The organism is Modicisalibacter muralis (assembly GCF_900102945.1).
GTDB lineage: Bacteria > Pseudomonadota > Gammaproteobacteria > Pseudomonadales > Halomonadaceae > Modicisalibacter > Modicisalibacter muralis.
In genome coordinates, this window is the sequence record NZ_FNGI01000002.1 from 227,204 (window position 1) to 279,382 (window position 52,179).

General features: G+C 62.5%; 46 protein-coding genes and 1 tRNA gene (1 of these 47 running past the window's edge). 16 read left to right on the forward strand and 31 right to left on the reverse strand.

The window, feature by feature from the left end; genetic code table 11:
* The 7 genes from BLR92_RS05640 to BLR92_RS05665 form a co-directional block, all read right to left on the reverse strand.
* A protein-coding gene (locus BLR92_RS05640; protein WP_089726384.1) for a TrbJ/VirB5 family protein crosses the window boundary here: on the reverse strand, positions 1-146 show its 5' end (the start). The gene continues 502 nt to the left of window position 1, outside the view; 146 of the gene's 648 nt are visible here — the first part of the coding sequence; the start codon lies at positions 144-146; its stop codon lies off the left edge, out of view.
* A gap of 2 nt (positions 147-148) precedes the next feature.
* The gene (locus tag BLR92_RS05645; RefSeq protein ID WP_089726386.1) at positions 149-472 is read right to left on the reverse strand and encodes a hypothetical protein; all 324 of its coding nucleotides are present in this window, start codon (positions 470-472) and stop codon (positions 149-151) included.
* A 73-nt stretch (positions 473-545) separates the two neighbouring features.
* A complete protein-coding gene (locus BLR92_RS19540; protein ID WP_139171575.1) occupies positions 546-1,232 on the reverse strand; it encodes a hypothetical protein in 687 nt (228 codons plus the stop codon).
* Positions 1,219-1,452, reverse strand: a complete 234-nt coding sequence (locus BLR92_RS05650; RefSeq protein ID WP_089726948.1) for a plasmid-related protein — start codon at positions 1,450-1,452, stop codon at positions 1,219-1,221. Before BLR92_RS05650 ends, BLR92_RS19540 begins: the two co-directional genes overlap by 14 nt.
* Before the next feature lie 394 nt (positions 1,453-1,846).
* A complete protein-coding gene (locus BLR92_RS05655) occupies positions 1,847-2,683 on the reverse strand; it encodes a DUF6216 family protein (RefSeq protein WP_139171576.1) in 837 nt (278 codons plus the stop codon).
* Between the two features lie 65 nt (positions 2,684-2,748).
* Positions 2,749-3,807: a tyrosine-type recombinase/integrase gene (locus BLR92_RS05660; RefSeq protein WP_089726391.1), complete on the reverse strand. Its 1,059-nt coding sequence runs from the start codon at positions 3,805-3,807 to the stop codon at positions 2,749-2,751.
* Between the two features lie 97 nt (positions 3,808-3,904).
* A tRNA-Ile gene (locus tag BLR92_RS05665) sits at positions 3,905-3,981 on the reverse strand.
* An 88-nt stretch (positions 3,982-4,069) separates the two neighbouring features.
* Between BLR92_RS05665 and BLR92_RS05670 the strand changes: the two genes are divergently transcribed.
* The 8 genes from BLR92_RS05670 to BLR92_RS05705 all read left to right on the forward strand — a co-directional run bounded on the left by BLR92_RS05670 (position 4,070) and on the right by BLR92_RS05705 (position 14,724).
* Entirely contained in the window at positions 4,070-4,687 is a 618-nt protein-coding gene (locus tag BLR92_RS05670; protein WP_245704121.1) for a hypothetical protein, read from the forward strand.
* Positions 4,687-5,409: a 4'-phosphopantetheinyl transferase family protein gene (locus BLR92_RS05675; RefSeq protein ID WP_089726393.1), complete on the forward strand. Its 723-nt coding sequence runs from the start codon at positions 4,687-4,689 to the stop codon at positions 5,407-5,409. Before BLR92_RS05670 ends, BLR92_RS05675 begins: the two co-directional genes overlap by 1 nt.
* Positions 5,410-5,518: 109 nt before the next feature.
* Positions 5,519-7,642 (forward strand): TonB-dependent siderophore receptor, encoded by a 2,124-nt coding sequence (locus BLR92_RS05680; RefSeq protein WP_089726394.1) that lies wholly within the window; start codon positions 5,519-5,521, stop codon positions 7,640-7,642.
* Between the two features lie 215 nt (positions 7,643-7,857).
* Complete coding sequence (locus BLR92_RS05685; protein ID WP_089726396.1) at positions 7,858-9,954, forward strand: TonB-dependent receptor; 2,097 nt, start codon at positions 7,858-7,860, stop codon at positions 9,952-9,954.
* 205 nt (positions 9,955-10,159) lie between these two features.
* Positions 10,160-10,927: an ATP-binding cassette domain-containing protein gene (locus BLR92_RS05690; protein WP_089726398.1), complete on the forward strand. Its 768-nt coding sequence runs from the start codon at positions 10,160-10,162 to the stop codon at positions 10,925-10,927.
* 40 nt (positions 10,928-10,967) lie between these two features.
* The gene (locus tag BLR92_RS05695; protein ID WP_245704122.1) at positions 10,968-11,912 is read left to right on the forward strand and encodes an iron-siderophore ABC transporter substrate-binding protein; all 945 of its coding nucleotides are present in this window, start codon (positions 10,968-10,970) and stop codon (positions 11,910-11,912) included.
* Complete coding sequence (fhuB, locus tag BLR92_RS05700) at positions 11,905-13,890, forward strand: Fe(3+)-hydroxamate ABC transporter permease FhuB (RefSeq protein ID WP_089726402.1); 1,986 nt, start codon at positions 11,905-11,907, stop codon at positions 13,888-13,890. Before BLR92_RS05695 ends, fhuB begins: the two co-directional genes overlap by 8 nt.
* 270 nt (positions 13,891-14,160) lie before the next feature.
* On the forward strand, positions 14,161-14,724 hold the full coding sequence (locus BLR92_RS05705; RefSeq protein ID WP_089726403.1) for a PRC-barrel domain-containing protein: 564 nt from the start codon (positions 14,161-14,163) through the stop codon (positions 14,722-14,724).
* 110 nt (positions 14,725-14,834) lie between these two features.
* On the opposite strand, the gene BLR92_RS05710 is transcribed toward BLR92_RS05705, so the two are convergent.
* Together BLR92_RS05710 and BLR92_RS05715 are read right to left on the reverse strand one after the other, a co-directional pair.
* The gene (locus BLR92_RS05710; RefSeq protein WP_089726404.1) at positions 14,835-16,928 is read right to left on the reverse strand and encodes a TonB-dependent siderophore receptor; all 2,094 of its coding nucleotides are present in this window, start codon (positions 16,926-16,928) and stop codon (positions 14,835-14,837) included.
* A 121-nt stretch (positions 16,929-17,049) separates the two neighbouring features.
* Entirely contained in the window at positions 17,050-18,705 is a 1,656-nt protein-coding gene (locus BLR92_RS05715) for a multidrug ABC transporter permease/ATP-binding protein (RefSeq protein ID WP_089726406.1), read from the reverse strand.
* A gap of 257 nt (positions 18,706-18,962) precedes the next feature.
* Between BLR92_RS05715 and BLR92_RS05720 the strand changes: the two genes are divergently transcribed.
* Entirely contained in the window at positions 18,963-20,003 is a 1,041-nt protein-coding gene (locus BLR92_RS05720; protein ID WP_089726407.1) for an FUSC family protein, read from the forward strand.
* A 297-nt stretch (positions 20,004-20,300) separates the two neighbouring features.
* Positions 20,301-22,343, forward strand: a complete 2,043-nt coding sequence (locus BLR92_RS05725) for a TonB-dependent receptor family protein (protein WP_089726409.1) — start codon at positions 20,301-20,303, stop codon at positions 22,341-22,343.
* 47 nt (positions 22,344-22,390) lie between these two features.
* Here the strand turns inward: BLR92_RS05725 and BLR92_RS05730 are convergent, their stop codons facing one another.
* From BLR92_RS05730 to BLR92_RS05745, 4 genes are read right to left on the reverse strand one after another with little or no spacing between them, the layout of a single operon-like run.
* Positions 22,391-23,146 carry a transporter substrate-binding domain-containing protein gene (locus BLR92_RS05730; protein WP_089726411.1) on the reverse strand — a complete coding sequence of 252 codons (756 nt, stop codon included), beginning with the start codon at positions 23,144-23,146 and terminating at the stop codon, positions 22,391-22,393.
* 56 nt (positions 23,147-23,202) lie between these two features.
* Positions 23,203-24,603 carry an FAD/NAD(P)-dependent oxidoreductase gene (locus BLR92_RS05735; RefSeq protein WP_175488732.1) on the reverse strand — a complete coding sequence of 467 codons (1,401 nt, stop codon included), beginning with the start codon at positions 24,601-24,603 and terminating at the stop codon, positions 23,203-23,205.
* Entirely contained in the window at positions 24,593-24,892 is a 300-nt protein-coding gene (locus tag BLR92_RS05740; protein WP_089726415.1) for a (2Fe-2S)-binding protein, read from the reverse strand. Before BLR92_RS05740 ends, BLR92_RS05735 begins: the two co-directional genes overlap by 11 nt.
* Positions 24,879-25,991, reverse strand: coding sequence for an NAD(P)/FAD-dependent oxidoreductase (locus BLR92_RS05745; RefSeq protein WP_089726417.1), 1,113 nt, complete (start codon positions 25,989-25,991; stop codon positions 24,879-24,881). Before BLR92_RS05745 ends, BLR92_RS05740 begins: the two co-directional genes overlap by 14 nt.
* Positions 25,992-26,085: 94 nt before the next feature.
* Between BLR92_RS05745 and BLR92_RS05750 the strand changes: the two genes are divergently transcribed.
* The 3 genes from BLR92_RS05750 (at position 26,086) to BLR92_RS05760 (ending at position 28,904) form a co-directional block, all read left to right on the forward strand.
* A complete protein-coding gene (locus tag BLR92_RS05750; protein WP_089726418.1) occupies positions 26,086-27,000 on the forward strand; it encodes a LysR substrate-binding domain-containing protein in 915 nt (304 codons plus the stop codon).
* Between the two features lie 225 nt (positions 27,001-27,225).
* On the forward strand, positions 27,226-27,900 hold the full coding sequence (locus BLR92_RS05755; RefSeq protein WP_089726420.1) for a FadR/GntR family transcriptional regulator: 675 nt from the start codon (positions 27,226-27,228) through the stop codon (positions 27,898-27,900).
* Between the two features lie 2 nt (positions 27,901-27,902).
* Positions 27,903-28,904, forward strand: coding sequence for a bile acid:sodium symporter family protein (locus tag BLR92_RS05760; RefSeq protein WP_089726422.1), 1,002 nt, complete (start codon positions 27,903-27,905; stop codon positions 28,902-28,904).
* Here BLR92_RS05760 and BLR92_RS05765 read toward each other — a convergent pair.
* The 11 genes from BLR92_RS05765 to BLR92_RS05815 form a co-directional block, all read right to left on the reverse strand.
* Complete coding sequence (locus BLR92_RS05765; RefSeq protein ID WP_089726424.1) at positions 28,897-29,262, reverse strand: DUF488 domain-containing protein; 366 nt, start codon at positions 29,260-29,262, stop codon at positions 28,897-28,899. The two genes, BLR92_RS05760 and BLR92_RS05765, sit on opposite strands and share 8 nt — an antisense overlap.
* A gap of 150 nt (positions 29,263-29,412) precedes the next feature.
* Positions 29,413-30,786 (reverse strand): NAD-dependent succinate-semialdehyde dehydrogenase, encoded by a 1,374-nt coding sequence (locus tag BLR92_RS05770; protein ID WP_089726425.1) that lies wholly within the window; start codon positions 30,784-30,786, stop codon positions 29,413-29,415.
* A 147-nt stretch (positions 30,787-30,933) separates the two neighbouring features.
* On the reverse strand, positions 30,934-32,142 hold the full coding sequence (locus tag BLR92_RS05775; RefSeq protein ID WP_089726427.1) for a benzoate/H(+) symporter BenE family transporter: 1,209 nt from the start codon (positions 32,140-32,142) through the stop codon (positions 30,934-30,936).
* 99 nt (positions 32,143-32,241) lie between these two features.
* On the reverse strand, positions 32,242-33,486 hold the full coding sequence (locus BLR92_RS05780; RefSeq protein ID WP_089726429.1) for a benzoate/H(+) symporter BenE family transporter: 1,245 nt from the start codon (positions 33,484-33,486) through the stop codon (positions 32,242-32,244).
* A 103-nt stretch (positions 33,487-33,589) separates the two neighbouring features.
* Positions 33,590-34,375, reverse strand: a complete 786-nt coding sequence (benD, locus tag BLR92_RS05785) for a benzoate diol dehydrogenase BenD (RefSeq protein WP_089726431.1) — start codon at positions 34,373-34,375, stop codon at positions 33,590-33,592.
* Positions 34,372-35,403: a benzoate 1,2-dioxygenase electron transfer component BenC gene (gene benC / locus BLR92_RS05790; protein WP_089726433.1), complete on the reverse strand. Its 1,032-nt coding sequence runs from the start codon at positions 35,401-35,403 to the stop codon at positions 34,372-34,374. Before benC ends, benD begins: the two co-directional genes overlap by 4 nt.
* 21 nt (positions 35,404-35,424) lie before the next feature.
* Positions 35,425-35,916 (reverse strand): benzoate 1,2-dioxygenase small subunit, encoded by a 492-nt coding sequence (gene benB, locus BLR92_RS05795; RefSeq protein WP_089726436.1) that lies wholly within the window; start codon positions 35,914-35,916, stop codon positions 35,425-35,427.
* A complete protein-coding gene (locus BLR92_RS05800) occupies positions 35,913-37,298 on the reverse strand; it encodes a Rieske 2Fe-2S domain-containing protein (RefSeq protein ID WP_089726437.1) in 1,386 nt (461 codons plus the stop codon). The genes benB and BLR92_RS05800 overlap by 4 nt, the downstream gene beginning before the upstream one ends.
* Positions 37,299-37,356: 58 nt before the next feature.
* Positions 37,357-38,292 (reverse strand): catechol 1,2-dioxygenase, encoded by a 936-nt coding sequence (gene catA / locus BLR92_RS05805; RefSeq protein WP_089726439.1) that lies wholly within the window; start codon positions 38,290-38,292, stop codon positions 37,357-37,359.
* 58 nt (positions 38,293-38,350) lie between these two features.
* Entirely contained in the window at positions 38,351-38,641 is a 291-nt protein-coding gene (catC, locus tag BLR92_RS05810) for a muconolactone Delta-isomerase (protein ID WP_089726441.1), read from the reverse strand.
* Positions 38,642-38,715: 74 nt separating this feature from the next.
* On the reverse strand, positions 38,716-39,837 hold the full coding sequence (locus tag BLR92_RS05815) for a muconate cycloisomerase family protein (protein WP_089726443.1): 1,122 nt from the start codon (positions 39,835-39,837) through the stop codon (positions 38,716-38,718).
* 102 nt (positions 39,838-39,939) lie between these two features.
* Here BLR92_RS05815 and BLR92_RS05820 point away from each other — a divergent pair, with 102 nt between their 5' ends.
* Complete coding sequence (locus BLR92_RS05820; RefSeq protein WP_089726445.1) at positions 39,940-40,842, forward strand: LysR family transcriptional regulator; 903 nt, start codon at positions 39,940-39,942, stop codon at positions 40,840-40,842.
* Between the two features lie 118 nt (positions 40,843-40,960).
* Here the strand turns inward: BLR92_RS05820 and BLR92_RS05825 are convergent, their stop codons facing one another.
* From BLR92_RS05825 to glyA, 7 genes are all read right to left on the reverse strand, one after another.
* Complete coding sequence (locus BLR92_RS05825) at positions 40,961-42,487, reverse strand: methyl-accepting chemotaxis protein (protein ID WP_175488733.1); 1,527 nt, start codon at positions 42,485-42,487, stop codon at positions 40,961-40,963.
* A gap of 370 nt (positions 42,488-42,857) precedes the next feature.
* Positions 42,858-43,718 carry a formyltetrahydrofolate deformylase gene (gene purU, locus BLR92_RS05830; RefSeq protein WP_089726449.1) on the reverse strand — a complete coding sequence of 287 codons (861 nt, stop codon included), beginning with the start codon at positions 43,716-43,718 and terminating at the stop codon, positions 42,858-42,860.
* Between the two features lie 170 nt (positions 43,719-43,888).
* The gene (locus BLR92_RS05835; protein WP_089726451.1) at positions 43,889-44,527 is read right to left on the reverse strand and encodes a sarcosine oxidase subunit gamma; all 639 of its coding nucleotides are present in this window, start codon (positions 44,525-44,527) and stop codon (positions 43,889-43,891) included.
* A complete protein-coding gene (locus BLR92_RS05840) occupies positions 44,520-47,567 on the reverse strand; it encodes a sarcosine oxidase subunit alpha (protein ID WP_089726454.1) in 3,048 nt (1,015 codons plus the stop codon). The genes BLR92_RS05835 and BLR92_RS05840 overlap by 8 nt, the downstream gene beginning before the upstream one ends.
* Positions 47,564-47,956: a sarcosine oxidase subunit delta gene (locus tag BLR92_RS05845; protein ID WP_089726456.1), complete on the reverse strand. Its 393-nt coding sequence runs from the start codon at positions 47,954-47,956 to the stop codon at positions 47,564-47,566. Before BLR92_RS05845 ends, BLR92_RS05840 begins: the two co-directional genes overlap by 4 nt.
* Before the next feature lie 12 nt (positions 47,957-47,968).
* A complete protein-coding gene (locus tag BLR92_RS05850; protein ID WP_089726458.1) occupies positions 47,969-49,219 on the reverse strand; it encodes a sarcosine oxidase subunit beta family protein in 1,251 nt (416 codons plus the stop codon).
* 32 nt (positions 49,220-49,251) lie between these two features.
* Positions 49,252-50,580, reverse strand: coding sequence for a serine hydroxymethyltransferase (glyA, locus tag BLR92_RS05855; protein WP_089726460.1), 1,329 nt, complete (start codon positions 50,578-50,580; stop codon positions 49,252-49,254).
* Between the two features lie 368 nt (positions 50,581-50,948).
* Here glyA and BLR92_RS05860 point away from each other — a divergent pair, with 368 nt between their 5' ends.
* Together BLR92_RS05860 and BLR92_RS05865 are read left to right on the forward strand one after the other, a co-directional pair.
* On the forward strand, positions 50,949-51,167 hold the full coding sequence (locus BLR92_RS05860; RefSeq protein WP_089726462.1) for a hypothetical protein: 219 nt from the start codon (positions 50,949-50,951) through the stop codon (positions 51,165-51,167).
* Positions 51,168-51,396: 229 nt separating this feature from the next.
* Positions 51,397-52,179, forward strand: a 783-nt coding sequence (locus BLR92_RS05865) for an AEC family transporter (RefSeq protein WP_245704123.1), incomplete at its 3' end; no start/stop codon positions are given.

Consider the following 52,179-nt stretch of genomic DNA (forward strand, 5'->3'; position numbering starts at 1 on the left):
ATGTTCTGGACCTGCAAAATTTGCTGGGTCAGGTTCGACACATCGATAACGGGAATCCCGCTCGCCATGGCTGGCTGCGATAGACCGATGGTGGCCGCGAGAGCGACACCAGCGATTTTTCGTGCGCACGAAATTTTGTTGCTCATGATCAGACCTCCTTTTGACGATTCTGGCGGGTCGCCTTGGCCTCCAGACGCCGTTTTGTCCTCTGGAGAGTGAGCGACCGTTTTTCAAAATCCAGACTTTTCAGGTCGATGGACTCCATCACCTCTTTCATCTCCTCAATGCAGGTGAAGAAGTCTTCGGGAAGGACTTCCAACCCTTCGGTGAGAAAATCGCAAGCGTAACCGGCAATGATCATCAGAGTTCGAATCTCACTCTGGATGGCGTGCTGTTCGACCGCGTGTGATCGGTACAGCCGTGACAGGCCACTGTCGGCGAAGGCGGGTGTGATACCCTGTCTGCTAGCCATGTATGCCTCCTATGCAGGCAGTCGTGGTTAGGCGCGGCCGGGGCCATCACCCCCGTTCCGCGCCGCTTGAATCCTATGTGCGGAGGGTTCTACGCATTTCTTCTACTGCAGGAGCTCCAACCTTATCGCTGCCGTAATTTCTGGCTATGAGGTCTGCTCTTTGCTGGCCCAGCAACTCAGCCAACTCGGCCCGCGTTAATTTTGATTCGGATCCAGTATGATTTTCGACCTTGCCTGCCTCGCTTATATTTCTTGATGTACTCTGTGTTGTATTCTCTGTAATAGATTTGCCCTTTGGTCGAATCAAGGTTTGACCATCCTGACCACCAGATTGGCCAGAAGGGATAGTAGAATCTACCAAAGGTAAAAACTGGGAATTACAACTACTTCCAGAAGAGCCTTCGTCGAGTTGGTCCGTCAAGAGCTCAAGCAGGCGCTCACAGTCCACTCGATACCAAATTTTTGCAGGAACGTCTCTCCTTTCTTCCTCAAGAACGCCAATGTCCACTAGCGATTTTCTAGCATTGGCCTGCTGTTTCGGTGTTAATCCAGTTTCTGATTCCCAGCTATCTTCGCCTCGCTGATTTTTATAGAACCACCCATTACGTGCTTTCGTCTTTGAATTACGACTCCAGTAAAATGCTTGACTGAGGAAGACTGCACCAGGAACCGAAACACCAGGTAGAAGTGTGAAGGCAGTGTAATAGGCAATCACCCTCCCCAGAATCTCCTGCACTACCGATGGATTAACACGCGCCATATTCAGAAGGCTCCAAATTTAGGGCGTCTTTTACTTGGAGCGTCCGAAAATAGACACGGCGCCCCACCTTCACCATCGTCGGCTTCAGCTTTCGAGAGACCTCAGTATCTGAATAAAGAGAAACCCGCACGCCATCGGGCGAACGGCCAAGGAGGTCCGCTAGGTCTGATATACTCATCAGTAGACCGAACCTTTCAATAAGATAATCTTCGACTTTCATGGCTAGCACCTCATCAATCATACATCGACGTAATCAATGCTAACGAAGCAAAGTGAAAGCTCAAGCGCACGCTTCTTTCACAGCAATCGATGCACCATATATCGATTATCAAGATCTATTATTTTGAAGAAATGACGCGCGTAAATAGCAATAAATTTCAGACACTTAGAAAATTAACAAAATTTAACAAATCCCACAACCATGAGGCTAAATCAACCGAAACGGGGCAATAATAAGAATAATAATATTATTATTCTTATTATTTTATGCAGCTACACATCACCTAAGCGATGCTCAACCAAACACCAACCAAACACCAACCAAACACCAACCAAACAAAAAACAAAGCAGAAACATAAACGCTTGAAAGCGGCTTTCATAGCCATCCAAAACATCATGTGCTTTTATGATATAAATATTTATGCAGAACATGACACCGAGCAGCAATCACTCTTGAAATCATTAACAACTCTAAAAACGGAATTAGCATAAACAAAAAAGAAAACGCCACTGGCACATAAATAGCTTTCTGCTCCCTTATTATATTACCAACCTCCAAAGACTCTTCCTCATCAAAAAAAGAGTTGCATATAATCCCCACAATTTTCTCGTTAAGTCCTGACTCGGACATTAAGACTTCGTAATCACCCTCAGTGCGCTCACATTCTTTCTTCGTGATGATCCATTCCTCATCACTGACCAAATTGTGCAGACGGGTACTATAAGCTTTTTCATGGCCCAGCCATAGCCATTGGTCATCTCCCTTAAACTTCAAAAGAGCCGAGTTGGAAGAAGCTATTGATAAAAAAAACATAAAAACAATCGTAAAAAATAGCAATATAGAAACAAAAAACGGTGCCTCCCACCATTTCACCTTAACCACCTTCATTCTCTCCAGATCAATCCTTCTCCTCAAGTTGGTCAACAAGCGCACATCGATGCCAAACTTTTCAACCCAAATTTTAAATCCAACTATCTCTTCAATAGATCTAGCCCCTACATTAAAAAGGGCATTAAATCTCTCTATATCTCTTCGCTCTTTCCAAAAGCTCCCTATATCTTCATTGTAAAACTCCCCACCCCCCATCACTAACGCATACACCCTATTTATAAACCCATAAGAAGACCCCGCTCTTCTATGAAAATAAAAAACCAACAACATAGTTGCCAACAGCATCAAAACGAACGCCACTGGAGAACCAAAACTTAACGAATAAAAAGACTCAAACACCTTTACCCCCGATTTTTTTCAAAACCTATATTTATCAAACGATACTACTACAATACCGTAACTTATTAAGTTGACATACGATCAAGCTTTGCCACTAGGTCTTCCGCCCTCAGATGCGTATACCGCCTCAGCATCTGCATTGACTTGTGACCACTGATCGCGGCGACCTCCTGGTCGGATAGCCCCGCCTCTACCAGCCGGCTGACGGCTTCATGGCGTAGATCGTGAAAGCGGAAGTCATCAAGCCCAGCCTTCTTCTTCGCCTGGTTCCAGAGCTTGGTATAGGCGTAGGGGCCACGCTTGCCGCCTCGGCCAGGCTCACCGAAGAACACCAGGTCACAGTCGAGCGGCCGCACCGGGTTATTCAGCGCCTGCTTGAACACTTCGGTGGCAGCCTGAGTCAGCGGCACCAGGCGGGCTTCGTTGTTCTTGGTGTCGGTGAGGCGCACCACGCGGCGTTTAACGTCAACCTGCGAACGGGTGAGAGTCAGGATCTCCGACGAGCGCATGCCCGTCTCCAGGGCGATTCTGGCGATCCAGGCCAGCATGGGATTGCTGTGCTGCCGAAGTACGGCAAACAGGCGCTTCTCCTCGTCGGGGCCCAGGCGCCGGTCGCGTCCCTCCCCAGGGCTGGGCTTGCGAATGTTCTGGACGGGGTTGTAAGTCAGGCCCAAGCCCCATTCCTGGATGGCCACGGTGTAGAGGTGGCCAAGCAATGCAAGCTCCAGGCGCACGGTATTGGCGCTGATGGGCTTTCCCCGGTGTCCGAGGCTGTTCAGCCGAGTGTCGCGGTAGTTGGCGATAAGCTCCGGCGTCAGGGCCGCGAGGGAGTATTTGCCCAAGTGCTCGATGAGCGTATTGGCTTTGTGGCGTTCGCTTTTCTGGGTGCTGGGCTTTTTGGTTGGAGTAACGTCGGCCAAGTAGCGCTTGAGCGCAGCTTCGAGCGTCATGCGCTCCGAGGCACTGCGCTGGATATAGACACCACGCACCATTTCATCTTCGGTGCGGCGGCTCCAATCCTGGGCGTCACGTTTGGTACGAAAGGTCTTGGCGGTGGTGGGCCAGCCAGTCTTGCGGATGACGGCTTTCCAGCTACCAGAGGGGGTCTTGACGATGGTGGCCATGAAAATCTCCAGGGGGCTGAAGGATCGGCACTGTACCGAAACTGTACCCTTGGAACATGGGACTCACCAGAGATAATTGCTAAGTCACTGTTTTAAATGGTGGGCCCAGCAGGACTCGAACCTGCGACCAAGGGATTATGAGTCCCCTGCTCTAACCAACTGAGCTATAGGCCCGTTGCAACGCGGCGTATGATAGCGAATGGTGATGAATGAAACCAGCGGCTGAACGCTTGTTTTGGAAAGCATCCACGGAGGGCTTCGTATGAATCGACTTCACATCATCCCGGCATGGCGCCGTTTGGCTACCTTGGCATGGGTTGCGGGCGCTACATTGGTGCTGGCGCTGCCGGCGCAGGCGGCCTGGCAACTCGACCCCTCTCAGTCGCAGGTCGAGGCAACGATTATCGAAATAACGCCCAGCGGGCCGGTGCCGCACGAGCATCAGGTACGCCAATTGCAGGGAGAACTGAGTGCCGATGGCACGCTGCACCTGCCGCTGAGTTTGCGCCAGACCGATGTCATCGAGCGCCTGGACGAGTTGCCGCCATGGCTTTCCAGCCTGGCCGATGTGACCCTGGCCACGGTTGTCACCCAACTGCCGCCCTCACGGCTCAATAACCTGGCGATAGGCGAGTCGCTGACCGAGACGTTGATGCTCAACGTGCAAACCAATGGCGAGAATCGTCAGGAGCCGCTCAAGGTGCGTTTCACCCGCGAGAGCGAAGACGTCATCCGCATCCGTAACGCCGAGCGCGTGGCGCTGGACGGCCGCGAGTTGATGAACAATCAGAACGTGCGCTCGGTGCTGCTGTTACTGGGCTACGAGGAGATCGGCGACGAGGTGCCAGTGGAGCTCGATGCCACCCTCGTCGATCGCTGATGTTGACACCACTGCCCCCCTGTTGCGGCGCGCTCGATGAGCATTGGCCATGGCCCGAGCCGCTACCCGGCGCGCAATGGATAGCGCTGCGCTTCGACCGGGCTCGGTTCTCGTCCGATGATTTCCTGAAGTGCGAGATCGCATCACCCGATACCATCAGGTGTGCCGCGCCCAAGCGCCAGATGGAATTTCTGGCCGGTCGCCTGTGTGCGCGAGAGGCGCTGCATCGCCTGACCGGGATTGCCCACGTGCCGGCGATCGCGCAAAGCAAGGCGCCGGCCTGGCCCGCCGACCTGGTCGGGTCGATCACTCATAGTGGCGACCTGGCCGCAGCATTGGTCGCGCCCGCACAGAGTTATCGCGGCCTCGGGCTGGACGCCGAAGCCATGCTCACCACCCAGCGCGGCGAACGACTGGCCGGGCAGATTCTCACCCCCAGCGAACGCGACTGGTTGGCCACGCTGCCGATCGATCGACGGGGTCATTTCGTGACGCTGGCTTTCTCCCTGAAAGAGAGCCTGTTCAAGGCGCTGTTCCCGCTCGTCAACGTGCGTTTCTACTTTCAGGACGCGGAACTGATTGCCTGGAATAGCGAAACGCAGCAGGCAACACTGCAACTGCTCAAGTCCCTCTCCTCCGACTGGCCCGCAGCCAGCCGGCTACATGGCCAATACACGTTGCGGGATGGTTATTTGATCAGCCTGATCGCGATTCCCGCCTAAACGACCCCGAGACTCACCGAAGTTCCCCTTGCTTGCCCTGCATGAGGCAGGGCGATAAACTCTCGCCGCGAATACAAATACTTCTCATTAAAATAAGGGAACGATTCACATGCAGCCCACGAGCCGTCATCCTGTCGGCATAGCGGTATTGGCCGGCCTTTCCTTCACCGGGGCCATGTCGCCCGCCTGGGGGCAATCATCGGAGCCACAACAAGGCGATGCCGTCACCCTGGCGCCGCTGACTGTCACCGGCCAGGCCGCGACCAAGACCGAAACATCATTCCTGGAGACACCACAATCGGTCTCCAACGTCGATCGCGAAGAGATGGACGAGCGCGGCGTTCGTACCGTGCGCGAGGCGGTTCAATACACGCCCGGTGTCTACACCAACCAGATCGGCGCCTCGAACCGCTACGACTACCTGGTGATGCGCGGCTTCTCGGACGGGAGCTTGAGCAATACCTATCTCGATGGCCTCAAGGTAATGGGCGATTCCAACAGCTACAGTTCGATGGTAATCGACCCGTGGTTCCTGGATAACATCGAGATTGTCAAGGGTCCCGCATCGGTACTTTATGGGCGATCTTCTCCCGGTGGCCTGGTCGCTTTAACCAGCAAGAAGCCGCTCTTCGAGGACTATCACCAGCTACGCTTCAGCGTCGGCAATAATAACCAGCGCAGCGCAGCATTCGATTTTTCCGGTCCGCTCGACGAGGAACGCCGCGTCGCCTATCGCCTGATGGGGATCGGCAGCAAGAGCGACACCCAGTTTGGCCCGGTCGAAGAGGAGCGTTACGCCATCGCTCCCTCGCTCACCATGGACCTAACGGATGCCACCAGCCTGACGCTATATGCCTATTTGCAAAAGGACCCAGAAGGCGGCTATCACTCCGGTGTGCCCTATGAAGGCTCGGTGGAGAGTCATAATGGTCACAAGATTGATAATGGCTTCTTCGACGGCGAAGACGACTACGACAAGTTCGAGCGCTATCAGCGCATGTTCGGCTACAACATCGAGCATCGCTTCGGCGACAATGTTACTGCGCGCCAGAAGCTGCGCTACCTCAATGCTGATGTTCACATGGATCAGGTGGCGCAGTTAGGCTGGGACGGCGGCACCAATGAGCTTTCCCGCGCTTACTACGGCGCCAAAGAATCGCTACAGGCGTGGACACTGGATAACCAGGTGGAAGCTAAACTCAATGGCGGCTTCATCGATCACACCTTGCTGGTAGGGATCGATTACCAGAAGCGCAAGAACGATGTGGTCTACTCCACAGCTAGTTTCCCCAATATAAATCCCTTCGACCCCAGCTACGGCGGCGGCCCAACTAGCGATATTTCCGTTTATGCGGACGAACGTCACGAGTTGGAGCAGACCGGCATCTATCTTCAGGATCAAATGGCGATCGACCGCTGGCGGTTGACGCTGGGCGGTCGCTACGACTGGGTGGATATCACCAATACCAGCCGTCTCACCAATAACGATAGCAAGCTCGTCGACACCCAGTTCAGCGGTCGCGCCGGACTGCTCTATCTGTTCGACAACGGCCTCGCGCCCTACTTGAGCTACAACACCGCCTTTACACCGACCAGCTTCACCGATGCTAATGATGATCTGCTTGAACCGATGGAAGGCGAGCAATGGGAAACCGGTCTCAAGTATCAGCCATCGGGGACACGAGATCGCTACAGCCTATCGCTCTTCCGCATCAACCAGGAAAACGTCGCCACCAAGGAACAACCGACCGCCCCCTATCGCTCCGTGGGCGAGATCCAATCCCAAGGGGTCGAGCTGGAAGCCCGAACCTACCTGACCGACAATTTCCGCCTACAAGTCGGCTATGCCTATACCGACATTACCTACGAGAAGAGTGACGTGCCCGGCGAACAGGGCAATTACGCCATCTACGCACCCCGCCATCAAGCCAGCCTGTGGGGCCACTATACTTTCGTCCGCGGGCCACTGGATGGCCTGGATGCCGGTCTCGGCGTACGTTACTACGCCGATATCTATGCCGATCGCGCCAATACCGAAACGGTGCCGGACTACACCCTGGTCGATGCCACCGTGGGTTACGACCTCGCCAAGCTCGGCCTTCAAGGGGTCAGCGCCCGACTCAATGTCAGCAACCTGCTCGACAAGGAATACGTCGCCTCATGTAACTCTCTCACCTACTGCTACTTCGGCGCCGAGCGCAGCGTCGTCGGCACGCTGAGCTACTCGTTCTAACCAGCTTTTAGCATCCTCCCGGATCGGCATGCACTAACGCATGCCGGTCACCCCGAGTCATCGCATCCACCTAGCTTCTGTTCTCGATCCCGGCTATTTGCGATACGCAAAATATGCTAATGCGAATCAATGCTATTGAGGTTTTTCCCCAAGCGAGTATCCTGCCTGCGTTTTCTCCCAAAAAAATACACGCCTCATCATCAAGGGAACACCGCATGAAAAAGACGCTATCCTTCGGCCTCGCCGTGGTCGCCGGCACCACGGCGCTGGGCTCGCAGGCTCAGGAGGTCCAGGACACCATGGTGGTGGTCGGCTCGCGCACGCCGACCGAGATCAGCCAGATCCCCGGTGCCGTCTGGGTAGTCGAGAAAGAAGAGTTGCAGCAGCAGATCAGCACCGGCGCCGATCTCAAGACCGCGCTGGGTAAGCTGGTGCCGGGTCTCGATTTCGCGCCGCAGGGCCGCACAAACTATGGTCAGAACATGCGCGGCCGCAGCGTGCAGGTACTGATCGATGGCGTGTCGATGAACAGTTCGCGCGGCATATCGCGCCAGTTCGACTCCATCGATCCCTTCAATATCGAGCGTGTCGAAGTGATCTCCGGCGCCAGCAGCCTGTACGGCGGCGGCGCCACCGGCGGCATCATCAATATCATCACCCGCAAGGGCGAGCCCGGCGGCCTGAAACTACGCACCGAAACGGGCATCACCACCGGCTTCAACGACAGCAGCGATCTCGACTATCGCCTCGCGCAATCGGCCAGCGGCGGCAACGAGCGCGTGCAGGGTTACATCGGCGTCGCCTATCAGGACAACGGCCGCCACTTCGATGCCAGCGGCAACGAGATCTTCCCGGATATCGCCCAGACCGACCTACAGGACAATCGCAGCATCGACGTGCTGGGTAATCTGTCTTTCAATATCGATGCCAACCAGACCCTGAGCGTCGGTGCCCAACTCTACCGCTCCGGTTACGAGGGCGACCGTGGCGTCTACTTCCCCAACCTGGACGCTACCCCCGCCAACCTGGATGATGCCGAGATTCGCGATGGTTATAGCTCGGATCGCGACCCGGCCACCGACCGCAAGATGGTCAACCTGCAATACCATCATGCCGACCTGCTGGGCCAGAATTTCTACCTGCAGGCCTTCCACCGCGAGGAGGAAGCCAGCTTTCAGGCCTTCCCTTACTCGGTCGACGACGGTTACGAATTCCGCGCCTCCAAGCAGAACACTGATTTGAGCGGCATCAAGGGACTGTTCGATGCGCAACTAAGCGACAACATCGGCCTGACCTATGGGCTGGACCTGACCCGCGAGCAGTTCGATGCCGATCAAATGTTCTTCGATCAGGCCATCGCGGATGCAAGCGGCGGCCTGGTACAGGAAGAGGCCAGCATCGGGCCGCGCTACCCCGGCTATGAAGTCGATACGATCGCTGCCTTCACCCAGGCCGACTGGCAGGTGAACGAGGGGCTCAAACTCTCCGCAGGCGTGCGCCAGCAACGCATGGATGTCGAAGTTGACGACTTCAAGGGCATCCCCGGCGGCGAAAACGACTACGACGCTACCCTGTTCAATGCCAGCGCGCTCTACGATTACGGCAACGGCCATCAGAACTGGCTGCGCTATAGCCAGGGTTTCGAACTACCCGATCCCGCCAAGTACTATGGCAAGAGCGCGAACATCAGCGTCGCCGAGAACCCGTTGAGCGCTATCGAGACCGACCAGGTCGAGCTCGGCTGGCGTTACCGTGGTGGCGACTGGATGACCCAGGCGGCGATCTACTACGCCTGGTCCGACAAGGCAGTGGAGAACGCCGAGGACCTGAGTGTCACCGTGGTCGACGAGAAGAAGCGCGACTATGGCTTCGAGGGCGCCGTGACGCGCTACTTCGACCATGGTTTCGAGGCCGGCGGCACCCTGCATCTAGTGCGCTCCGAGCAGAAGAACGACGATGGTGAGTGGGAGAAGCGCGACGCCCGCTACGCCTCGGTCTCATCAGCCACCGCTTTCGTCGGCTGGTCGGACCTGACCCGCTCGGCACGGCTACAGGCCAACCACGCCCTCGACCTGGAGGATGCCGAAGGCCGCGAGATCGATGGCTACACCACTTTGGATATGCTGCTCAGCCAGCAGACCGATATTGGCAAGTTCAGCTTCGGCGTGCAAAACCTGCTCGACGAGCAGTACTCCACCGTCTGGGGTCAGCGCGCCGCCATGTTCTACTCGCCTTTCTATGGTCCCGAATACCTCTACGACTATCAAGGCCGTGGCCGCACCTACAGCCTGACCTGGTCGCATCAGTACTGATTCATCGCCAGCCGTTCATCGTCAATGTTCGCCTCGCTTTCGCCCACCCCTCGCGGTGGGCGTTTTCCGTTGGGCTTCCACCCGGCTCTGGCGCTTGCCTAACCTGCGCGGCGAGGGTCGACGCGGCGAATCTCACTTTGATAATTGTTCTTATTTGGATTACGATTGCGGCCTGTGATTTTCCTTCCCTCGCGGGGTCGCCAGCATGTTCGAGGTCAATGCCGCCAGCTTTCAGGTCAGCGGTAAGTGTCTGTTGCAGCCAACCGAATTGACCTTTGTCGAGGGTCAGGTCTACGGGCTGATCGGCCATAACGGCTCTGGCAAGTCGACCCTGCTCAAGCTGCTCGCCCAGCAGCAACCGGCCAGCCAGGGCGCCATTCACCTCGATGGTCGCCCGCTATCCGCCTGGGGTACCCGCGAATTCGCTCGCCAGGTGGCCTATTTGCCGCAGCACCTGCCCAGCGCCGAGAATCTCACCGGGCGCGAACTGGTCGGTTTCGGCCGCTACCCCTGGCACGGCCTGCTGGGACGCTTGACCCGCGAGGATCATGCGCAGATCGAGCGCGCCATCGCCCTGACCCATACCGAGGCATTCGCCGACCGCCTGGTCGACACGCTCTCGGGCGGCGAGCGCCAGCGCGTCTGGCTGGCCATGCTGCTGGCCCAGGGCAGCCGCTACCTGCTGCTCGACGAACCACTGGCGGCATTGGATATCGCCCATCAGGTCGAGGTGCTGGCGCTGGTGCGCAAGCTGTGCCATGAACTCGGGCTGGGGGTAATCATCGTGCTGCACGACGTCAACATGGCGGCACGCTATTGCGACCGGTTGATCGCCCTGCACAGCGGCCGGCTGCTGGCCGAGGGCTCGCCGGGCGAGATGATGTGCGATGCCACGCTGGAAGCCATCTATGGCATTCCCATGCGCGTGATGTCGCACCCCGGCGGCGAGCACTCCATCGCCGTCATTCATTGAAGGCCCCTCGCTTGCCCTGTTCACTCGCCGCGGAGCCCGCGTGACCCACGATTGCCCCGATTCATCCTGGCGCACCCTTACCCGACGCCTCCTGATGATGGCGCTTGTCGCCCTGCTTTTGCCCAGCATGACCGTGCGGGCCGCCAACGCGGAACCGACCGAGACATCCAAAATCGTCACCCTCGACTGGACGCTGGCCGAGACGCTGCTGGCGCTGGGCGTCACGCCGCTGGGTGTTGCGCAAATCGACGCCTACCATAGTTGGGCCGGCAATCGAATGCCCGATGCGGTCACCGATATCGGCCTGCGCGCTCAGCCCAACCTGGAACTGCTGGCGAGCCTTGACCCTGAACGCATCCTGATCTCGCCGATGTTCGCCTCGCTCGAACCGCGCCTGTCGCATATCGCCCCGGTCAAGACGCTGGGCATCTATCTGGCCGAGGGCGATACCTGGTCGAACATGCTCGCCGTCACCCGCGAGATGGCCCGCCTGGTCGACCGTCCCAAGGCGGCGCGGCAACTGATCGACGCCACCGAGGAACACCTGGCGCGCCTGCGCCGCAAGCTCCCTGAGGATGTGCCGCCGTTACTGCTCGTCCAGTTCATGGATGCCCGCCATGTGCGGGTTTCCGGCGCGGGCAGTCTGCATCAGGCGGTATTCGAGCGCCTGGGGCTAGAAAGCGCCTGGACCGGCCCCACCAACGCTTGGGGGTTTTCACTGGTCGGGCTGGAAGAACTGGCCGGCATCGATGCGCAACTGGTGGTCATCAAACCCATGCCAACGGGAGTCAGGCAACGACTCGAGGCGAGTGGGCTATGGCAAAACCTGACCGCTGTGCGCCGCCACGAGGTGCTGTACTTGCCGCCGGTGTGGGGATTCGGCGGCCTGCCCTCGGCGCGCCGCTTCGCCGACCTGCTCGTCGAGGAACTGATTCACGACACTGACCAGGCATCCGCCTCAGCCGGGGAAAGCGACCATGGTTGAGGCTTCTCGCCGCCTGACACCGGGGCGCGCCTGCCTGTTGCTGGCCCTGCTGACCCTGGCGCTGGCTTGGCTGGCGCTCGATGCCCGGCTCAGCCCGCTAGCCGCCATGGCCGCGCTGTTTGCACCAGCACCCGACGCCATCGCCCAGCTCGTCGCCTATTACAGTTGGTGGCCGCGCTTGTGCGTGGCGCTGCTGGCCGGTGGCGGTCTGTCGCTGGCCGGGGTTCTCATGCAACAGGTCCTGCGCAACCCGCTGGCCTCGCCCACCACGCTAGGGGTGGCCAGCGGCGCCAATCTGGCGCTGCTGGCGGCGACCTTGATGGCCCCGGGGCTACTGACGTTCGGTCGTGAATGGATAGCGATCGCCGGCGGCGCGCTGGCCATGGGGCTGGTGTTTCTGCTCTCCTGGCGACGCGGACTGGCGCCGATGGTGGTGGTACTGGCCGGGCTGGTGGTCAATCTGTATCTAGGCGCGCTCGGCGTGACGCTACTGCTGTTTCATCACGAGGAACTCAAGGGCCTGATGATCTGGGGGGCCGGCTCGCTGTCGCAGAACAACTGGGGCGGCGTGATGTTCCTGTGGCCTCGTCTGCTGCTCGGCGCGCTGCTGGCGTTCGCCATGCTCAAGCCGCTGGCGGTGCTCGAACTCGACGACGCCAACGCACGCAGCCTGGGCGTCTCGCTCAAGCACCTGCGCCTGGCCAGCCTCGGGCTTGCCGTGTTCATTACCGCCTGTGTGGTCAGCATTGCCGGGCTGATCGGCTTCATCGGCCTCGCCGCGCCGGCTATCGTGCGCCTGTTGGGCGCGAGGCGGCTGGGTCCGCGGCTGATATGGGGAACGCTGCTCGGCGCGCTGTTGCTGGCCGCGACCGATCTGGCCCTGCAGCGCTTTTCCGGCGCCTTGCCGACGCTGATTCCCACCGGCGCCACGACCGCCGCGCTCGGCGCGCCATTGCTGCTGTGGTTGATTCCACGCCTCAAACTGGGTGGCGAGCGTCCACACACCGATACCGGCAGCTTGATTCATCGCCATGGTGCGCCCTATCGTCTGGCCGGCCAGCTCGGCGTGGCCCTGCTGATCGCCGCCGCCGTCGCCTTGTTGATCGGCCAGGGCGCCGATGGCTGGCAGTGGCTGATTGCCTCGGGAGACTGGTCGATTCTCGAATGGCGCTTGCCGCGCGTGCTGGCCGCCGGTGGCGCGGGAATCATGCTGGCACTGGCCGGCACGCTGATTCAGCGTATCACCGCCAATCCCATGGCCAGCCCCGAGGTACTTGGCATCAGCGGCGGCACCGCCATCGGGTTGATCGCCGCCATCTACCTGCTGCCGGGCGCCAGCCAGCTCACACTGATCGGCATTGGCACCCTGTCGGCACTGATCACGTTGGGCATCCTGATCGTACTCAACCAACGCAGCGGCTTCATGCCCGAGCGACTGTTGCTTACCGGCGTGGCGATCACCGCGCTGTTCGATGCCGTACGCAGCTTCGTGCTCGCTGGCGGCGACCCGCGCGGCCAGCAGATCATCGCCTGGATGTCCGGCTCGACCTACTATGTCGGTCTGACCACCGCCATCGTCGTCGCCGGCCTGGCCATTGTGCTGGCCCTGGTGGCTCGGCCTCTCTCGCGCTGGCTGGACCTGCTGCCGTTGGGCGCACCGACCGCCCGGGCACTGGGAATCAACGTCACCCGTTCGCGCCTGGCGTTGTTGGGCCTGGTCGCGCTGCTCACCGCCTGCGCCACGCTGGTGGTCGGACCGCTGAGCTTCGTCGGTCTGCTGGCGCCGCACATGGCGCGGCTGGTGGGCTTCTCCCGCGCCCGCGCGCATCTGCTGGGCGCCGCGCTGATCGGCGCGCTGCTGATGATCCTCGCCGACTGGCTCGGCCGCCAGTTGCTGTTTCCCCAGGAAATACCCGCCGGGCTGGTCGCCTCGCTATTGGGCGGCGCCTACTTCATGTGGGGGCTGCGACGCCTTTAAAGGGTGTTTACAAATTGCTGCGCTAGGCCATGCTGCGTTGAAATCCACCTCAAAATGCTCATTTACTCGATGTAAACTGCGCTTTTTCGGCTGATTTCGCCTTGCCTGTCCTTCGCTCGCGACTTTTGTAAACCACCCTTTTAGCTTGCTCTGAAACACTTGCGGTTGAAATTCCCTTTGCACGCCTGCATGTTAAATAGGCAACGACGCGGTATATCGCGCCGTTGCCTACGGACGTTTAATTGGAATTTGTACAAGGAGCGACAAAACATGGCACTACGTAAACCGCTTATTAATAGCGCGCTCTATACGGCTCTTATCGCTGGTGGACTCGCCATCAGTGGCAGCGCATTGGCCGCCCCGCAGGGACTCTACTCCACCGAAGAATTGAACGATGCCGACGTCTATCTGGCGAGCGATCCTTCGAACGATATCGGCGACGTGGAAGACGTTTTACTCGATGAGTCGATGGGCGTTCATTCCATCGTCATCGACACGGGCAACCTGCTCGATCTGGATGAAAAACAGTACGTCATCGAGACCGGCAATTTCACCGTGGAAACCCACAACGGTAACGACCTCGAAAACATCGAATATGCCGTGCATGTCAACATGACGGCGGAAGAAATTACTCAACAGCCCGAATACACCAACAATTGGTGGACCCAGGCCAAGCAGGGCGCGCTCCAGGCATGGGAAAATACCAAGGAGACCGCCGCCAGCGCTTGGGAAAGCACCAAGGCAGCGACGGCCAACGCACTGGATAGCGCCAGCGACGCCATCGAAAATGCCGGCAACTCCGTCGAGCAAAGCGCCGACGAGGTCAATAACTGATTGGCAAGTCAGCAGCTACTTTCTAGCTGCGCTAATCGATCTAACTTAATGCAAATGCCCGGTCGAATGACCGGGCATTTGCGTGTCGAGGCAGCGTTAAAAGAGGGTAATTACCAGCGGTAGCTGAGACTACCGATCACGCTACGCGATTCGCCGTAGTAGCACCAGAAATCGCAGCTGGCAACATATTCCTCGTCGGTGATGTTGTTGACGTTGACCTGGGCGGTCCAGTGACGATCGATATCGTAGCTGACCATGGCGTCATAGAGCGTATAGGAGGGAACTTCGCTATCAATACTGCTGGCCGGACTGGCCACGGTTTCACCCACGTAACGCACGCCGCCGCCCAATGTCAGCCCCTCAACAGCACCCGAGGTGAAATCGTAATTTAGCCAGGCAGAGGCCATATGGCGCGGAATGATCTCCACACGCTCATTATCTTTATTACGTGCATCTGTGTAAGTATAGGCCGCTGTCAGCTTGAGTTCATCAGTAATATAGCCCACGCTCTCCAACTCGAAGCCAGTGGCAGTCTTCTCGCCTTCCTGGGTCTGGTAGCCTCTAGGCGCCGTCGCGAAAGCATTTGTCTCCTCGATATCGAAAACCGCAGCGGTTACATAGCCATCCCAGCTCGACGGCGCGTACTTGATGCCCAGCTCCCACTGTTCGCCCTCGATCTCTTCGAAGACGGCGCCGTCATCATTGGTCAGCGCAACTGGCTGGAAGGACTCGGTGTAGCTGAGATAGGGATTCAGACCATTATCGCCAAGATACATCACACCGCCGGACCAGGAGGTCGCCGACTGGGTTTCGTCCACCGTGACGTTATTGCGCTCGAATTCGTTTCTTACATCGGCGCTATCGTAGCGAACCCCACCCAGTAATATCCAGCGATCGTCGATGCGCAACTGATCCTGCACATAGAGCCCCAACTGCTCCTTATCGATCTGGCGGCGAGCCAACAGACTGCTGGGCACCGGGATAATATCTCCCTGCGGATCGAAGATATCGACGGTATCGTAGGAATAGCTATCAAATTCCTTGCCATCAAGGCTAAGGTCCTGGTAGTCCACCCCGAACAGCAAAGTGTTTTCCGTACGATCGGTATACCACTTGCCAACCATCCGGTTATCGACGGTAAAGCTATCGATCTCGCCGTTGCGCTGCAAATGGCCACGAGGAGCTGTCCGCTCATCGTTGCGATACGTCATGATATAAGTGCTACGCAGATCAAGGTCGAGATGACTGTAGCGGAAGTTCTGTTCGAATTTCCAGGTGTCGTTGAGGAAGTGACGGAACTCGTAGCCGATAGCCGTCTGGGTATGCTCATCCTTGTCGTAGTCCGGCGCCCCATAGTTGGTCTGTGGATCGACCTTGCCGAAGGGCGTATTTTCCAGCGTGCCATAAGCCAGCTTGAACGGGTTAGTGGGGACGCCATCGTCCTTCTGGAAGCTGGCCAGTACCGTCAGTTGGGTGTCATCGGCAATGTCCCACTCAAGGCTTGGCGCAAAGTAGTATCGCTCGTTATAGGTGCCATCCAGATCACCGTCGCGCTCCTTGTACAGCCCTACAACTCGGTAGCGCACATCACCGCTCTCGGTGGCTGGGCCCGAGGTATCAAAGGCGAACTGCCGATGGTTTCGGTTACCTACCTGGATTTCTATCTCACCACGTTTCTCAGCGGTAGGACGTTTGCTCACAGCATTAATCAAGCCACCGGGAGGCGCTTCGCCATAAAGTATCGAACTCGGCCCCTTAAAGACTTCCACCCGTTCCAGGCCATAGGGCTCGGGCAGCCACTTGTAGTATCCGGGCTGATAGGCACGCAGGCCATCTACATAGGTCACCTGATCGAAGCCACGCACCTCGAACCAGTCGGTGTTGTTGTCGGCACCAAATTGGCCCGAGAGCACGCCCGAGCGGTAACGGAAGGTCTCGTCGAGGCTTTGAACATTTCGCGCGTTCAGTTCCTCGCGCTGGACGGTCGACACCGCACGCGGCGTTTCCACGAGTGGCGCTTCGACCTTAAGAGCTGTCGCCGTAATCACCATCGTATCCATTGGCTCTTCGGCGTTCGATTCGTCCTGTGCCAGGGCGGCTATCGGCAACGTCAAGAAAGCGCCCGATAGGGAAATACCCAGGCAGCGGCGTATGGCCAGGGCGAGACGGTTATCGAACCCGGCGGCGGATGGGGAAGATGGCATGGAAACCTCGGGGGCAGGCGCAGGATGAAGTTAATTTGAAGCCATATGATAAGCATTTGCATTTATGGCCACAATGGGACTTTCGCCCATGTCATTGGCATGCCCACTCACACGATCAGTCTCACTCGATACGCGATACCGCATCGCGACTGACATGCTCGCGCTGCTCACCGGTCAGTTCGCTCAGTTGGCCATCGCGCATTTCCAGCAGCCGGTCGGCGTGCTCGAAGTAGCTGTCGTCGTGGCTGATGGCGAACACGGTATGCCCCGCCTCGCACAATAGCGGCAACAGTTCACGATAGAACACCCGGCGGAATACCGGGTCCTGGTCGGCGGCCCATTCGTCTAGAAGCAGGATGTCGCGCTGCTCGCAGACCGCCAACAGCAAGGCCAGGCGCTTACGCTGGCCCTGCGAGAGCTGGGTCGAGGTGACTTGCCTGTCGGTGAAGCTTAGCTTGTGGCGCATGCCCAGCCGATCCAGCCAGGTATCGAGTAGCGCCGCGTCGGCGGCCTCGCCGTCCGGTCCAATCAGTTGCTCGAACAGGTGAAAGTCGGTGAATACGCTGGCGAAGCGTTGGCGATAGGCATTCCACCCATCCACGCCAACCGGCAGGCCATCGACCAGAATCTCACCCTCCAGCGGGCGATAGAGGCCGGTCAACAGCCGCGCCAGGGTCGACTTGCCACTGCCGTTGCCTCCGATCAGGAATATCTGCTCGCCGCGCTCGATGGTGAGATCCACCGGCCCTACCGCGAAGCCCGACTGCTCGCCCTTGGCCGGATACTGGTAAGTCACACCGCGCAGTTCGATGGTCTGCCAATTGGGCGTGGTCTTCCCGGTGCCGAAATCGGCACGGTAGTCGGCCAGCGCCAGCGCCTCGAGCTTCTCGAAGGCGACCTGGGCGTTAAGCAATGTGGGCAGCGCACCCACCGCCTGAATCAATGGCGTGCGCAAAAACAGGATGGCCAAGGCATAGGTCGCCGCCACGGTAGTACTCGCCCAGCCAAGCCCGTTGGCCAGAAAGAACGCCACCCCGATGGCGCCGAGCATCATGATATTGGCCCAGTTATTGGCGCTGAGGTGGTAAGTGTCGGCGCGGATGATATGGTGGCGATAGTCGCGCGCGTTGGCAGTGTAGACCTCGTCGAACAGGCGCCGTGCACGGTCGCGGTTCAGCGCCAGTTCCTTGCGCCCATCGATTACCGCCTCGTAGTCCTGATAGAGCCTGTCCTCGGAATCGCGCACGTAGTGAAGATGACGATAGACCCGTGACACCAGCCACCAACCCACCGCCATGGTCCCCGCGACCCACAGCGCCGTGACCGCCAGCATGCTGGGCGACAGATAAAACAGGTAGGCCATCGAGGCTAGCGTCAGAATCGTGCCCTGGACCAGTTCGGGCAGGCGCACGAAGGCGATGGTGACGTTGCGCACGTCGCTCGACAGGCTGGCCAGCAAGTGCGCGCTGCCGAGCTGTTCGAGGCGCTCGATGTCGGTATCCAGGATGCGCTTGATCAACCGCCCACGTAGCCGATAGACGAACAGATGGCCCAGCGTCGTCAACGCCAGTTGTGCGCCCAGCGATATCGCCAGCAACAGCACCAGCAAGCCGATGAACTGCGGCAGCGCCGAAAGCGGGCTCTCCCCGGTCGCGATCAATCGCTCGTTGATAAAGGCGATGATGCCGATGCCCAACCCGGCGCTGGCCAGACTCAACGCCATGACGCCGATGAACGGCCAGCGATAATCGCGAAAGACGACGCGCAGCAACTCCATACCCTATCCCCGAGCGGTGACGATTCAGGCGCACACCATTGGCTAAAATGCGTTATGCGTCAATGAAGATGAACCGTATTCAGGTAAAGCCTTTTGCATAACGACCATGGATGGCCTGAAATCACCCCATAGCGAGAGATGTTTGCGCCATGCCGAACACACAAATATGATAGCATGCTAACAATATAGCACGCTGTTGTTAAACAACGTTACGCTTAGAACAAGTACTAAATGAAGAAAACCATGCCCGACATCAAATGCTGAAACGCCTCAGCCCGTTACTGGCCCTGAACCAGACCACCCGACCCTGGCATATCCCGCTGCTGGCATCGCTGTGCGTCGGGCTTCCCGCACTGGTGGGCGCCTATTTCGGCCGCTTCGACCTTGGCATCCTGGGCTGTGTCGGCGCGCTGGTCATCCTGTATATGCCGCGCACCTCGATCGCTCACCGCATGGTCACGCTGGTAGTGTGTTCCTTCGGATTCCTGGCGTGTTTCACACTGGGCGTCGCCACCAGTTTCAATTCTTACCTGTCGGCTGGCGTGTTGGGTTTGACCGCCATGCTGGTGACGGTGATCTGTCGCTTCTATCGTTTGCCGCCGCCCGGGAGTTTTTTCTTCATTATGGTCGCCTCGCTGGCCTGCACCCTGCCCTTCGATCTGGCACTGGTGCCTCTGCGGGTCGGGCTGGTCGCGCTGGGCGGGATGCTGGCGTGCCTGCTGGCCTTCTTCTATAGCCTGTATGCGGTGAGAAAGACGTCGCCCCCAAACGATGCTCCACCGGTCGATCGACATATCGACGCCATCGTTCTCGAGTCGCTGGTGACCGGCTCGTTCGTCGGCGGCGCCTTCCTCCTGGCCCAGTTGATGGGGCTGAACAACCCCTACTGGGTGCCGATCTCCTGCGCCGCGATCATGCAGGGCGCCACGTTCACCCTGGTGTGGCAGCGCAAGATCCACCGCATCGTCGGCACCGCTATCGGCATGGGACTGGCCTGGGTGATCTTCTCTCTGCCATTCAACCCCTGGCAGCTAGGGCTGGTCATCGTCGTCCTGAATTTCATCATCGAGTCCCTGATCGTCAGGAACTACGGCTTGGCGGTCATCTTCATCACTCCGCTGACGGTCATCTTCGCCGACGCCACGACGGAAATTCCTCCCCAGACACTGGTGCTAGTGCGGCTATTCGACATCGTCCTGGGCAGCTTCATTGGTCTTATCGGCGGCTGGGTACTCCATCATCCACGCGCATTGGCTTACATCGAAGCCAGAATCAAGAAGCGCCGAAATGAAGCCTAAGGGGCCAGCGGAATCGCCTCGTGCTTGTGGCCGAAGGCGGGGCCTGAAGTTGGTGATCGAGGGTAATTCGATGCTGTGGCCCCTTCATGTTGGGTCAAAGCCCCGCACCCAAGACCAGTCACGAGGCGAGTCCACACACGGCGAGCCCGATGGTGATACGCTGGCAACCGGATGACAGCCCCATGGAGCTTCCATGTCGATGCAAAATCGTTTGCCCGAAACTGTCGCGTGTCGCTATGGCCCGCCGGGCGGTGCCGAAATGGCTGCCAGCGACACCGCTTCATTCGCACGACCAGCATGCCCCACTCAACACTGAATACCGCGCTGCTGCTGGGCACGCTGGGAACCGCCGGCCCCCTGCTGGCCCAGCCGATCGACCTGGAGACCGTCACCGTCTCGGCGCCGCGCCTCGAGCGTGAGCTGTATGCCACGCCGGCCGCCATCACAGTACTCGAGCGCGAGGCCATCGCCCGGGGCCAGCAGCGCGTGCGTCTCGACGAGTCGCTGGTGCGCGTGCCCGGCGTCTTCCTGCAGAATCGCAACAACTTCGCCCAGGGCCAGCGCGTGTCCATCCGCGGCTTCGGCGCACGCGCGCCCTTCGGCGTACGCGGCATCACGGTGAGGGTCGATGGCATTCCCTACACCCTGCCCGACGGCCAGGCACAACTGGACGCCATCGACTTCGACAGCGTCGAGCGCATCGAGGTCATCCGTGGCCCGGCGGCCGTGCAGTACGGCAATGCCGCCGGCGGGGTGATCGACATCACCACTGCCGACCGCCGCGGCGCCAGCGCTGGGAGCCGGGTGCGTATCGAGGGCGGCAGTGACGACTATCTCAAGCTGGCCGTCAGCCACGGCGGCGAGAACGGCGCGTGGTCGCACCATGTCAGCGTCTCGGCGCTCGACTTCGACGGCTACCGCGAGCACAGCCGGGTCGAGAAATACCAGCTCAATGCCAAGCTGCGTCGTGAACTGGACGATAATCGTGCCCTGACCGCCATCGTCAACCTGCTCGACAACCCACGTGCCGAGGACCCCGGCGGCCTGACCGCCGCACAGGTCGCCGCGGACCGTCGCCAGGCCGGCCGCTTCACCGAGGCCTACGACACCGGCCAGACGGTCGACCAGCAAGTGTTGGGACTGCAATACGAGAATCTCGCGTTCGGCCCCGGTGAGCTCTACCTCAAGGGCTTCACCACCTGGCGCGATTTCGAGCAGCAACTGCCCTACCCGGGCGACAGCCTGATCGATTACCAGCGCGAGCACGTCGGTGGTAGCGCGGAGTATCACCAGTCGCTGAACCTGGGCGGATTACCGCTGCGCTATGTAACCGGCGTCGACGTGGCCCGTCAGGAAGACGACCGTCATCGGCGCAACGTCGCCCTCAATGGCGACATCACCGGCGAAACCGCCAACGAGACCCAGACGGCCACCTCGCTGGGAGCGTTTGTTCAGGGCGACCTGGACCTGACCGACACGCTGACGCTGTCACTGGGCACGCGCATCGATCGGGTCACCCTGGAAGTCGACGACGACTTCGCCAGCGACGGCGACCAGAGCGGCGAGCGCACCTTCCGCGAATGGAGCGGATCGGCCGGACTGAGTTATCGCTATCGTCCGACCCATCAGGCCTACATCAACACCGGCACCGCCTTCGAGACGCCGACCTTCGCCGAATTCGCCAACCCTGACGGCACCGGCGGCTTCAACCCCGCCATCGAACCGCAGAAGGCCTGGAGCCGCGAGCTGGGCCTGCGCGGCAATTTCGCCAATGGCCTCGACTACGACCTGGCGCTGTTTTCGGTACGCGTGCGCGACGAACTGGTGCCTTACGAAGGCGACAGCGGGCGAACCTTCTATCGCAACGCCGGCGATACCTCACGCGAGGGCATCGAGCTGGCGCTGGGTTGGCAGTTCGCTCCGCAGTGGCGCCTGGACAGCGCCGTGACACTGGCGCGTTACGAATTCGACGACTTCGAAACGGATGGCAGCGACTACGCCAGCAATCGCCTGCCCGGCCTGCCCGAACGGACCTGGGTCAATCAGCTGACCTGGGAGGGAAGCGATGCCCGCTTCGCCACCCTCGAAATCCAGTACATCGGCGACCTGCTCGCCGACAACGCCAACCAGGTCGAGGTCGACGGCTACTGGCTGGTCAACCTGCGCGGCGGCGATGGCTGGGCGCTGAGCGCCGACACCCGGCTCACCGCCTACGCTGGGGTGCGCAACCTGCTCGACGAGGAACACTTCGCCAACGTGCGTATCAACGCCAACAACGCGCGCTATTTCGAACCCGCACCGGGGCGCACGCTCTACGCGGGCATCGAGGTGGCGTTTTGAGACAACCCCACCGGGAGCACGCGTTCCCCGGCGGGGGCTTGCCGGCCTCACTCGCCGAAGTATTTCTGCTGAAGCTTCTCGAAGGTTTCGCTCTGCTTGACCTCGGCCATCGCGGCGTTGAACTCCTCGACCAGTTCACGATCACGCTTGCGGAATGCCGCACCGACGCCTGGGCCATAGATCGACTCAGGCCCCGTCACCAGCTTGCCGACCCGTGAAAACTCAGCCTTTCCGAGCAGCGCATCCTGAGCCAGCGGGAATGCCGTGAACACCAGCTCAAGGCGCCCGGTATGCATGTCGTTGACCACGCCGCTGGAGCTGCTGTAACGATGAATATCGGCGTCAGGGTAAAACTGAGTGACATACTCATCCTGAATGGTGGCCATTTGCACGCCGATATCGACGCCTTCCAGAGTGCCATTCTCGGGATCCAACTGGCTTCCTTCGCGCCCGACCCAGACAGAAGGCACCTGGAAATACGGTTCGGAGAACAGTACCTGGCGCGCACGCTCGTCGGTAATGTTCATCGACGAGGCGATGAAATCGTACTTGCGCGCCAGCAGTCCCGGAATGATGCCGTCCCAGCCCTGCTCGACCCACACGCATTCGCGCTGCATCTGTTGACACACGGCTTCGATGAGTTCGACCTCAAAGCCGGTAATGGTCCCGTCGGCTTCCTTGATCTGAAAGGGGGCGTAGGGGATGTCGACCCCGACCCGCAACGGCTCCTCGTCGGCCTGGGCCACCGGTCCCAGCAACATGCCCATGGCCAATACACTACCCATCATCGTCTTGTAATTCATGATTGCTCACCTCGGTCTTGTGGTCTGTGAGTACAAAGTGGCACGCTGCGTGCCGGTTATTGTTGTTGAGCCGTCGCCAGTTCCCCGAGGGTGACGGAGTGGACCGGCGGACGGATGTGGTAGTAACCCACCGCATCGTGTGACTGGCCGAGTCGTCCGGCCAGCAGTCGATTGACGCTCTCGCCGCATTGGCGACCCTGGCAGGGGCCCATGCCGCAGCGCGTAAAGGCCTTGAGCTGGTTGGGGCCGGCACCGCCCTGGGCGATGGCGGATTCGAGCTCACCCCGCGAGACGCTTTCGCAGCGGCACACCAGGGTGGTATCGGGCTGCGTGGACAGCCAGTCGTCGGGCAGGCGGAACATCGCCTCCAGCAAGGGCCTTGCCGCCAGGTCGCGGCGGCGCGCGCGGCGCAGCGCTTGCGCCTCTTCGCTCGGCGTGGCGGTGGCGTTCTCGGCCATGGTGTCGAGCACCGCCAGCGCGGCCAGGCGTCCCTCGCGCTCGGCGTTGAGTGCGCCGCCGATACCGCCGCCATCGCCGGCGATCCACAGGCTCTCATCGGCTTGCAGAGTGGGGCCGCGACTCGGCAGGAAGCATTGCTGACTGTGGTGCCAGGCGTGGGCAAGTTGTAGGCTGCGCGCCAGCTGTGGTTCCGGCGTGATACCGAAGTGGCCAAGCAACAATCCCGTCGACTGGACGTGCCAGCGGCCCCGGTGGCGATAGCGCACGCGCTCGACGGCCTCTCCGCCCTCGGCCTGCAGACCATCGACTCTGCGGCGAACCGGCACGCCGGCCCGTCGCAATGCCGCGATCATGCGTGCGCCCTTGGCCAGATAGCCCCGCCCCAGCCAGGCGCCACGCGGTCGGCGCAGGGGCTCGATGTAACGACTGCTGGGCGAGGCCATGTCCAGCACCAGTTGCGGCGGTCGCCCGGCGCGCAGGTACTGCCACGCCAGCAGATAGAGCAACGGCCCGCTACCCGCCAGCACCGGCGGCGTCTCGGGCAGCAACGCCCCCTGCTTGAGCAGGATCTGCGCCGCGCCGGCATTCATGACACCGGGCAACTGCCAGCCGGGAAACGGCCAGCCGCGTTCCATGGCGCCGCTGGCGAGAATCAGCCGGCGGGCTTGCCAATGCTGGGTGCGGCCGTGCTGCAGCACACCCAATGAGTACCCGTCGTCTTCGCGCTGCGTCCACCACACCCGGCTATCCGGGCGATAGTCGATGGCCGCACGATCAAAGGCGGCAAGTAATTCGCGACCGCGCAGGTACTCCTGACCCATGATCCGGGCGTCGACCTGGGGCGAGGCCAGTTGGCGATAGATCTGGCCACCCGGGATGGCGTTCAGGTCGAACACCACCGGGCGCAGCCCGGCCTCGGCCAGACGAATCGCCGCCGCCATGCCCGCGGGGCCGGCGCCGACGATGGCGATCTCGGTAGGGCGGGCATTAGTCGGCATGCCGCTCTCCTTGCTGGCGCTCGATGCGCATGCCTTCGTAAACCGGCTCGAGGCAGCCCTGCCGGTTGGGCCGGCCATCGATGCTGATCAGACACTCCTGGCAGACCCCCATCATGCACAGCGGCGCGCGCGTACTGCCGTCGTGATGACGGCGATAGCCCTGCCAGCCATGCAGGTGCAACACTGCCGCGGCCACGCTCAGGGTGTCGGGAACCTGGCAGGGCTGGCCATCCAGCCACACGGTCACCTGGCGCGGGGCGGCACAGCCACGTTCGCTACGCCGAAACATGAAAACGCTCTCCCGAAAAGGCGGCGTATTGCTGGCCGAGGCGATCGTTCAGGATCGCCTCGGCCAGCGCCGATGCGTGAAATGACGCCAGCGTGATGCCGCTGTGGCAGTTGATGTTGTAGGCCCCCGGGTGGCTCGCCGAGGCTTCGTAGAGCGGATTGCCGTCGGGCGTCATGACGCGTAGCGCTCCCCAGGCTCGCACCAGCCGAGTGGCCTCGAGCGCCGGGCAGATTTGCACGGCCTTGGCGGCGATGGCCTGCATCATCGCCAGGGTCACGCCCTTGTCGAAGCCGCTGCGCTCATGGGTATCGCCGATCAACACGCCGCCGCTGGCGGTCTGACGTAACTGCGGCGTCGGCAGCCAGCCCAATGCCGGCAGGCGCTCGGTGACCAGGATCTGCCCACGCAATGGCGCCACGGCCCCCGACAGCCCCAGTGTCGGGGCCAGCGTACGGGCACCGAGCCCAGCGGCGATCACGATGCGTTCCGCAGTGAAGGTGCCCTTGGCCGTCGTGGCACAAAAGCCACTATCGGCCTTGCTCAGCGCCTGGGCCGGCGTCGACGGGTGTATCTCGACCCCCAGCGCGCGGCTCGCGGCATACAGGGCGCGCAACAGATAGAGCGGATTGCAGTGGCCATCGTGCGGCGACCAGGTGCCGCCGTGAATGCGCTCGCCCAGTTCAGGCAGGTAGGGCAGCAATGCGTCGCGACTCAGGTAGTCCCACTCGAACTCCCGTGCCAGCCGGGGCGAGGCTTGCTGCAGCTCGTCATACTCGCGCTGCCGCGACTCGGCTTCCTCGGCGTCGAAGCACAGATCGACTCCGCCACGCTGCTCGTACTGAAGGTCGATGCCGGTGCGCTCGGTCAGTTCCCGAGCGAACGCGCTCCAGCCGCGCACCGCATCCAGGCTCAGCTCGGCGTAGCGCGGCATGCCGATGCCCTTGCCCTGCACCCAGGTCAGGCCGGCATTGCCGCGCGAGGCACGCAGGGCGTCGTCGCTTTCATCGAGCACGGTGACGCCCTGACCGGCGCGCGCCAGCCCGTAGGCCACCGCCATGCCGACCACCCCGCCGCCGATGATGAGAAAATCCTGTCGCATGCCCGCTACCCGCCGTTGAACATACAGTCGACGATAGCGGCAAGCTTCCTATAAGCTCCAATAACGATAGTTAACGATCCGATACCCTTTTGTTATGCGCCAACCCCAACTTCGTGACCGCCAGGTGCTCGCCTTCAAGCATGTGATGGAAAGCGGCACCGTGACCGGCGCCGCCCAACGCATGCTGACCGCACAGCCCGGTGTCACCCGGCTGCTCAAGCAACTGGAGCACGACGTGGGGTTCACGCTGTTCGAGCGCATCCGCGGGCGGCTGGTCCCCACTCCCGAAGCACGGACCTTCTATCGTGAGGTGGCGCGTGTCTGGACCGGCATCGACCACCTGCGCGAGACCGCCCGACGGATTCGCGAGCGTGAGGTGGGCGGATTGCGTATCAGCGCCATGCCGCTGCTCGGCATGACCTTCATTCCCGACGTGCTGGCAACGTTCATGGCGGATCACCCCGACGCCAGCGTCGAGCTATCCACCTACCGTTCGGAGCAGGTCATCGAGGAGGTCATCACGCAGCGTTGCGATCTAGGCTTGGCCATCGTCGCCGGCAACGACGACCGCGTGCAGCAGGAAACCTTTCGCCTCGAGAGCCTGTGCCTGTTGCCGGCGCGACATCCGCTGATCGAGAAGCCGGTCATCGCCCTGGAGGATCTCGCGGGGGAGACGCTGGTGTGCTTCGAAACGCATGACCCGCTGCGTCGCGAACTGGACCGCCGGCTCAGCGAGCACGACGTCAGACCGCATCGACGCATCGAGGTCTCCCTGGGGCTACAGGCGGCGCGCCTGGTGCGCAACGGACTCGGCCTCAGCATACTCGATCCGATCAGCGCCCATGCCTTCGGCACCCAGGGGCTCGTGCTACGACCCTTCGCCGCCGACCTCGCCGAGGAGTTCGCCCTGTTGACGCCGCGCGACCAGCCCGCATCGCGCCTGACCAAGGATTTCGTGGCGCTGTTCCGCGACGCCATCACGCCACTCACCGCGCCACCCGCGCCCTGAGGAATCACCGCATAAATGCCTTTGCGAACGAGTTACTGCGTTGCGCGGTGCTCTAAGGCTCGCCTAACCCCATGTTATGTCTCGCCTTCTGTGCTCCGTGCGCCTTGTACTTCATTTCGCTCGGCGATTTATTCAGCGATTCCCTAAGCCGGAAAGCGCGGGACGGCTTGCCGGCTCCATAAATTCATAGGATGATTGGTTGATCCCATATTCAGAGGCGTACTCATGCAACTGACCCACGTCGGCAGGCAATCCCTGGTGGAGAGTGTCATCGCGCGTCTCCGCGAGACCATCGAGCGCGGCACCTGGCAGGTCGGCGAGCGGATTCCCGTCGAGGCCGACCTGGCCCGCGACCTCGGCGTGAGTCGCAACACGGTACGCGAGGCCGTGCGGGTGCTCGTGCATGCCGGCCTGATGGAGACGCGCCAGGGCGCGGGTACCTTCGTGCGTGCCAGCCGCGATCCCGGCGAGACGCTGCGTACCATCGAGCGCACCGAACTGCACGAGCAACTGGAGGTGCGCCTGACCCTGGAGGTTGAGGCGGCGCGCCTGGCCGCCCTGCGCCACGACGCCGACGATCTCGCCGTCATGCGCGACGCGCTGACCGCACGCGCGGCGGCGGGTGGCGATATCCAGGCACGCATCCGTCACGACGAACGCTTCCACCTGGCCGTGATGCAGGCGGCGCACAACCGCGCGCTGCTGACGCTGTATCTCTACTTCGCCCATGCCGTCATTCGTACCATCGAGCGCACCGAGCACGATGCCGATCTGCCGGAGCCCTCTCAGGCGGACCACGAGGCCCTGTTCGCCGCCATCGAGCGCCGCGATGCCGAAGGTGCCGTGCAGGCTGCCCGTCACCTGCTGCAGCCCAGCCTCGACGTGCTGGCCGAGGAGTGACCATGCGATTTCGCCTCGACCCTTTCACGTTGCTATTGCTCGGCACGATCGGCCTGGCCACCGTGCTGCCCGCCCGGGGTGACGTCGCCGAGTGGCTCGGCCACCTGTCGGTGGCCGCCATCGCGCTGCTGTTCTTCCTGCATGGCGCCGCGCTCTCGCGTGAGGAGGTGTTGGCCGGCGCGACGCACTGGCGGCTGCATCTGCTCATCGTCAGCCTGACCTTCGTCGTCTTCCCGTTGATCGTGCTGCCCATCTCCACGCTTGCGCCGCGCTGGATACCCGAGGATCTGGCGCTGGGCTTTTTGTACCTGGGGGTGCTGCCCTCGGCCGTATCGTCGTCGATCGCCTTCACCGCCATGGCGCGGGGCAACGTACCGGCGGCGGTGTGCAGCGCCGCGGCCTCCAACGTGTTCGGCATGATGCTCACGCCGTTCCTGCTGATCCTGCTGGTCAGCACCGCGGGGGGCGGATTCGCGGTCGGCGATGCCTTGCGCGACATCTTCCTGCAGCTGCTGCTGCCCTTTGCCGCCGGTCAAGCGATCCGGCCCTGGGTAGCGGGCCTCATGCAGCGCCACAAGTCGCTCACCGGCCGCTACGACCAGGGCGTGATCCTGCTGATCGTCTACTCGGCGTTCTCGCAATCGGTCGCCAGCGGGCTGTGGCAAAAGCTGCCCCTGACGGCGATCGGCATCGCCATCGCCTTGTGCGTCTTCCTGCTAGGCCTGGCGATCCTGCTGGCGCGCTTTTTGGCGGCGCGGCTGGGGCTACGGCTCGCCGACGAGGCGGCCGCGGTGTTCTGCGGCTCCAAGAAGAGTCTGGCCTCGGGCCTGCCGATGGCCAAGGTGCTGTTCGCCGGGCATCCGGGATTCGGCATGATCGTGTTGCCGATCATGTGCTACAACCAAATCCAGATCATCGTCGGCGCGGTACTGGCGCGGCGCTACGAGCGATGTATCACGGCGCGCGCCGAGGAAGGCCCGCGCGTGACAACGTCTTCTACGTGATCAGATCATCGATATATTGCTTCAGTGCCACGGCGTTGTTGTGTTCGCGGTCCTTGGCGGCATAGACCAGCGTCAGGACGCCGCCCGCGCTCGTCTCGAGCAGTTCGTCCAACGCTTCGGGTACCTCGCGTAGCTCCTTATGATATTTCTGGTAGAACGCCGCCCAGCGCGCCGGCTCGTGGCCGAACCACTGGTGCAACTCCTTGGAGGGCGCCAGCTCCTTCTTCCAGGCGTCCAGCGGCAGGTCTTCCTTGCTCACCCCACGCGGCCACATGTGATCGACGAGGACGCGATAGCCGTCGTCCTTGGATAACTCATCGTAGGCGCGTTTGCACTGTACCTGCTTGGGTCCCTTCATGATGGCCTCCTGTCCTGAAATGGTGCCCCTTGGCTCGGTGCCGGCCAGTACTCGACGACTGGGCCTGAAATCGGCGGGACATGACGCAAGACGTCCGGCCCACACGATGAGCGGACGGGACGTTTCGAGGCGTCGAACCCACGCTTCGCCTCAACCGCCGAGCAGCACCAGCTTGCGGTTGACGAACTCCTCCATGCCGTCCTTGCCCAGTTCGCGACCGAAGCCGGAGCGCTTGACCCCGCCGAACGGCAGCTCGGCGGCCGAGCCCGGCGCCTCGTTGATGTGCACCATGCCGCTCTCCAGGCGCGCGGCTAGCTCGCGGGCCCGCTCGGCGTCCGTGGACTGGATGACCGCGCCCAGGCCGTAGGCCGAGTCGTTGGCCAGGGCCACCGCCTCGTCCTCGGACGTGACCTTGTAGATCACCGCCACCGGGCCGAACAGCTCTTCGCCGTAGGTGCGCATCGCCGGGGTGATGCCGGTGAGCACGGTCGGCGCGTACCAGGCGCCGGGCTGGTCGAGGCGACCGCCACGCACCAGCACCTGTGCCCCTTGAGCGACGGCTTCATCGACCTGCCTGGCCAGCGTCTCGGCGGCGCCCTCCGACGACATCGGCCCCAGGAAGGTCTCGGCATCGCCGGGATCGCCCATGCGAATGTTCTCGACCGCGGCCAGGAACTTGGCCATGAAGTTGTCGTAGATGCCCTCGCTGACGATGATCCGCTTGGCGGCGTTGCACGCCTGGCCGGCATTGGCGAAGCGCCCCGACAGGGCCTGCTTGACCGCCAGATCGAGATCCGCGGATTCCAGCACCAGAAACGGGTCCGAGCCGCCCAGCTCCAGCACCACCTTCTTCAGGTGGCGCCCGGCGACCTCGGCGACCGCCGAGCCGGCACGCTCGGAGCCGGTCAACGACACGCCCTGCACCCGCGGGTCGGCGATGATATCGGCGGCCTGCTCGTTGCTGGCAAAGACGTTCACGTACAGCCCCTCGGCGGCGCCCGCGTCGCGGAACAGCCGCTCCATGGCCAGTGCCGACTCGGGGCACTGCGGGGCGTGCTTGAGCAGGATGGTGTTGCCGTTCATCAGGTTGGGCGCGGCGAAGCGTGCCACCTGATAGTAGGGGAAGTTCCACGGCATGATGCCGAGCAGGACGCCGAGGCCCTCCTTGCGGATCACCGCCTCGCCCCCGGCGGCCACCTCGATCGGCTCGTCGGCGAGCCAGGCCGGCCCTTTCTCGGCGTAATAGCGGTAGATCGAGGCGACGATGTCCAGCTCGCCGCGCGCCTGGGCGAGCGGCTTGCCCATCTCGCGGGTGATGATCGCGGCCAACTCGTCGCGGCGCGCCTCGTAGAGCTCGGCGACCTGCGTGAGCAGGCGTGCTCGCTCGTCGAGCGAGCTACGCCGCCAACCTGAGAATGCCTGGTCGGCGGCGTCGATGGCCGCCTGGATATCGCTATCGCTGGCACTCGGGTATTCCTTCTCGACCTTCCCGGTCGCCGGGTTGGTTACGGCATACTGGCTCATGGGCGTCTCCTCGTTTGGTCGGTCAACACGCATTGCTGACCAGTCACTATAGATGAGGCCAGTCGACACTCGTCGACTACCGTCGCGTGTGCTGTTCGACCGCTGCAGAAAGCGGATCGTTCAGCGGAGCCGCCACGGCATCATGCCTTACTCCCCCTGCTTGGCCGCAGGCGTAGCGCGCGTCGTGCCGGTCAGGCTTGTCTTGTGCAGCACCACATACGCCAGCCCGCCGATCGCCACGCCCCAGAACGCCGAGCCCAGCCCGAACAGGCTCATGCCCGAGGCGGTGGCCATAAAGGTGATGATCGAGGCCTCGCGGTGGTCCGTCGCCTCGGCCGCCGCAACGATATTGCTGGTGATGGCGCCGATCAGCGCCAGGCCGGCGAGCACGGCGACGAAGGTGCCGGGCAGCGAGGTGAAAAGCAGCACGATGGTCCCGGCGAAGGTGGCGCCGATCAGGTAGAAGGCGCCGTTGGCCACCCCCGCGACGTAACGCTTGTCCGGGTTCTCGTGGGCCTCCTTGCCGGTGCAGATCGCCGCGGTGATGGCGGCGATCACCGTGGTGATGCCGCCGAAGAATGCCATCGCCACCGACACCAGGCTGGTGATGGCGAGGATCGGCCGCGCCGGGATGTCATAGCCGGCGCCGCGCAGGATCGCCATGCCGGGCAGGAACTGCCCGGTGAGGCTGACCAGCACCAGCGGCACCGCCAGGCTCAGGGTGGCGTGCCAGGTCCACTCGGGGCGGATCAGCGTCGGCGTGGCCAGGTCGAGGCGCACGCCCTCCAGGCTGGCCCCCTCCAGCATCACCGCCAGCCCCACCCCGACGATCACCAGCAGCACCAGGAAGTAGCGCGGGAAGAGTCGCTTGAACACCAGGTAGGCGACGAGCATGCCGGCCGCCAGCGCCGGCGCGTGCTCAAGCGACGTGAACACACCCACCCCGAACTGGAACAGAATCCCGGCCAGCATGGCGCTGGCGATGCCCTTCGGAATCGCCGCCACCAGCTTGTCGAAGGTGCCAGTGATGCCGATCATGAAGAGGATCGCCGCGGCGCTGATATAGGCGCCCACGGCCTCGTTGAGCGATAGCCCGGGAAACAGCGTCACCAGCAGTGCCGTGCCCGGCGCCGACCAGGCGGTGATCACCGGCACCCTGAGCCACAGGCTGAGCCCGATGCCGGTGACGGCCGCGCCCAGCGAGATCGCCCAGACCCACGAGGTCATCATGGCCGGCGAGATATCGGCGCTCTGGGCGGCCTGGAAGAAAATGGCCAGTGGGCCGGCGTAGGAGATCAGCACGGCCAGAAAGCCCGCCGTGACCGCCGACACCGACCAGTCCCTGTGCAATGGCATGTCTCACCTCGAATCGTAAAAAAGGCCCGCGCTGCCGGAGCGGCTCGCGGGCCAAGGAGGATACTGGAAACATCGGATGGGCCGCGCCCATCCGGGGCGTCACGCCGCGGGTTCGTCCGCGACCCGATCCCGACGGATGAATTCGAAGTCCTTGAACTCGACGATCATCGACAGCCCCGCCCCCAGCACCAGCGCCCAGAAGGAGGAACCGATGCCGAGGATCTGGATGCCGGAGACCGCAATCAGGAAGGAGAACATCGCGCCCACCTCATGCTTGCCGGAGAAGGTCATGCTCATCGCCGAACTGATCACGCGCAGCAGCGCCAGGCCGGCGATGATGGCGATGAAGTAACTGGGCATGGCCTCGATCAGGCTGAACACGAAGCCATAGAAGGGCGCCGCCACGATGAAGATGATGCCGACGATGACGGCGGCCACCCAGCGCTTGTCGTGGCTGCCGGCCTCCGGCCCGGAACAGATGCCGGTCATCGGCGCGGCGATGCAGGTGCTGTGCAAGTTGAAGAAGGCCGAGATCATGGTGCCGATGCCCCCCACGGCGGTGATGGCATTGGCCGGCGCCTCCTTGTAGCCCATGCCCTTGACCAGGCCCACACCGGCCGGCGTTTCCATGCCCACCAGGATCAGCGCCAGCGGCAGCCCGTAGGCCAGGAAAGCCTCCAAGGTGAACGTGGGCATGACGAACTCGGGGAATTGGATCGAGAACGTCACACCGGAGAAGTCGGCACCGGAAAAGCCCATGTAGGCGACCCCGACCAGCAGCGCGACGACCAGCGGCGGCACCCGGCGCAAGAAGCGTGAGGCCATGAAGAAGGCCAGGATCATCACCACCGCCGGCAGCATGGCGCTCTGCAGCGGCATCACCATGTTGGTGCCGAACTTGAGCAGAATGCCCGCGATCATGCCCATGACGATGGGCATCGGAATCAGCCGCATGACGATGCTCATCATCCCGGCCAGGCCGACGACCAGCGAGATGGCGCCGGCGATCAGCGTCGCGCCCAGCGCTTCATTGAGACCCACGATGGGAATGATCGCCGCGAACAGCAAGGCGCCGGGAATCGAGTTGGCCATCGGCAGGGGCAGCCGGTAGTAGGCCGGCATGAACAGCCCGAACAGGCCGTTGATCATCAGATAGCTGATGACCCAGAGCAGGGTGAACTCCTTGGGCAACCCGGCGGCGACGCCGGCGCTGATATGGATGATACCGGCGCTGAGGCCGAAGATGCCGGCCACGAGCCCTGCGCTGAAATTGTCGGCATTGAGGTCTCTGAGGAAGTCGGCGGGCGCATGCCTCAGGCTGACGCCCTTCTCGATGTGTTTCATGCTGTGCTCCAACGTTGTTTTTGGAAATCAGGAGTCCATGCCACTGCCGATGGGCAGCGGCGGTTGACGTCGTTCAATTGGCTGCTTCGGTCGGCGCCGACGACTACCCCGTGTCGCCGCCGGCCACCGGCACCACGCTGCCGGTGATGTAAGCGGCATCGTCGGATGCCAGGAACAGGATCGGCCCGGCCTGCTCGTCCAGGGTGCCGTAGCGCCCCATGAAGCAGCTGGCCTTGGTCTGGTCGATATGCGCCTGGAACCAGGCCCGCTCCTGTTCGCTGCGCGCCTCCGGGGTGCCGCGCGAAATCCGCCGTGGCGGCGCCTCGGTCCCGCCCGGCGCGGTGGCGACGACGCGGATCCCGGCATCCGCGTACTCGAAGGCCAGCGAGGCGGTCATGGCGTTGATCCCGCCCTTGGCCGCCGAGTACGGGATGCGGTGGATGCCGCGCGTGGCGGCCGACGACACGTTAACGATGACACCGCCGCCCTGCTCGACCATGGACGGCAGCGCCGCGCGGCAGCACCACAGCGTCGGCATCAATGAGCGGGTGATCTCCGCCGCGATCTCGGCCTCGCTGAACTCGACGAACGGCTTGAAGTTGATGGCGCCGCCGACGTTGTTGATCAGCACGTCGATACGCCCGAAGCGCTCGCGGGCCTGGCGCAGGGCGCCCTCGGCGCCTTCCCAGGTCTCGAGATCGGCCTGCAGGGCCACGGCCTCATGGCCCTGCTCGTTTAGCGCGGCGGCGACCTCGTGCACGACATCGGCGCGGTCGACCAGCGCCAGGCGCGCGCCCTCGGCGGCGGCGCGCTCGGCGACCCGCCGCCCGATGCCCTGGGCGGCGCCGGTGACGACCATCACCTTCTCTGTGAAGCGGGGCGTGCTCATGCGACCTCCGCTTCGCTGGGCGTCAGGCTCGGGGCGAACTTCTCGTAATGGAAGCTGGCCGGGTCGATACCCTGATCGCGGAAGTGCTTGAGCACGGCGTCGACCATCGGCGGCGGCCCGCACAGGTAGACGTCGACGTCGCCGTCGTTGAGCATCTCCGCCGCCATGTGATGGGTGACGTAGCCCTTGCGCGGATGCTCGCTCGCCTCGTCGGCCACCACGGTGGTGTAGCTGAAGTTGGGCAGTGTCTCGGCGTAGACGTCGAGCTCGTCCCGCTTGACCAAATGATCGTCACGGGTGACGCCGTAGATCATGTGGATCGGCTGAGCGCAGCCCTTCTCCGCGAGCTGCTTGAGCATGGCGAGAAACGGCGCCAGCCCGGTGCCGCCGGCCAGCATCAGCAGCGGACGCTTGACCTCGCGCAGGTAGAAGCTGCCCAGCGGGCCGGTCATGGTCAGTTCATCGTTGGGCTGGGCGGTGCCGGTCAGGTAGCCGCTCATCAGGCCTTCGGGCACGTTGCGGATCAAAAAGGAGGCACGCTTGTCGCCGGGACGCGAGCTGAAGGAGTACGAGCGCGTCTCGTCGCTACCCGGCACCTGGATGTTGATGTACTGGCCGGGCAGGAAGGCCAGCTCGGTATCATCCAGGTCAATGGCCAACTCGATGCTGTCGTCGGAGAGCGGCTCGACCATGGCGACCCTGCCCTTGATCTCGCCGACCTGGGTCTTGCACAGCGTCGAGGCCACGGGTACCTGGATCACGCAGTCGGACGACGGCACCATCTGGCAGGTCAGCACCTTGCCTTCGGATTCCTCCTCCTCGGACAGCGCCTCCTCCAGGTAGTCGTCGCCCATGTCGAAAGCGCCCTGCTCGCACTGGCCCTTGCAGGTGCCGCAGACCCCGTCGGAACAGTCCATCGGCAGATTGACCTTCTGGCGGTAGGCGGCGTCGAGCACCGTCTCGCCGGCCTTGCAGCCGATAAAGCGGGTGACGCCATCCTCGAAATTGAGTGCGATGGTGTAGCTCATGGTCGTTCTCCTCCCCACCCGTCACACGTGATAGACGTCGATGACCTGGTGGATATAGTCGTTGTTCAGCACCACCTTCTTGTCGGTGATCAGCGGCGCTTCGCCGGACACGTCCAGGGTGTAGAAGGACGTGCCGAAATAGGCGTTGGTCTGCTGGTAACGATGGCTCAGGGTGTGCCAGTTGAAGCGCAGCTCGACCTTGTCGCCGTCCTGGCTCAGCACTTCCAGGTTGGAGACCTGGTGCGTGGTGCGCGGCTCGGGAATGCTGGTCGCCCCGGAGCGTTCGGTCTTGATGCGGTAGACGCGGTCCTCGAGGCCCTCGCGATTGGGGTAATAGATCAGCGAGATCTCCGACTGCGGGTCCTCGGTCAGACGATCGTCGTCGTCCCACGCCGGCATCCAAAACACCGCGCCCTTGCTGTAGCACTCGAGCCACTCGTCCCACTCGCGGTCGTCGAGCAGGCGCGCCTCGCGATAGACGAACGCCTGAATATCCAGAAAGTTCATGCTCATGCGGAAGCCTCCTCGTCAGCGGATGCCATGGCGATAAACTGACTGCGTTCCTTGTCGATGGCGCGCAGCATCTCCGCGACCCAGTGCTTGTGGTGCATCACGTAGAGGCCCTCGTCCTCGGGCGAGGCACCGCTCAGCAGCGGCTTCATGTCGATGGCCTTGGCATTGTCGTCGGCGCCCTCGATCCACTGCTTGGCGCCGCGCGAAAGATCGTTCCACTCGGCGTCGAGGCCGGCATAGCCGTTCTGGCAGGCGCGGAACTCCTCCAGGTCGTCCGGCGTGCCCATGCCGCTGACGTTGAAGAAGTCCTCGTACTGGCGGATGCGCAGCGCACGGCTCTCGACCGACTCGCCCTTGGGCGCGAAGCAGTAGATGGTGACCTCGCTCTTGTCCACGGCGATCGGGCGGATCACGCGGAACTGGGTCGAGAACTGATCCATCAGGTAGGCGTTGGGATACAGGCACAGATTGCGCGTCTGGTTGACGATGGAGTCGGCACGCGCCTCGCCGAACTCGGCCTCGAGCGCGTCCTTCTGGCCGTAGACCGGACGCACCTCGGGGTTGAGCAGCCGCGTCCACAGCATCATGTGGCCGTTCTCATACGAGTAGAAACCGCCCAGGCTCTTCGACCAGCCGTTGGCGTCGACCGCCTTGGTGCCGCCGGCGTCGTAGTTGCGGCGATCCATGGTCGAGGCATAGTTCCAGTGCACGGTGCTGACGTGGTAGCCGTCGGCGCCGTTCTCGGCCCCCAGCTTCCAGTTGCCATTAAAGGTGTACGACGAGGTGCCGCGCAGGATCTCGAGGCCCTCCGGCGCCTGGTCGACGATGTTGTCGATGACCTTGGTGGTCTCGCCGAGGTGCTCCGCGAGCGGCTTGACATCCGAGCTAAGGCTGCCGAACAGGAAGCCGCGATAGCTCTCGAAGCGCGCGAGTTGCTTGAGGTCGTGGGAGCCGTCCTGCTTGAAGCCTTCCGGATAGGCGCCGGTCTTCTCGTTCTTGGCCTTGAGCAGCTTGCCGTCGTTCTTGAACGACCAGCCGTGGAACGGGCAGGTAAAGGTGCCCTTGTTGCCGCGCTTCTTGCGGCACAGGGTCGCGCCACGATGCGCACAGGCGTTGATCAGCGCGTGCAGCTCGCCCTGCTTGTCGCGGGTAATGATCACCGGCTGGCGGCCCAGGGTCACGGTCATGTAGTCGCCCGGCTCGGCGATCTGGCTCTCGTGGGCCAGGAATAGCCAGTTGCCTTCGAAGACATGCTTCATCTCCAGCTCGAAGAAGGCCGGGTCGGTGAACATGCTGCGGTGGCAGCGGAAGACGCCGTTCTCGGCATCGTCGACGACGGCGCCGCGAACGCGCTCTTCGAGACGATCAAGCTGAGTGGTCATGGTCGACTCCTTGGCGCCGCTCGCTGCGACGCTCGGTTCGTTGGACGTTGTTCGGGACTCAGGCGCTCTCGAGGGCTCGCGGGCGGGCGTGACGGCTCTGCAGCTCGCGGCGTTCGGTCGGTGCCAGCTCGACGTCGAACTCCACCTCGGTATAGGGCCCTTTCAGGCCGCGCTTCTCGGCCTCGGCGGCGTCCTCGATGCGCCTGGCCTCGACCACCAGTTCCTCGCGGGTGGCGAAGGCGAAGTCGTCATAGGTGTACTCGTCGCCGGCCAGGTTGATCTGGGTGGTCAGGTGACGATGCCCCGGCGCCGAGACGAAGAAGTGGATGTGCGCCGGGCGCTGGCCGTGGCGACCGAGCAGATCCAGCACCTGCTGGGTCGGGCTGCCCGGCGGCACGCCGTAGCCGGAAGGAATGATGCTGCGCGCGCGATAGCGGCCTTCGGCGTCGGTGCGGATGCCGCGACGCAGGTTGTAGTCGGACTGCGAAGGATCGAAGAAGGAGTAGTTGCCCTTGGAGTCGGCATGCCAGATTTCGACCAGGGCGCCGGCGATCGGCTGGCCGTCGGTGTCGCGCACCTGGCCGGTCAGCCACATCGCCTCGGCCGCCGCGTCGCTGCCGTCGTCCATGCGCGCCTCGCCCTCGCTGACCGGGGCGCCGGCCACGTACAGCGGACCCTCGATGGTGCGCGGCGTGCCGCCGGTCAGGCCGACCTGTGCGTCGGCGGCGTCCATGCGCATGTCGAGGTAGTGATCGAAGCCCAGCCCCGGCGCCAGCAGGCCCGCCTGCTTCTCGCCGCCGAGCTCGTTGAGCAGATTGACGGCCGACCAGAACTCCTCGGGAGTGACGTCGAAGTCGTCGACCAGCCGATAGATGTCGGACAGCAGGCGGTGCAGGATCTGCTTGCCGCGCTCGCTGCCGCCGTCCTGGTCGAAGCCGCTGACGGCCTTGAGGAAGTCCTGGACTTCGGGGGTGTCGAAAATCTTCACGCTCATGGTCAACTCCTCGCGTTTATGCTTGTACTGATTAGCCGGTTGTACTGATGACGCCGCTTCAGCGGTCGTCGTCGCGGATTGATGACGGGTGGCGACACAGCGGCTTGACGCTGATCTCCATGTAGGGGAACAGCGGCAGGCCGCTGACGATCTTCTGGAGCTCGGCGTTGTCCTCCACGTCGAAGATGCTGACGTTGGCGTAGCTGCCGGCGACCCGCCACAGATGGCGCCACTTGCCCTGATCCTGCAGTTTTTGCGAATAGGCCTTCTCGGTCGCCTTGATCTTGGCGGCCTGCTCGGCCGGCATGTCAGGCGGTAGCTTGACGGTCATCTCCACTTGAAAAAGCATGTGCTGTCCTCCGGTCTTCGCTTGTCGTTGTGTCTGGCTGGGTCATCGGTTCTTGCCGGCTAGTCCTTACGGGCCTAGTCCTGGCGCGAATAGTGAGCCAGCTTGTCTTCATCCAGGGTGACGCCAAGCCCCGGCCCCTGGGGCAGGTCGACGCCGAAATCGTGGAAATGCAGCGGCTCGGCGACGATGTCGTCCTTGAGCAGCAGCGGGCCGAACATCTCGGTGCCCCAGGCCATCTCGGGCAGCGTCGCCCAGGCGTGCAGCGCCGCTGCGGTACCTAGCGTGCCCTCCAGCATGGTGCCGCCGTACAGGCCGATACCCGCGGCCTTGGCCACGCTGGCCAGTTCCAGCACGCCGAGCGGGCCGCCGGCCTTGGCGATCTTCAGTGCGAAGGCGTCGCTGAAGCCGGCGGCGGCCAGGGTGAAGCCATCGGTGGCGTCGTGGACCGCCTCGTCGGCCAGCATCGGCACGATGAAGCGCTCCGCCAGGCGCGTCAGGCCGGCGTACTCGCGCGCCGGGATCGGCTGTTCGATCAGCTCGATGCCGGCGGACTCCAGGGCGGCGATACCGCGCGCGGCGGTGGCTTCGTCCCAGGCCTGGTTGACATCGACGCGCACGCTGGCGCGATCGCCCAGCGCCCGCTTGATGGCGCTGACGTGGCGCACGTCGTCGTCCACGGCGTTAGCGCCGATCTTGAGCTTGAAGTCGCAGTGGCGGCGGTCATTGAGGCGCTGGAAGGCCTCGTCGATGTCCTTTTGGGTATCGCCGCTGGCCAGCGTCCACAACACCGGCAGATGGTCGTGACGCGCGCCGCCCAGCAACTCGGCCACTGACAGTCCCAGGCGCTTGCCCTGGGCGTCGAGCAGTGCGGTCTCGAGCCCCGATTTGGCGAAGCTGTTGCCGCGCACATGGCGATCCATGCGCGCGCGCAGGGCGTTGAGATTGCTCGACGGCTGGCCGATCAGCAGCGGCGCGAGGTAACGATCGATGGTCAGCTTGATGCCCTCGGGGCTTTCGGGGCCGTAGCTCAACCCGCCGATGGTGGTCGCCTCGCCCAGCCCCTCGATGCCGTCGGAGTGGCGCATGCGCACGATCACCAGCGTCTGGCAGGCCATGGTGGTCATCGACAGCTTGTGCGGGCGGATGGTCGGCAAATCGACCAACAGCGTCTCGATGGTTTCGATCTCAGGGGACATGAAGGCTCCGAATCACGGCAATCTGGTGTTGATGTCACTTTGATTGCAGTCGAGGAAGGGAACCAATATCGTTTGGGTGCCCTTCCATACCTTGGAGGTATCATGGAGCTACGCCATCTGCGCTACTTCTGCGTCGTCGCGGAGGAGCTCAACCTGACCCGCGCGGCCGAGCGTCTGCACATGGCGCAGCCGCCTTTGACGCGTCAGATCAAGCAGTTGGAAGCGGAACTGGGGACCCAGCTGTTCCGCCGCAGTTCACGCGGACTGACCCTCACGCCGACCGGCCAGTTCTTTCATGAGCATGCCCTACAAGTATTGGAGAAGGTCGACACCACGGTGGCCGCCACCCGACGCATGGCGCGCAGCAAGCGCGAGCTGTTCGGCATCGGCTTCGTGCCATCGCTGTTCTACGGGCAGCTTCCGCTGCTGGTACGCGGGTTGCGACAAAAGGATAACGTCGAGTTGACGCTGGTCGAGCTGACCACGGTGCAGCAGATCCAGGCGCTCAAGGCCGGGCGCATCGATATCGGCTTCGGTCGGCTGTTGATCGACGACCCGGAGGTCGAGCAGGAGGTGCTGTTCGAGGAGCCAATGGTCGCGGCATTGCCCGTCGGGCATCCCTTGGAGGGTAGCCAGCCGAGCATGGCCGAACTGGCCGAGTATCCGTTGATCCTGTTCCCGGCGACGCCGCGCCCTAGCCTGGCCGACATCGTGCTGGGCATGTTCCGCCGCCGCGGGCTCAAGGTGCACATCGCCCAGGAAGCCAATGAGATGCAAACCGCGCTGGGCCTGGTCGCCTCGGACTTGGGCATCACCCTGGTGCCCGAGCAAGTGCGGCGCTTGCAGCGCGATGGGATCAGCTACGTGTATCTGGCGGAGAAACACATCACTACGCCGATCATCTGCAGCCGGCGCAGGGGTGAGGCGGTGTCGGACACCATGCGGGCGGCCAACGAGATCCTCGCGGTGCTGGTCGAGAACCGTCGCAGTGGGAAATACCCATAAAGTATTGCTTGATTAGTACTCATGGTTCCAGGCACGTGCATGCGCCAGCGTAAAACGCAGAAAACCGGCCCCGTCGGGGACCGATTTCATCGGAGACGCGGTGACGACTGGGCAGGGCTTACGCCAAGCTGGCGTTATCGTCGGCCTGGCGCTGGAGCCAACCGGCGGGACCCGCCGCCGCGCTGCCTGGCTCGCTGACGTCATGCTCCGCCGGTGTTGCCATCGCGCTCCCCGAAGCTTCCAGCGCGAAGACCCGTACCGCCTGACTCAAGATATCCGCCTGCCGGCGAAGACTTTCGGCCGCACCGGCCATGTCGCCCACCAGGACGCCGTTATCCCGTGTGGCATCGCCGATGCTATTGATGGCGGCACTGACCTCGTTGACACCCTCGCTCTGTTCACGGCTGGCCGCACTGATATCGCTCATGATCAGCGCAACTCTCTGGGTCTGATCCAGGATATCGCCCATGTTGCGCTCCACGTCGTTAGCCTTCGAGGCGCCGTCGGCGACTTGGCGTTGCGAGGTGTCGACCAACGCACGTATGTCCTGGGAAGCGGACGCGCTCTTCTGCGCCAACTCCCGGACTTCGGCAGCCACGACGGCGAACCCTCGTCCGCTCTGACCGGCGCGAGCGGCCTCGACGGCGGCATTCAGGGCAAGAATGTTGGTTTGGAAGGCAATGCTGTCGATCATCGAGGTGATATCGGAGATTTTCGCCGAACTCTCGCGCATGCGGGACATGGCTGCCGACAGTTCGTCGACCAGCTTTCTCCCCTGCTCGGCTACCTGGCCGGCGGTTGCCGCCAACTCATTCGCCTCGCGTGCATGGGTACTGTTGTCGTGGACGGTTCTGCTCAGGCTCTCGAGCGCGTTGATGGTGTCGCTCAGTACGACTTCCTGGCGCTGGTTGCGCGAGGAGAGGTCTTCATCGCCCTTGACGATGTCTTCGGAGATACGCAATACGTGGGCGATGCTGCTAGAAACGCTGGTCAGCGTGCCACGCACGGCCAGCATGGTGCGCTTGAAGTGAGCGCCGAGCTCGCTGGACATGGCCGTATCGTCGAAACCGAGATCGAACACGCCCTGCCGACGTCCGATATGCGAGCTCAGGCGGCCAAGCTCCTCGCCGGTGACAGCATCCCGCGCCATCTGCCGCGCCAGAATGCAGAGTGCGATGGATTGCACGACGACATAAACGGCATGTATCACCACCATCGACACGTACGACGACATCGGGTGCATTTCCGGCATGACGTAGACGCCGAACCCCAGGTGTTGCAGATAGCAAAACAGCGCATGATGGACCGCGATGACCGTCGCGGCGCAGACGATCGTGCGCCAATCGCGATAAGCCAGTAGCACCGATAGCAGGATAAATACCGAGAAGTGCGCTTCGATCATGCCGGAGAGCAGGTGTATCTGCAGCGCCGAGAACACCATTAGCGAGGTCGCCACCAGCAGGCGAGTTATCAGGGCCGTAGGCTGCACGCGCATGGCGGCGAGGGGTATCAGCATGGCAGCCGAGCCGACCAGCAGCGCCGATGCCCAGCGGTCGTGTATGGAGGCCAGGGCCAGTGTCGCCAGAAACAGTAATACCAGGATGGCGGCCATTAGCCGATTGGCTTTCAGATAAATCGGTGCCAAGTCACAAAGCACCTTTCGTGACGTCGTGCTTTCCATATTTTGCACACCCCTGCCTTCAGCGGCATAGCGATTGGCGATATCGGTCACGAAGCATAAAAGTGGCAATCTCGCTGGGAAACAGCTCTTTTTGTCGTGATTATTGCGATATCGGCAAGCGTTAATAGAGCTTTAGCTAAACGAGTAGCGATGAAGGTCTCGAGGGAGCTTGGAGGCATCTTCGAGCCATCGAGCTACCGCCGCTCAAGCTCCGACAAGGAGGGGAACAGATCGCCGATCAGGCCGCTGAAGTGAGAGCGTGTCCAGCCATTGGCGGAACGCGGTGCTATCCGATCGGGGAGGGATGTCGTGAATCGCCTGGCTCGATCATGGCTCAGGCGAACACTACCGTGCGGTTGGCATACAGGAACACCCGCCGCTCGATGTGATAGCCGATCGCCTTGGCCAGGGTCAGGCACTCCACGTCGCGGCCCTTGGCGACCAGGTCCTCGGGATAATGGGTATGATCCACCGCCTCGACGCCCTGGGTGATGATCGGCCCTTCGTCGAGGTCGTTGTTGATGTAGTGCGCGGTGGCGCCAACCAGCTTGACGCCCTTTTCGTAGGCCTGGTGGTACGGCTTGGCACCTTTGAAACCGGGCAGTAGCGAGTGGTGGATATTGATTGCACGGCCCGACAGCAAGGTGCACATCTCGGGCGATAGCACCTGCATGTAGCGCGCCAGGATCACCAGTTCGGCACCGGTCTCCTCGATCACCTGGCGGATGTGCGCTTCCTGCTGGGCCTTGGTTTCGGGGGTGATCGGGAAGTGGTGATACGGCAGGTCGTGCCAGGCGGCCAGCGGTTCGAGATCGGGGTGGTTGGAGACCACCGCGCGAATGTCGATGGGCAACTGGCCGATGCGGTAGCGATACAGTAGGTCGTTCAGGCAGTGATCGGCCTTGGAGACCATGATCACCGTGCGCGGGCGCGTGCCCGGCGCGGTCAGCTCGAAGTCCATTGCAAACTCGGCGGCCCGCGGGTCGAACGCTTGGCGAAACGCCTCGCCGTCGAAATCCGTTTCGGGACGGAACTCGGCGCGGATGAAGAAGCGCTCGCCGAGTCGGTCGTCGAAGGAACTCAGCTCGGTGATGTAGCAGCGCTGCTCTTTCAGAAAGCGCGTGAGCACGTCGACGGTGCCCAGGCGGCTGGGGCACTGGGCGGCGATGATCCAGGTGTCGGGGGTGCGGCTCATAACGCCTCCTGAAAACATTCTTGATGATAGATAAAAGCCGCACGTCGTGTCAGCCGCAAGGTCTTGCGGGAGTCCACCACGGCTACCTGACGAGAGGGCATTGCGATCACCCTCTCGCCGCTCTCCCCCTCGTCTGGCGCCTCTTGGTGAGGCATTCAAGGTATGCGGTATTAGTCCAACACGTTCAAGCCGTATTCCTCGCTGGCATCTATTATCCAGCGCCCGCAGTAATCGGCGAAGCTACGGCGCACCACCAGTTCCCAGCGATCCTCACTGGGGCGGCGGATGATCGCCGTGGCCTTGGCGAATACCGTGGTCACACCCTTGCCCACCGGGAAGTGGCTGGGATGGACGTCGTAGATCGCCGATTTCATCAGCACCTCGCGGGCATACGGGCCGCTGAGTTCGATGACGGTCTGTCCACCGCCAACGTTGACGATAGCAAAATGCGCATCGCCCATTTGCTCACGCAGGCGGTTTTCCAGCTCGAACTCCTCGCCACCGGGGACGATCACCAGCCATTCATCCGGCGACAGCCACTGGATCGAGCGCTCGCCGCTTTCATCGTGCGCCAGCGCGCTGGGCTTGGCGGGCAGCGAGATACCCAGCACCTCGCGCACCGCTTCGTCGAGTGCGATCGCCCCGCCACGCAGGATGAGATGGCCCAGAAAGGCCTTTTCGCGCAGCGTGACGCCAGCCTCTGCGGATGCGTTGCTGGCGACCCTGTCGGCCAGGCGGGTGATCGCCAGCGGCGATTCGGCGCGAACGGCCTGCTCGGGCCGGGTATCGAAGACGGCAACCTTAGACATTCTGGCGCGCTCCCTTGGGGTCGTAGAAGATCGGGCCGACGATCTCGGCGGCGTGGGTCTGGCCATCGGCCATCGGCAGGTAGACGGTATCGCCCATGCGCTTGTGACCGCCCTTGACCACCGCCAGCGCGAAGCCGGAATCCAGTATCGGGCTGTAATAGCTCGAGGTGACATGCCCCATCATGGCCATCGGGATGGCCTGATCGGGATCGAAGACGATCTGCGCGCCTTCCTGCAACACCACCTTGGGATCCTTGGGCCGCAAGCCGACCAGTTGCTTGCGGTTCTCGCGTCGGGTATCCGGGCGCGTCAGCGCGCGCTTGCCGATCCACGAGAACGGCTTGTCGTAACCGATCGCCCAGTGCATGCCCAGATCTTCCGGGGTCACCGAGCCATCGGTGTCCTGACCGACGATGATCATGCCCTTTTCGGCACGCAACACGTGCATGGTCTCGGTGCCGTAGGGCGTCAGGCCGTATTTATCACCGTGCTCGAACAGCGCCTCCCAGACCGGCATGGCGTAGTTGGCCTGAACGTTGATTTCGTAGGCCAGCTCGCCGGTGAACGAGATACGAAACACCCGTGCCGGGACGCCAGCGACCTTGCCCTCACGCCAGTCCATGAACTTGAAGGTGTCGCGATCGAGATCGATATCGGTGATCTCGGCAAGCAGATTCCTGGCCTCGGGGCCGGTGACGGTCATCGTCGCCCAGTGGTCGGTGACCGAGGTGAAGTAAACTTCCAGCTCCGGCCATTCGGTCTGATGCCACAGCTCCAACCACTCCATCACACCGGCGGCACCGCCGGTGGTGGTGGTCATCAGGAAGTGATTCTCGCCCAGGCAACTGGTGGTGCCGTCATCCATGAGCATGCCGTCGTCCTTGCACATCAACCCGTAGCGCACCCGCCCGACGGCCAGCTTTTCCCACTTATTGGTGTAAACGCGGCCGAGGAATTCGCGCGCGTCCTTGCCCTGAATGTCGATCTTGCCCAGCGTGGTGGCGTCGAGAATGCCGACTTTCTCGCGTACCGCACGGCATTCGCGGGCCACCGCCTCGTGCATGGTCTCCGGCTTGCCATTGACGGTTTGCGGGAAGTACCAGGGGCGCTTCCACTGTCCGACATCCTCGAACTCGGCGCCGTGCTTGATGTGCCATTCATGCAGCGAGGTGTAGCGCTCGGGATCGAACAGCTCGCGGCAGTGCCGGCCGACGATGGCGCCGAAGGTCACCGGCGTGTAGTTGGGGCGGAACACCGTGGTCCCCACCTCGGGAATCGAGCGCTTCAGGCAGCGCGCGGCGATGGCCATGCCGTTGATGTTGCCGAGCTTGCCCTGGTCGGTGCCGAAGCCCATCGCGGTGTAGCGCTTGACGTGCTCGATCGACTCGAAGCCTTCGCGAGTCGCCACTTCGATGCCCGCCGCCGTGACGTCGTTCTGCAAATCGACGAACTGCTTGGGCGCGCGCAGGGTGGTTTTTTCGTGCGGCACCTGATACAGCGCCACCGCCGCGCCTTCGCGGATCGCGGCAACGCTAGGCAGATCGATCGGCGCGGTCTGATGGCCACTTGCCGAAGCCGCCTGGGCACCGACCTGGCTGCCATCGGCGATCACCTCGGCCAGCGCGTAGACGCCATTGGCGCCGCCGGTCGCGGTCATACCAGTGACCTTGCCCGGCACGAAACCGAGAATATCGTCGCGCCAGGTCGGCCGCGCACCAGTATGCGAGGCCAGGTGGATCACCGGGCTGTAGCCGCCGGAGCTGGCGATGGTATCGCAGGTGAGCTCCTCGGCCTTGCCGACGACCTTGAAGCCATCGATATCGATTTTGGCGACTCGGGCGCCGGTCACGCGATTGGCGCCCTTGGCCTCGACCACCGCACTGCCGGTGATCACGCGGATACCCAGCGCCTGCGCCTGGGTGACGAGTTCGCCGTCGGGATTGGCTCGCGCGTCGACGATCGCCACCACTTCGCGACCCGCTTCAGACCAGTCGAGCGCGGCGCGATAGGCGTGATCGTTGCTGGTCGAAAGCACCAGCTTGTTGCCCGGTGCCACGCCGTATCGGCGAATATACGTCGATACCGCGCCGGCCAGCAGGTTGCCCGGCACATCGTTGCCCGCGTAGACCAGCGGGCGCTCGTGGGCGCCGGTGGCCAGCACCACCTGCCCGGCACGCACGCGATGCAAGCGTGAACGTACCTGACGGCGGCCATTGGCGAGCGGTGCCACATCGGCCAGGTGCTCGGTGCGCCGCTCGTGCAGGGTGACGAAGTTGTGATCGTGATAGCCGTTGGCGGTGGTGCGCGGCAACAGCGTCACGTTGTCCAGCGACGCGAGCTCGTCGAGCGCGCTGTCGGCCCACTGCGCGGCCGGCTGGCCGTCGAGCATCTCGCGGCTGTCGAGCAGCGAACCGCCCATGGTTTCCTGCTCATCACATAGGATCACCCGCGCGCCGCCACGCGCGGCGCTGAGTGCCGCGGCAAGCCCGGCCGGGCCGGCGCCGATCACCAGCACGTCGCAGTGCTGGTGCAGATGATCGTAGATGTCCGGATCGGACTCGGTGGGGCTGCGCCCCAGGCCAGCAGACTTACGGATGTATTTCTCGTAGGTCATCCACATCGAGGCCGGGGCCATGAAGGTCTTGTAATAGAAGCCCGGCGGCATGAAGCCACCGCTCAGCTTGCCGATAGTACCCATCAGGTCACGCTGCACGTTGGGCCAGCCGTTGGTGCTGCGCGCGCTCAAGCCGTCGTACAGCGCCTGTTGGGTGGCACGCACGTTGGGTACCTGGGCCGCTTCGCTGCTACCCAGCTGGACCACGGCGTTGGGCTCTTCGGCACCGGCGGCGACGATGCCGCGTGGCCGCGAATACTTGAAGCTGCGGTTGACGATATCCACGCCGTTGGCGAGCAGGGCCGAGGCCAGGGTATCGCCGGCGAAGCCCGTATAGCTCTGGCCGTTGAAGCTGAACGTGAGCGGCCGGTCACGATCAATACGCCCGCCTTCAAGGAGACGATTGGGTTGCTTGTCGTGCTTCATACCTTGGCCCCCTTGGATTCACTCACGCTATTGTCGCTAGCTCCCACGGTCTGCAAACCGCCATCGGCGACCTGCACATCGCCCTGCTTTTCCTCGCTAGCGAGGCTCTCGGCGGTAATCGTCGGCTGCTCGCCCATCTTGTAGGTCTCGAGAATCGCGTAGCTCACCGTATGGCGGGTGATGTTGAAGAACTTGCGGCAGCCCACCGCATGCACCCACAACTCGTGGTGGATGCCGCGCGGGTTGTCGCGGAAGAACAGGTAGTCGCCCCACGCTTTGTCGGAGCAGGCGTCAGGGTCCGTCGGGCGCTGAATATGCGCCTGACCCTTGGGGTGGAATTCCTCTTCCTCGCGGTGCTCTTCGCAATAAGGACAGTAGATATTGAACATGCTCGAACCTCCTTAGTGCGCGACGCCCGCGGCGCCATGCTCGTCGATGAGTGCACCGCTATGGAAACGGTCGATACTGAACGGCGCGGCCAGCGGATGCATCTGGCCCTTGGCCAGCGACCAGGCGAATGCATGCCCCGAACCCGGCGTGGCCTTGAAGCCACCGGTGCCCCAGCCGCAGTTGAAGTACAGCCCCTTGACCGGCGTCTTCGACAGGATCGGACAGGCGTCCGGGCAGGTATCGACGATGCCGCCCCACTGACGATTCATGCGCACCCGCGAGAAGATCGGGAACATCTCGACGATCGCTTGCAACGTGTGTTCGACGGTGGGGTAACTGCCGCGCTGGCCGTAGCCGTTGTAGCCGTCGATACCGGCGCCGATCACCAGGTCGCCCTTGTCGGACTGGCTGATATAACCGTGAACGTGATTGGACATCACCACGGTATCGAGGATCGGCTTGAGCGGCTCGGACACCAGCGCCTGTAGCGGATGCGATTCCAGCGGCAGATTGAAGCCGGCCATGTTGGCCAGCACGCTGGAGTTGCCAGCGGTCACGCAGCCGACGGTCTTCGCGCCGATATCGCCACGGTTGGTATGCACACCGACCACCCGGCCATCGACGATCTTGAAGCCGGTGACTTCGGTCTGCTGGAGCAGGTCGACGCCATGGCCGTCGGCGCCACGCGCGTAGCCCCAGGCCACCGCATCGTGGCGCGCCACGCCGGCGCGCGGCTGCCAGGAGGCGCCCATCACCGGATAGCGCGCACGCTTCGAGCAGTCCATGATCGGCACCAGCTCCTGCACGCCTCGCGCATCCAGCACCTCGCCGTCGATGCCGTTCAGGCGGTTGGCGTTGACCCGGCGCTGGATATCGCGCATGTCCTGCAGGGTATGGCCCAGGTTGAGCACGCCGCGTTGCGAGAACATCACGTTGTAGTTGATGTCCTGAGACAACCCTTCCCAGAGCTTCATGGCGTGTTCGTAGAGCGCCGCCGATTCGTCCCATAGATAGTTGGAACGCACGATGGTGGTGTTGCGCGCGGTGTTGCCGCCGCCCAGCCAGCCCTTCTCGATCACCGCGACATTGGTGATGCCGTGTTCCTTGGCCAGATAATAGGCGGTGGCCAGGCCGTGGCCGCCGCCGCCGACGATGATCACGTCGTACTCTTTCTTGGGCGTGGGGTTACGCCACTGGCGCTGCCAGTTCTCGTGGTGGCTGAGCGCGTGCTTGACCAGCCCAAAGCCTGAATAACGTTGCATAATTCTCTCCTCGATCGGCCGGACCGGCGGACTCAGGCGATGGTCGATTCGCGCGTGGCGCTCTCGATGGCTTGGTTGTCGGTATACACCGGATGCCGCGCGCACAGTTCGGCGGCCTTGTCGCGCACCTCGGCTTCCACGGCGCCGGTATTGCCGCCGTCGGCCAGCACATCGAGGATGTCGCAGATCCAGCCGGCGAGTTGCTCGCACTCGGTCGCGTCGAAGCCACGCGTGGTCACCGCCGGCGTGCCGATACGCAATCCCGAGGTCACGAACGGGCTCTGCGGATCGTTCGGCACGGTGTTCTTGTTGACGGTGATATGCGCACGGCCCAGCGCCGCGTCGGCCTCCTTGCCGGTCACGCCCTGCTTGATCAGCGAGACCAGGAACAGGTGATCGTCGGTGCCGCCGGAAACCACATCGAAGCCACGCTCGACGAACACCTGGGCCATGGCGCGGGCATTGGCGATCACCTGGGTCTGATAGGTGACGAAGTCCTGATTCATGGCCTCCTTGAAGGCCACCGCCTTGGCGGCGATCACGTGCATCAGCGGGCCGCCCTGCTGGCCGGGGAACACCGCGCCGTTGAGCTTCTTGTAGAGCGCCTCGTCGCCATGAGCGGAGAGAATCAAGCCGCCGCGCGGGCCGCGCAGGGTCTTGTGGGTGGTGGTGGTCACCACGTGGGCGTGGGGCAGTGGGCTGGGGTACAGGCCCGACGCGACCAGCCCGGCGACGTGCGCCATATCGACCATGAGATACGCACCCACTTCATCGGCGATGGCGCGGAAACGCCGCCAGTCGACCACGCGAGAATACGCCGAGAAGCCGGCAATGATCATTTTCGGCCGATGATCGCGCGCCAGACGCTCGACCTCGGCGTAATCGATCTCGCCGGTCTGCGGATTCAGGCCATACTGCACGGCGTGATAGTGCTTGCCGGAAAAGTTCGGCGCGGCGCCATGGGTCAGGTGGCCGCCGTGGGCCAGGCTCATGCCGAGAATCGTATCGCCGGGGCTGACCAGCGCCATGAACACCGCAGCGTTGGCCTGAGCGCCGGAGTGCGGCTGAACGTTGGCGTAATCGGCACCGAACAGCGCGCAGGCACGCTCGATGGCCAACGCCTCGACCGTGTCGACGTGCTCGCAGCCACCGTAATAGCGCTTGCCGGGATAACCCTCGGCGTACTTGTTGGTCAGTTGCGTGCCCTGGGCCTCCATCACCCACCGACTGGCGTAGTTCTCGGAGGCGATCAGCTCGATATGCGCTTCCTGGCGGGCCGTTTCCTCGCCGATCGCCGCGGCCAGCGCCGCATCGTAGCTAGCCAGTCGAGCTTCCTGGGTAAAACCGTCACGCTGAGACATGCACGCCTCCAGACATTGTTATTGGCGGGTGGTGGTCGCACGGCGCCAGCCCTATCCGGCCAGCTTCTCCGGGCACCATTCTTGCCGCGATGGTATCCCCGGCCCCAACGCCCAAGATGTTTGTTGACGTCACGACCCGATGCGTTTGCGACATGGCTGTCGCATTAACATATGCTTCTCCACCGCAACGCTTGCGCCGCGCAGGCTGTAAGGTTTCCGGCATTCCCGCAACAAAGCATCAAGGCCCACGATAACGGCCTTGATTCAAACGCTACGTATCATGTCGACACGTAGAGGAGTCCTGATAGCGCTACACCTGGTTAGGAAGACACACAAGGCAGTATCAGCCGAAGAACGAGGTACTCCCCATGAACATCAAGTCATTGACCGCTGCGATCCTGGCCTCATTGTTGATGATCGGTTCGGTGTCTGCGATGGATTCCGCAGCCGTCGAAGAGCGCATGCAGGAAATCAGCGAGCGTTCCAAGCAGAAAGCCGAAGAGACGTCCCGGATAGTGGCACTGGAAGCCCAAGTGAAAGAACTCGAGGAACTGGTTCACATGATGTTAGAAGAAGGAGAATCCTGACGTTTCCGGTCGTTCCCTCCCCTTCACTTGCTGAATGAACGTCAAGGGTCTGCTCACGCAGGCCCTTCTTGCTGGAGGCGACCAAGTTAGCCACCAACCGAATACGATAGGTGCAGGCTCTCCCAGCGAGCCGCATCGATGCCGACAGCCTTTATCCCGGGTAACATAGGCCAAGCGAAAACGCCTCGCTCTCACCTCGGAAACGCATCACCAAGCTCAAGGACCGCTCATGCTCGCCGAACTCTTTGCCGTGATGGCCCCGGTGTTCTTCGGCGCCAGCCTCGGCTTCTTCTGGATACGCCTGGGCTACGACTACCCGGTCGAGTTCGTCACCAAGCTGGTATTGAACATCGGCACCCCGGCGCTGATCCTCGCCGCGCTGGGCAGCGCCGAGATCGACGCCCAAAGTTTCGGCCAGACGATGCTCGGCACGCTGATCGTGCTGGCGGTCATGGCCGCCGCCAGCGTGGTGGTGGCCAAGCTGTTGCGCAAGGATTGGAAGGTCATCATTTCGCCGATGATGTACCCCAATACCGGCAACATGGGCTTGCCGGTGTCGCTTTATGCCTTCGGCAACGCCGGCTTCGCCTACGCGATCACAGTGATGGTCGCCGTGTCGTTGATCCAGTTTACCTTCGGCGCGATGCTTGCCAGCCGCAGCGGCAAGCCGCTGCGCACTCTACTGCGCTCCCCCACCGTCTACGCCATTCTGATCGCCTCGGGGATGCTGCTCACCGACACCACCCTGCCGCGCTGGCTGGCCAACACCGTCGACTTGATCTCCGGCTTCAGCGTGCCGCTGATGCTGATTACGCTGGGCGTGTCGCTGGCCAGCATCCAGGTCAGGAGCCTGAAATCGAGCCTGGAATTCAGCCTGTTGCGTATCCCCGCCGCCGCCTTGATTGCCTTCGGTGTCGCCGAGTGGCTCGGCCTGCCACCGCTGGCGCAGAGCGTGCTGGTATTGCAGATGAGCATGCCGGTGGCGGTCTACAACTACCTGTTCGCCCAGCGT

Bases quoted from the DNA above. Each gene is read 5' to 3' on its own strand.
- BLR92_RS05690 (WP_089726398.1), top strand. From the start codon at position 10,160: ATGTTCGAGGTCAATGCCGCCAGCTTTCAGGTCAGCGGTAAGTGTCTG.
- BLR92_RS05670 (WP_245704121.1), top strand. From the start codon at position 4,070: ATGAATCGACTTCACATCATCCCGGCATGGCGCCGTTTGGCTACCTTG.
- BLR92_RS05820 (WP_089726445.1), top strand. From the start codon at position 39,940: ATGGAGCTACGCCATCTGCGCTACTTCTGCGTCGTCGCGGAGGAGCTC.
- benD (WP_089726431.1), bottom strand. From the start codon at position 34,375: ATGAGCACGCCCCGCTTCACAGAGAAGGTGATGGTCGTCACCGGCGCC.
- BLR92_RS05800 (WP_089726437.1), bottom strand. From the start codon at position 37,298: ATGACCACTCAGCTTGATCGTCTCGAAGAGCGCGTTCGCGGCGCCGTC.
- BLR92_RS05775 (WP_089726427.1), bottom strand. From the start codon at position 32,142: ATGCCATTGCACAGGGACTGGTCGGTGTCGGCGGTCACGGCGGGCTTT.
- BLR92_RS05745 (WP_089726417.1), bottom strand. From the start codon at position 25,991: ATGCGACAGGATTTTCTCATCATCGGCGGCGGGGTGGTCGGCATGGCG.
- BLR92_RS05720 (WP_089726407.1), top strand. From the start codon at position 18,963: ATGCTGAAACGCCTCAGCCCGTTACTGGCCCTGAACCAGACCACCCGA.
- BLR92_RS05735 (WP_175488732.1), bottom strand. From the start codon at position 24,603: ATGCCGACTAATGCCCGCCCTACCGAGATCGCCATCGTCGGCGCCGGC.
- BLR92_RS05725 (WP_089726409.1), top strand. From the start codon at position 20,301: ATGCCCCACTCAACACTGAATACCGCGCTGCTGCTGGGCACGCTGGGA.
- BLR92_RS05750 (WP_089726418.1), top strand. From the start codon at position 26,086: ATGCGCCAACCCCAACTTCGTGACCGCCAGGTGCTCGCCTTCAAGCAT.
- catA (WP_089726439.1), bottom strand. From the start codon at position 38,292: ATGAGCGTGAAGATTTTCGACACCCCCGAAGTCCAGGACTTCCTCAAG.
- BLR92_RS05815 (WP_089726443.1), bottom strand. From the start codon at position 39,837: ATGTCCCCTGAGATCGAAACCATCGAGACGCTGTTGGTCGATTTGCCG.
- BLR92_RS19540 (WP_139171575.1), bottom strand. From the start codon at position 1,232: ATGGCGCGTGTTAATCCATCGGTAGTGCAGGAGATTCTGGGGAGGGTG.
- benC (WP_089726433.1), bottom strand. From the start codon at position 35,403: ATGAGCTACACCATCGCACTCAATTTCGAGGATGGCGTCACCCGCTTT.
- BLR92_RS05715 (WP_089726406.1), bottom strand. From the start codon at position 18,705: ATGGAGTTGCTGCGCGTCGTCTTTCGCGATTATCGCTGGCCGTTCATC.
- BLR92_RS05845 (WP_089726456.1), bottom strand. From the start codon at position 47,956: ATGTTCAATATCTACTGTCCTTATTGCGAAGAGCACCGCGAGGAAGAG.
- catC (WP_089726441.1), bottom strand. From the start codon at position 38,641: ATGCTTTTTCAAGTGGAGATGACCGTCAAGCTACCGCCTGACATGCCG.
- BLR92_RS05710 (WP_089726404.1), bottom strand. From the start codon at position 16,928: ATGCCATCTTCCCCATCCGCCGCCGGGTTCGATAACCGTCTCGCCCTG.
- BLR92_RS05660 (WP_089726391.1), bottom strand. From the start codon at position 3,807: ATGGCCACCATCGTCAAGACCCCCTCTGGTAGCTGGAAAGCCGTCATC.
- BLR92_RS05705 (WP_089726403.1), top strand. From the start codon at position 14,161: ATGGCACTACGTAAACCGCTTATTAATAGCGCGCTCTATACGGCTCTT.
- BLR92_RS05840 (WP_089726454.1), bottom strand. From the start codon at position 47,567: ATGAAGCACGACAAGCAACCCAATCGTCTCCTTGAAGGCGGGCGTATT.
- BLR92_RS05675 (WP_089726393.1), top strand. From the start codon at position 4,687: ATGTTGACACCACTGCCCCCCTGTTGCGGCGCGCTCGATGAGCATTGG.
- BLR92_RS05860 (WP_089726462.1), top strand. From the start codon at position 50,949: ATGAACATCAAGTCATTGACCGCTGCGATCCTGGCCTCATTGTTGATG.
- BLR92_RS05765 (WP_089726424.1), bottom strand. From the start codon at position 29,262: ATGAAGGGACCCAAGCAGGTACAGTGCAAACGCGCCTACGATGAGTTA.
- BLR92_RS05685 (WP_089726396.1), top strand. From the start codon at position 7,858: ATGAAAAAGACGCTATCCTTCGGCCTCGCCGTGGTCGCCGGCACCACG.
- glyA (WP_089726460.1), bottom strand. From the start codon at position 50,580: ATGTCTCAGCGTGACGGTTTTACCCAGGAAGCTCGACTGGCTAGCTAC.
- BLR92_RS05740 (WP_089726415.1), bottom strand. From the start codon at position 24,892: ATGTTTCGGCGTAGCGAACGTGGCTGTGCCGCCCCGCGCCAGGTGACC.
- BLR92_RS05755 (WP_089726420.1), top strand. From the start codon at position 27,226: ATGCAACTGACCCACGTCGGCAGGCAATCCCTGGTGGAGAGTGTCATC.
- BLR92_RS05760 (WP_089726422.1), top strand. From the start codon at position 27,903: ATGCGATTTCGCCTCGACCCTTTCACGTTGCTATTGCTCGGCACGATC.
- BLR92_RS05850 (WP_089726458.1), bottom strand. From the start codon at position 49,219: ATGCAACGTTATTCAGGCTTTGGGCTGGTCAAGCACGCGCTCAGCCAC.
- BLR92_RS05650 (WP_089726948.1), bottom strand. From the start codon at position 1,452: ATGAAAGTCGAAGATTATCTTATTGAAAGGTTCGGTCTACTGATGAGT.
- benB (WP_089726436.1), bottom strand. From the start codon at position 35,916: ATGAGCATGAACTTTCTGGATATTCAGGCGTTCGTCTATCGCGAGGCG.
- BLR92_RS05730 (WP_089726411.1), bottom strand. From the start codon at position 23,146: ATGAATTACAAGACGATGATGGGTAGTGTATTGGCCATGGGCATGTTG.
- BLR92_RS05645 (WP_089726386.1), bottom strand. From the start codon at position 472: ATGGCTAGCAGACAGGGTATCACACCCGCCTTCGCCGACAGTGGCCTG.
- BLR92_RS05780 (WP_089726429.1), bottom strand. From the start codon at position 33,486: ATGAAACACATCGAGAAGGGCGTCAGCCTGAGGCATGCGCCCGCCGAC.
- fhuB (WP_089726402.1), top strand. From the start codon at position 11,905: ATGGTTGAGGCTTCTCGCCGCCTGACACCGGGGCGCGCCTGCCTGTTG.
- BLR92_RS05835 (WP_089726451.1), bottom strand. From the start codon at position 44,527: ATGTCTAAGGTTGCCGTCTTCGATACCCGGCCCGAGCAGGCCGTTCGC.
- BLR92_RS05770 (WP_089726425.1), bottom strand. From the start codon at position 30,786: ATGAGCCAGTATGCCGTAACCAACCCGGCGACCGGGAAGGTCGAGAAG.
- BLR92_RS05680 (WP_089726394.1), top strand. From the start codon at position 5,519: ATGCAGCCCACGAGCCGTCATCCTGTCGGCATAGCGGTATTGGCCGGC.
- purU (WP_089726449.1), bottom strand. From the start codon at position 43,718: ATGAGCCGCACCCCCGACACCTGGATCATCGCCGCCCAGTGCCCCAGC.